Source organism: Pseudomonas sp. P135 (assembly GCF_020312125.1).
Taxonomy (GTDB): Bacteria; Pseudomonadota; Gammaproteobacteria; order Pseudomonadales; family Pseudomonadaceae; genus Aquipseudomonas; species Aquipseudomonas fragariae.
On the sequence record NZ_JAGPYR010000008.1, the window covers coordinates 226,630 to 284,300 of the forward strand.

At 58.8% G+C, this 57,671-nt stretch carries 50 protein-coding genes, 2 tRNA genes and 3 pseudogenes (2 of these 55 only partly in view); 34 read left to right on the forward strand and 21 right to left on the reverse strand.

All coding sequences use genetic code 11. The features are described from left to right. The 5 genes from KBY08_RS15075 to KBY08_RS15095 all read left to right on the forward strand — a co-directional run. Positions 1 to 283, forward strand: the 3' portion of a protein-coding gene (locus KBY08_RS15075; protein ID WP_103377755.1) for an efflux RND transporter periplasmic adaptor subunit. Its footprint begins 920 nt before the window's first position; only the last 283 of its 1,203 coding nucleotides appear in the window; the start codon falls outside the window, past its left edge; it ends in the stop codon at positions 281 to 283. 2 nt (positions 284 to 285) lie between these two features. Beyond that, entirely contained in the window at positions 286 to 3,432 is a 3,147-nt protein-coding gene (locus KBY08_RS15080; RefSeq protein ID WP_058398279.1) for an efflux RND transporter permease subunit, read from the forward strand. Next, positions 3,432 to 4,838, forward strand: a complete 1,407-nt coding sequence (locus tag KBY08_RS15085; RefSeq protein WP_104684272.1) for an efflux transporter outer membrane subunit — start codon at positions 3,432 to 3,434, stop codon at positions 4,836 to 4,838. The genes KBY08_RS15080 and KBY08_RS15085 overlap by 1 nt, the downstream gene beginning before the upstream one ends. Before the next feature lie 118 nt (positions 4,839 to 4,956). Beyond that, positions 4,957 to 6,696, forward strand: coding sequence for a tannase/feruloyl esterase family alpha/beta hydrolase (locus KBY08_RS15090; RefSeq protein ID WP_104684270.1), 1,740 nt, complete (start codon positions 4,957 to 4,959; stop codon positions 6,694 to 6,696). 200 nt (positions 6,697 to 6,896) lie between these two features. Further along, positions 6,897 to 6,970: transfer RNA gene (locus KBY08_RS15095), tRNA-Cys, on the forward strand. Positions 6,971 to 7,126: 156 nt separating this feature from the next. On the opposite strand, the gene KBY08_RS15100 is transcribed toward KBY08_RS15095, so the two are convergent. Further along, complete coding sequence (locus KBY08_RS15100; RefSeq protein ID WP_104684268.1) at positions 7,127 to 7,933, reverse strand: c-type cytochrome; 807 nt, start codon at positions 7,931 to 7,933, stop codon at positions 7,127 to 7,129. Between the two features lie 314 nt (positions 7,934 to 8,247). Between KBY08_RS15100 and KBY08_RS15105 the strand changes: the two genes are divergently transcribed. Further along, positions 8,248 to 8,538, forward strand: a complete 291-nt coding sequence (locus KBY08_RS15105) for a hypothetical protein (protein WP_003400922.1) — start codon at positions 8,248 to 8,250, stop codon at positions 8,536 to 8,538. Between the two features lie 100 nt (positions 8,539 to 8,638). Here KBY08_RS15105 and KBY08_RS15110 read toward each other — a convergent pair whose 3' ends face one another. After that, the gene (locus KBY08_RS15110; RefSeq protein WP_024659479.1) at positions 8,639 to 9,016 is read right to left on the reverse strand and encodes a YceK/YidQ family lipoprotein; all 378 of its coding nucleotides are present in this window, start codon (positions 9,014 to 9,016) and stop codon (positions 8,639 to 8,641) included. Between the two features lie 179 nt (positions 9,017 to 9,195). On the opposite strand from KBY08_RS15110, the gene KBY08_RS15115 reads away from it, so the two are divergent. From KBY08_RS15115 to KBY08_RS15130, 4 genes are all read left to right on the forward strand, one after another. After that, positions 9,196 to 9,834 carry an isochorismatase family cysteine hydrolase gene (locus KBY08_RS15115; protein WP_096136149.1) on the forward strand — a complete coding sequence of 213 codons (639 nt, stop codon included), beginning with the start codon at positions 9,196 to 9,198 and terminating at the stop codon, positions 9,832 to 9,834. 227 nt (positions 9,835 to 10,061) lie between these two features. Further along, entirely contained in the window at positions 10,062 to 11,075 is a 1,014-nt protein-coding gene (locus KBY08_RS15120; protein WP_096136150.1) for an isopenicillin N synthase family dioxygenase, read from the forward strand. A 1-nt stretch (position 11,076) separates the two neighbouring features. Next, positions 11,077 to 11,463 (forward strand): glyoxalase/bleomycin resistance/dioxygenase family protein, encoded by a 387-nt coding sequence (locus KBY08_RS15125; RefSeq protein WP_058398285.1) that lies wholly within the window; start codon positions 11,077 to 11,079, stop codon positions 11,461 to 11,463. 147 nt (positions 11,464 to 11,610) lie between these two features. Beyond that, complete coding sequence (locus KBY08_RS15130; RefSeq protein ID WP_003400932.1) at positions 11,611 to 12,384, forward strand: lytic polysaccharide monooxygenase auxiliary activity family 9 protein; 774 nt, start codon at positions 11,611 to 11,613, stop codon at positions 12,382 to 12,384. A gap of 158 nt (positions 12,385 to 12,542) precedes the next feature. On the opposite strand, the gene KBY08_RS15135 is transcribed toward KBY08_RS15130, so the two are convergent. Continuing rightward, complete coding sequence (locus KBY08_RS15135; RefSeq protein WP_225651166.1) at positions 12,543 to 13,574, reverse strand: methionine synthase; 1,032 nt, start codon at positions 13,572 to 13,574, stop codon at positions 12,543 to 12,545. Between the two features lie 27 nt (positions 13,575 to 13,601). Beyond that, positions 13,602 to 14,585 (reverse strand): DUF1852 domain-containing protein, encoded by a 984-nt coding sequence (locus KBY08_RS15140; protein ID WP_103753852.1) that lies wholly within the window; start codon positions 14,583 to 14,585, stop codon positions 13,602 to 13,604. 898 nt (positions 14,586 to 15,483) lie between these two features. Between KBY08_RS15140 and KBY08_RS15145 the strand changes: the two are divergent. Beyond that, positions 15,484 to 15,696: pseudogene (locus tag KBY08_RS15145) on the forward strand (hypothetical protein); the annotation flags it as partial. Between the two features lie 223 nt (positions 15,697 to 15,919). Here the strand turns inward: KBY08_RS15145 and KBY08_RS15150 are convergent. The 3 genes from KBY08_RS15150 to KBY08_RS26810 form a co-directional block, all read right to left on the reverse strand. Next, entirely contained in the window at positions 15,920 to 17,560 is a 1,641-nt protein-coding gene (locus KBY08_RS15150) for a methyl-accepting chemotaxis protein (RefSeq protein ID WP_111522278.1), read from the reverse strand. A 78-nt stretch (positions 17,561 to 17,638) separates the two neighbouring features. Next, on the reverse strand, positions 17,639 to 18,817 hold the full coding sequence (gene xerC, locus KBY08_RS15155; RefSeq protein ID WP_225651167.1) for a tyrosine recombinase XerC: 1,179 nt from the start codon (positions 18,815 to 18,817) through the stop codon (positions 17,639 to 17,641). Further along, positions 18,818 to 18,994 (reverse strand): DUF4224 domain-containing protein, encoded by a 177-nt coding sequence (locus KBY08_RS26810; RefSeq protein WP_225651170.1) that lies wholly within the window; start codon positions 18,992 to 18,994, stop codon positions 18,818 to 18,820. A gap of 12 nt (positions 18,995 to 19,006) precedes the next feature. Between KBY08_RS26810 and KBY08_RS15165 the strand changes: the two genes are divergently transcribed. Further along, the gene (locus KBY08_RS15165) at positions 19,007 to 19,195 is read left to right on the forward strand and encodes a hypothetical protein (RefSeq protein WP_111522276.1); all 189 of its coding nucleotides are present in this window, start codon (positions 19,007 to 19,009) and stop codon (positions 19,193 to 19,195) included. Between the two features lie 216 nt (positions 19,196 to 19,411). Further along, a complete protein-coding gene (locus tag KBY08_RS15170; RefSeq protein WP_111522275.1) occupies positions 19,412 to 19,777 on the forward strand; it encodes a hypothetical protein in 366 nt (121 codons plus the stop codon). Between the two features lie 368 nt (positions 19,778 to 20,145). Here KBY08_RS15170 and KBY08_RS15175 read toward each other — a convergent pair. Next, a pseudogene (locus tag KBY08_RS15175) lies at positions 20,146 to 22,259 on the reverse strand (DNA cytosine methyltransferase). A 115-nt stretch (positions 22,260 to 22,374) separates the two neighbouring features. Between KBY08_RS15175 and KBY08_RS15180 the strand changes: the two are divergent. After that, positions 22,375 to 22,923, forward strand: a complete 549-nt coding sequence (locus KBY08_RS15180) for a hypothetical protein (protein ID WP_111522274.1) — start codon at positions 22,375 to 22,377, stop codon at positions 22,921 to 22,923. Here the strand turns inward: KBY08_RS15180 and KBY08_RS15185 are convergent. Next, positions 22,913 to 24,025, reverse strand: coding sequence for a DNA-methyltransferase (locus KBY08_RS15185; RefSeq protein WP_111522273.1), 1,113 nt, complete (start codon positions 24,023 to 24,025; stop codon positions 22,913 to 22,915). The genes KBY08_RS15180 and KBY08_RS15185 overlap by 11 nt on opposite strands. A 79-nt stretch (positions 24,026 to 24,104) precedes the next feature. On the opposite strand from KBY08_RS15185, the gene KBY08_RS15190 reads away from it, so the two are divergent. Beyond that, complete coding sequence (locus tag KBY08_RS15190) at positions 24,105 to 24,677, forward strand: hypothetical protein (protein WP_146258842.1); 573 nt, start codon at positions 24,105 to 24,107, stop codon at positions 24,675 to 24,677. Between the two features lie 173 nt (positions 24,678 to 24,850). Next, complete coding sequence (locus KBY08_RS15195; RefSeq protein WP_111522271.1) at positions 24,851 to 25,561, forward strand: hypothetical protein; 711 nt, start codon at positions 24,851 to 24,853, stop codon at positions 25,559 to 25,561. Positions 25,562 to 25,841: 280 nt separating this feature from the next. On the opposite strand, the pseudogene yejK reads toward KBY08_RS15195, so the two are convergent. The 9 genes and pseudogenes from yejK to KBY08_RS15245 all read right to left on the reverse strand — a co-directional run bounded on the left by yejK (position 25,842) and on the right by KBY08_RS15245 (position 33,652). Next, a pseudogene (yejK, locus tag KBY08_RS15200) lies at positions 25,842 to 26,848 on the reverse strand (nucleoid-associated protein YejK). 297 nt (positions 26,849 to 27,145) lie between these two features. Beyond that, entirely contained in the window at positions 27,146 to 27,490 is a 345-nt protein-coding gene (locus KBY08_RS15205) for a hypothetical protein (RefSeq protein ID WP_111522270.1), read from the reverse strand. Positions 27,491 to 27,572: 82 nt separating this feature from the next. Next, complete coding sequence (locus tag KBY08_RS15210; protein WP_111522269.1) at positions 27,573 to 27,941, reverse strand: hypothetical protein; 369 nt, start codon at positions 27,939 to 27,941, stop codon at positions 27,573 to 27,575. Positions 27,942 to 28,517: 576 nt separating this feature from the next. Beyond that, a tRNA-Leu gene (locus tag KBY08_RS15220) sits at positions 28,518 to 28,603 on the reverse strand. Between the two features lie 167 nt (positions 28,604 to 28,770). Beyond that, a complete protein-coding gene (locus KBY08_RS15225; RefSeq protein ID WP_024660821.1) occupies positions 28,771 to 29,841 on the reverse strand; it encodes a DNA topoisomerase IB in 1,071 nt (356 codons plus the stop codon). A gap of 89 nt (positions 29,842 to 29,930) precedes the next feature. Then, the gene (modC, locus tag KBY08_RS15230; RefSeq protein WP_058822089.1) at positions 29,931 to 31,019 is read right to left on the reverse strand and encodes a molybdenum ABC transporter ATP-binding protein; all 1,089 of its coding nucleotides are present in this window, start codon (positions 31,017 to 31,019) and stop codon (positions 29,931 to 29,933) included. A gap of 3 nt (positions 31,020 to 31,022) precedes the next feature. Beyond that, a complete protein-coding gene (gene modB / locus KBY08_RS15235; RefSeq protein ID WP_058398297.1) occupies positions 31,023 to 31,703 on the reverse strand; it encodes a molybdate ABC transporter permease subunit in 681 nt (226 codons plus the stop codon). Then, on the reverse strand, positions 31,704 to 32,471 hold the full coding sequence (modA, locus tag KBY08_RS15240) for a molybdate ABC transporter substrate-binding protein (protein WP_032655693.1): 768 nt from the start codon (positions 32,469 to 32,471) through the stop codon (positions 31,704 to 31,706). It lies immediately after the preceding gene. Positions 32,472 to 32,572: 101 nt separating this feature from the next. After that, positions 32,573 to 33,652 carry an NAD(P)H-dependent flavin oxidoreductase gene (locus tag KBY08_RS15245; protein WP_032655696.1) on the reverse strand — a complete coding sequence of 360 codons (1,080 nt, stop codon included), beginning with the start codon at positions 33,650 to 33,652 and terminating at the stop codon, positions 32,573 to 32,575. Between the two features lie 135 nt (positions 33,653 to 33,787). Here KBY08_RS15245 and KBY08_RS15250 point away from each other — a divergent pair, with 135 nt between their 5' ends. Together KBY08_RS15250 and KBY08_RS15255 are read left to right on the forward strand one after the other, a co-directional pair. Then, positions 33,788 to 34,447, forward strand: a complete 660-nt coding sequence (locus KBY08_RS15250; RefSeq protein ID WP_032655699.1) for a TetR/AcrR family transcriptional regulator — start codon at positions 33,788 to 33,790, stop codon at positions 34,445 to 34,447. A 49-nt stretch (positions 34,448 to 34,496) separates the two neighbouring features. Beyond that, positions 34,497 to 35,480, forward strand: a complete 984-nt coding sequence (locus tag KBY08_RS15255) for an MDR family oxidoreductase (RefSeq protein WP_024642864.1) — start codon at positions 34,497 to 34,499, stop codon at positions 35,478 to 35,480. Positions 35,481 to 35,485: 5 nt separating this feature from the next. Here the strand turns inward: KBY08_RS15255 and KBY08_RS15260 are convergent, their stop codons facing one another. Beyond that, complete coding sequence (locus tag KBY08_RS15260) at positions 35,486 to 35,950, reverse strand: antitoxin Xre/MbcA/ParS toxin-binding domain-containing protein (protein WP_003400960.1); 465 nt, start codon at positions 35,948 to 35,950, stop codon at positions 35,486 to 35,488. A gap of 223 nt (positions 35,951 to 36,173) precedes the next feature. On the opposite strand from KBY08_RS15260, the gene xerC (KBY08_RS15265) reads away from it, so the two are divergent. From xerC (KBY08_RS15265) to KBY08_RS15315, 11 genes are all read left to right on the forward strand, one after another. Then, entirely contained in the window at positions 36,174 to 37,139 is a 966-nt protein-coding gene (xerC, locus tag KBY08_RS15265) for a tyrosine recombinase XerC (RefSeq protein WP_111522268.1), read from the forward strand. A 333-nt stretch (positions 37,140 to 37,472) separates the two neighbouring features. Then, positions 37,473 to 37,865, forward strand: a complete 393-nt coding sequence (locus KBY08_RS15270) for a cupin domain-containing protein (RefSeq protein ID WP_054091342.1) — start codon at positions 37,473 to 37,475, stop codon at positions 37,863 to 37,865. After that, positions 37,858 to 39,357 carry a methionine--tRNA ligase gene (locus KBY08_RS15275; protein ID WP_111522267.1) on the forward strand — a complete coding sequence of 500 codons (1,500 nt, stop codon included), beginning with the start codon at positions 37,858 to 37,860 and terminating at the stop codon, positions 39,355 to 39,357. Before KBY08_RS15270 ends, KBY08_RS15275 begins: the two co-directional genes overlap by 8 nt. 14 nt (positions 39,358 to 39,371) lie before the next feature. Beyond that, complete coding sequence (locus KBY08_RS15280) at positions 39,372 to 40,526, forward strand: NAD(P)/FAD-dependent oxidoreductase (RefSeq protein ID WP_011267937.1); 1,155 nt, start codon at positions 39,372 to 39,374, stop codon at positions 40,524 to 40,526. Further along, positions 40,523 to 41,503, forward strand: a complete 981-nt coding sequence (locus KBY08_RS15285; RefSeq protein ID WP_111522266.1) for an ABC transporter substrate-binding protein — start codon at positions 40,523 to 40,525, stop codon at positions 41,501 to 41,503. The genes KBY08_RS15280 and KBY08_RS15285 overlap by 4 nt, the downstream gene beginning before the upstream one ends. A 44-nt stretch (positions 41,504 to 41,547) precedes the next feature. Then, positions 41,548 to 42,867: a lysine N(6)-hydroxylase/L-ornithine N(5)-oxygenase family protein gene (locus KBY08_RS15290; protein WP_024642858.1), complete on the forward strand. Its 1,320-nt coding sequence runs from the start codon at positions 41,548 to 41,550 to the stop codon at positions 42,865 to 42,867. 5 nt (positions 42,868 to 42,872) lie between these two features. Continuing rightward, positions 42,873 to 44,930: a 2,3-diaminopropionate biosynthesis protein SbnB gene (sbnB, locus tag KBY08_RS15295; RefSeq protein WP_111522265.1), complete on the forward strand. Its 2,058-nt coding sequence runs from the start codon at positions 42,873 to 42,875 to the stop codon at positions 44,928 to 44,930. Further along, complete coding sequence (locus KBY08_RS15300; RefSeq protein ID WP_225651168.1) at positions 44,930 to 46,678, forward strand: FAD/NAD(P)-binding protein; 1,749 nt, start codon at positions 44,930 to 44,932, stop codon at positions 46,676 to 46,678. The genes sbnB and KBY08_RS15300 overlap by 1 nt, the downstream gene beginning before the upstream one ends. Before the next feature lie 15 nt (positions 46,679 to 46,693). After that, the gene (locus KBY08_RS15305) at positions 46,694 to 47,338 is read left to right on the forward strand and encodes a LysE family transporter (protein WP_096104679.1); all 645 of its coding nucleotides are present in this window, start codon (positions 46,694 to 46,696) and stop codon (positions 47,336 to 47,338) included. A gap of 24 nt (positions 47,339 to 47,362) precedes the next feature. Continuing rightward, positions 47,363 to 48,517: an iron-containing alcohol dehydrogenase gene (locus KBY08_RS15310; RefSeq protein ID WP_096104678.1), complete on the forward strand. Its 1,155-nt coding sequence runs from the start codon at positions 47,363 to 47,365 to the stop codon at positions 48,515 to 48,517. A gap of 3 nt (positions 48,518 to 48,520) precedes the next feature. Beyond that, entirely contained in the window at positions 48,521 to 49,711 is a 1,191-nt protein-coding gene (locus tag KBY08_RS15315; RefSeq protein WP_057457509.1) for a serine hydrolase domain-containing protein, read from the forward strand. Here the strand turns inward: KBY08_RS15315 and ftrA are convergent. Next, a complete protein-coding gene (gene ftrA, locus KBY08_RS15320; RefSeq protein ID WP_003314848.1) occupies positions 49,671 to 50,624 on the reverse strand; it encodes a transcriptional regulator FtrA in 954 nt (317 codons plus the stop codon). The genes KBY08_RS15315 and ftrA overlap by 41 nt on opposite strands. 142 nt (positions 50,625 to 50,766) lie before the next feature. Here ftrA and KBY08_RS15325 point away from each other — a divergent pair, with 142 nt between their 5' ends. From KBY08_RS15325 to treS, 4 genes are all read left to right on the forward strand, one after another. Next, entirely contained in the window at positions 50,767 to 51,372 is a 606-nt protein-coding gene (locus tag KBY08_RS15325) for a DJ-1/PfpI family protein (protein ID WP_010430079.1), read from the forward strand. 226 nt (positions 51,373 to 51,598) lie between these two features. Continuing rightward, entirely contained in the window at positions 51,599 to 51,898 is a 300-nt protein-coding gene (locus KBY08_RS15330) for a helix-turn-helix domain-containing protein (protein ID WP_003400996.1), read from the forward strand. Continuing rightward, positions 51,895 to 52,464 carry a substrate-binding domain-containing protein gene (locus KBY08_RS15335; RefSeq protein WP_229768885.1) on the forward strand — a complete coding sequence of 190 codons (570 nt, stop codon included), beginning with the start codon at positions 51,895 to 51,897 and terminating at the stop codon, positions 52,462 to 52,464. Before KBY08_RS15330 ends, KBY08_RS15335 begins: the two co-directional genes overlap by 4 nt. A 164-nt stretch (positions 52,465 to 52,628) precedes the next feature. Further along, a complete protein-coding gene (gene treS, locus KBY08_RS15340) occupies positions 52,629 to 54,692 on the forward strand; it encodes a maltose alpha-D-glucosyltransferase (protein ID WP_003401001.1) in 2,064 nt (687 codons plus the stop codon). Between the two features lie 49 nt (positions 54,693 to 54,741). Here the strand turns inward: treS and KBY08_RS15345 are convergent, their stop codons facing one another. Next, positions 54,742 to 56,505 (reverse strand): sigma-54-dependent Fis family transcriptional regulator, encoded by a 1,764-nt coding sequence (locus tag KBY08_RS15345; protein WP_103359497.1) that lies wholly within the window; start codon positions 56,503 to 56,505, stop codon positions 54,742 to 54,744. Positions 56,506 to 56,782: 277 nt separating this feature from the next. Here KBY08_RS15345 and KBY08_RS15350 point away from each other — a divergent pair, with 277 nt between their 5' ends. Next, on the forward strand, positions 56,783 to 57,671 hold the 5' portion of the coding sequence (locus KBY08_RS15350; RefSeq protein ID WP_011267927.1) for a benzaldehyde dehydrogenase. 593 nt of this gene lie beyond the right edge of the window; the window shows 889 of its 1,482 coding nt (coding positions 1–889); its start codon is at positions 56,783 to 56,785; its stop codon lies off the right edge, out of view.

The window sequence follows — 57,671 nt, forward strand, 5'->3', positions numbered from 1 at the left end:
TGCGATCCTGATACCGCAAAAGGCCGTCACCCGCAGTGCCAGTGGCCAGACCACGGTGTTGCTGGTGGTTGACGGCAAGATCGAGCAGCGGGTGATCAGCGTCGACCGCACGGTGGGCAACCAGTGGTGGGTGAGCAGCGGGCTCAAGGCCAATGATCAGGTGGTGGTCGAAGGCGGGCAGAAAACCCCGGTCGGCACCGAGGTGAGCGTGCAGAACGCTGATAACGCCGATTCGCCAGCATCTGGTGCTGCGGCCACTGCCGCTACCGTGAAGGAGGGCTGAACATGGCTCGTTTCTTCATCGATCGGCCCATCTTCGCCTGGGTCATTGCCATCTGCATCATGTTCGCCGGCGGGCTGTCCATTAGCCAGCTGCCCCTTGAGCAATACCCCGATATCGCGCCGCCGACGGTAAAAATCTCCGCCACCTACACTGGTGCATCGGCCAAGACTGTCGAAGACTCCGTCACGCAGGTCATCGAGCAGCAGATGAAGGGGCTGGACCGGCTGACTTACATGTCCGCCTCCAGCAGCTCTGCGGGCAGTGCGAGCATCAGCCTGACCTTCGCCGCAGGCACCGACCCTGATGTGGCGCAGATGCAGGTGCAGAACAAGCTGCAGCAGGCCGAATCGCGCCTGCCGCAAAGCGTGCAGAGTGAAGGCTTGACGGTGACCAAGGGCAGTTCCGACTTCCTGATGCTGGTCGCCCTTGCCTCCGACAACGAAAGCGTCACCGGCACGCAGATTGGTGATTACATTTCCAGCACGCTGCTCGATCAACTGAGCCGTGTGGATGGTGTCGGCGACGTGCAGACCCTGGGTTCGGGGTACGCGATGCGTATCTGGCTGGACCCGGCCAGGATGGAAAAGTATTCGCTGATGCCCTCCGACATCAGCTCGGCCCTGGAGGCGCAGAACACCGAGGTCTCGGCAGGTCAGTTGGGGGCCTTGCCCGCAGTTGAAGGTCAGCAACTGAATGCGACCATCAGCGCCCGCAGCAAGCTGCAGACGCCCGAGCAGTTCGAGAACGTGGTCGTCAAATCTTCCAGTGACGGCGCTGTTGTGCTCTTGCGCGATGTGGCGCGGGTGGAGTTGGGCAGCGAAAGCTATGACATCAACTCGGCGCTCAATGGCCGGCCGGCGGCCGCAATGGGTATTCAACTGGCGTCAGGTGCAAACGCGCTGAGTGTTGGCGAAGCGATCAAGGCCAAACTCAAGGAACTGGAACCGTTCTACCCCGCGCAAATGCAGCTGAAAACAGTCATTGCCTATGACACCACGCCATTCGTGAGCCTGTCGATCAAGGAGGTGGTGAAGTCGCTGGGTGAGGCGATCGCGCTGGTGGTGCTGATCATGTTTCTGTTCATGCAGAACCTGCGTGCCACGCTGATTCCGGCGATTACCGTGCCGGTGGTGCTCCTGGGCACGTTCGGCGTGCTGGCGCTGTTCGGCTATTCAATCAACACCCTGACCATGTTCGCGATGGTCCTGGCCATCGGCCTGCTGGTCGACGATGCCATTGTGGTGGTGGAAAACGTCGAGCGGGTCATGGGCGAAGAGCACCTGAGCCCGCTGGAGGCGACCCGCAAATCAATGGATGAAATCACCAGCGCGCTGATCGGTATCGCGCTGGTGCTGAGCGCCGTGTTCATTCCGATGGCCTTTTTCAGCGGTTCCACCGGGATTATCTACCGGCAGTTTTCGGTGACCATCGTTTCAGCCATGCTGCTTTCGGTGCTGGTTGCAATGACCCTGACGCCGGCGTTGTGCGCAACGATGCTCAAAGCCTCGGATGCGCAACTGCATGCAAAACGGGGTGGCTTTTTCGGCTGGTTCAACCGCACGTTCGACCGCAGTGCCGACCGCTATCAGCGAGGCGTGAGCGGAGTCATCGAACATCGCGTAAAGGGGCTGCTGGTATATGCGCTGGTGCTGGTGGTCATGGCGGTGGGTTACGTCAGCCTGCCCACGTCGTTTTTGCCGGATGAAGACCAGGGCGCGCTGATGGCGCAGATCCAGCTGCCGGTGGGCGCTACCGACAGCCGTACACAGGCGGTAATGAGGCAGTTCGAGGCTTACATGCTCAAACAGCCGGAAGTCGAGGCGTTGATCAGTATTTCCGGGCTGGGGATGGGCGGTAACAGTCAGAACACCGCCAGGGCGTTCATCAAGCTCAAGGACTGGAGCGAGCGGTCCGGCAAGGAGCAGGGTGCGGCGCAGGTAGCACAACGCGCGACGCTGGCCCTGGCGAGCATCGGCGACGCCAGCGTGTTTGTCATGCAGCCTCCTGCGGTGCGCGGCCTGGGGCAGAGTTCGGGGTTCGACGTGCAACTCAAGGACCTCGGCGGTGTGGGGCATGAGGCACTGGTGGCGGCACGCGAGCAGTTTATCGAGCTGGCGAGAAAGGACTCGAGCATGCTGGGCGTGCGCAGCAACGGCCTGGACGACACTCCGCAGTTGAAAGTGACCATCGACGACCGCAAGGCCGGTGCACTGAGCCTGTCCACCAGCGACATCAACTCGACCCTGTCCACAGCGCTGGGCGGCAGCTACATCAATGACTTCCTCAATCAGGGGCGAGTGAAGAAAGTCTACGTGCAGGGCGAGGCCGCTTCGCGCATGCAATCAGCCGATCTGGACCATTGGTTCGTGCGCAACAGCAATGACGAAATGGTCCCGTTCTCGTCGTTCGCCAGCAGCAGCTGGAGCTACGGTTCGCCCCTGCTGGAGCGTTACAACGGCAGCTCGTCACTTGAGGTGGTGGGCGATCCTGCGCCAGGTGTCAGCTCGGGTACCGCGATGGATGCCGTTGAAGCCATCATCAAGCAACTTCCCGAAGGCATCGGTTACGAGTGGACCGGGCAGTCCTATCAACTGCGCCTGTCCGGCTCCCAGGCGCCGATGCTCTACGCCATTTCCGTGTTGTTCGTGTTTCTCTGTCTGGCCGCCTTGTACGAGAGCTGGTCGGTGCCGTTCTCGGTCATGCTCGTGGTGCCGCTGGGTGTGGTCGGCGCGGTACTGGCGACGCGGATCAGTGGCTTGAGCAATGACGTGTACTTCCAGGTGGGCTTGCTGACCACGGTGGGCCTGGCGGCGAAAAACGCGATCCTGATCGTCGAGTTCGCCAAGCATCTTCAGGAACAGGGCAAAAGCCTGCATGAAGCGACCCTTCTTGCCGCCCGGCAACGGCTGCGTCCGATTCTGATGACTTCGCTGGCGTTCATGTTCGGTGTGCTGCCGCTGGCCCTCAGCAGCGGTGCAGGCTCGGCCGGACGTAATGCGATCGGCACGGGCGTACTGGGCGGCATGTTCAGCGCCACCGTGCTGGGGATTTTCCTGGTGCCGCTGTTCTTCGTCGAAGTACGTCGCCGCTTCAGTCGTTCGTCAGGCAATGATCCGGCGGCTCAACCCACATCTACAGGTGAAGCATGATGCGTCTTTTCTGGCCTTCGCTGGCCGTCACGGCGCTGCTTGCGGGCTGCGTCAATCTGGCCCCGGACTATCAGCGCCCTGAAGCGCCGGTCTCAAGCCAATGGCTGCCGGGGACGGCTGGCCAACCGGCCGCGTCGGGCAGCGTGCCCACGGACGTCGAATGGCAGAATTTTTTCATCGATAACCGCCTGGTGCGCCTGCAGACCCTGGCGCTGGTGAATAACCGCGACCTGCGCCTGGCCAGCCTCAACGTCGAGAAAGCGCAGGCGCAATATCGCATCGAGCGGGCGGCGAGCCTGCCGACCATTGATGCCAGTGGCAGCGGCACGCATACACGCACGCCGTCATCGACCTCGATGACCGGAAAGTCGTCGATCAGCCACGAGTACAGCGCGCAGTTGGGCTTGAGCAGCTATGAGCTGGATGTGTTCGGGCGTATCCAGAACCTTCAGGACGAAGCGCTCGAGGATTACCTGGCGTTGACCGAAACCCGGCGCAGCACGCAGATCAGCCTGATCGCCGAAGTGGCGACCGGCTGGCTGACCCTGGCCGCCGACAACCAGCTTCTGAAACTCGCCGAAGACACGCTGGCCAGTCAGCAGAAAAGCTACGAGCTGACCAGAAGCAGCCATGCGCTGGGCGGTTCTTCCGGACTGGAAGTGGCTCAGGCGCAGACAACGGTCGAATCGGCGAGGGGCGATGTCGCGCAATATAAAAGCCAGATTCTTCAGGACCGTAACGCCTTGCGCCTGCTGGTCGGCAGCGATCTGCCGGAGGAGCTGCTGCCCAACGCCGACATGCAGTCGGTGGCGCAATTGGTGCAGGTGCCGGATGGCCTGCCTTCCAGCCTCCTGCAACGTCGCCCGGACGTGCTGAGTGCCGAACACAAACTTAAAGCCGCGAACATTGATATCGGTGCAGCGCGTGCGGCGTTCTTCCCCAGTATCACCCTGACTGCCAGTGCAGGCTCTTCCAGCACCAGCCTGTCAGGCCTGTTCAAGTCCGGAACCGGCGCGTGGAGCTTTGCGCCAAGTATCAGCGTGCCGATTTTCGATGGCGGCGCCAATCGGGCCACGCTGGACTCGGCCAAGGTCGAGAACCAGATCCAGATTCAGACCTATCAGCAGACGATCCAGACCGCATTCAAGGAAGTGGCCGATGCCTTGGCGGTGCGCAGCACGCTGGATGAGCGGCTTGCCGCGCAGCAGGCCTACACCGATGCCAGCCGCAGAAGCTACGAACTGGCCGACGCCCTGTACCGCGGCGGATCGCAGAGTTATCTGGAGGCGCTCGAGTCGCAACGCTCGCTCTACAGTGCCGAGCAGGACCTGATTTCCCTGCGCCTCACAGAGCAGAGCAACCGCGTCACGCTCTACAAGGTCATGGGCGGCGGATGGAATCGGTGATGGTTTTTTTCTACTGGCTTTTGAATAATCGCCAGGCTTAAACGTTTTACCCTTACGCACAGTGCGGCCATTTATGGGTTCGCACTGTGGTTTTGATCCTTCATGAACAGGAGTTCTCATGAAACCCTCCCAGCCGAAGTACGCCCACGCCTTGTTGCTGCTGGTCACTTCACTCAGCATTCAGACACCGGCTCTGGCCCGTATGGCATCTTCTGCAACCACCGACAACACGTCCCGGCTTGCAGTGGTCAAACCGGTCAGCAGCTGTGCTGCACTAAGCAGCGTGGAACTCAGTGATATCGGCGGGCAGGGCAGTCGTGTGCTGGCGGCCAGTGAATCGACGCGTGACGGTGTTGCGGTATGTGCCGTGGAAGCCCGGCTGGCGCCCGAGATCAACTTCAGGCTCGAGCTGCCAACCGGTACCTGGGAGCAGCGCTATCTGCAAGTCGGCTGCGGCGGATTGTGTGGCAACGTCAACTCGACCGTGCGCGCCGCTGATGGCTGCACATCCCTGAGTGCTGGCGGATTCGCGGTGGCTTCAACCGACATGGGCCATCGGGCGGCAGACGAGCATTTTGGCGACGACCCGCAAAAGCGTGCCGATTTCGCCCATCGTGGTGTGCACCTCACTGCGCTGGCCTCGAAGAAACTGATCGCCGCGTTCTATGGCCGCAAAGCAGAATACGCCTACTTCAGTGGCTGCTCGGACGGCGGCCGCGAGGCGTTGATCGAAGCACAGCGTTACCCGGACGATTTCGACGGCATCATTGCCGGAGCCCCGGCGCTCAACTTTCAAGTGCAGAAAACCCTGTATCACGGCTGGATGGCGCGCTCCAACCGCGGCGCGGACGGCAAGCCGATTCTGCTCGCTTCACGATTGCCGTTGCTGCACAAGGCTGTACTCGACCAATGCGATCTGCTGGACGGGCAGATCGATGGCCTCATAGCGGATCCGCGTATCTGCCACTTCGACCCCGCGGCGTTGCAATGCAAGGCATCTGCTGACCCCGCCACGTGCCTGAGCGCAGCGGAGGTGGCCACGGTCAGACGCTTTTACGAAGGCCCGAAAGACGCCGCCAGTGGCGAGCGGCTGACCCTGGGCGGCCCGCAGCCGGGCTCGGAACTGGCCTGGGCTGGCGTGTTCGTGCCGGTCAGCGCCGATCAGACGGTGTACAGCGAAAAGGCGGCGCTGGAGGCCATTCGCAATGTCGTGTTCGAGAAGAACCCGCCTGCAAGTTTCGATTTGAACGCGCTGGACTTCGACAAAAAAACCTTTGACCAACTGCGCCCGCTGCATGCGCTGTACGACGCTACCAACCCCGATCTTTCGCCATTCGCCAGCCGCGGCGGCAAGCTGATCCTCTGGCACGGCTGGGCTGACCCGAACGTCTCACCGCTCAACACCCTGGCGTATCACGAGGCGCTTGAAGCCGAGATGGGCAAGACCCGCACCGAGGCGTTCTCGAGGCTGTACATGCTGCCCGGCGTCTATCACTGCGGCGGCGGGGAAGGGCCAAGCCTGGTCGATCTGCTGACACCGGTCATGGCCTGGGTCGAAAAAAGCCGGGCCCCGGATGCCATCGTTGTCAGGCAGGCAGGCCCCGACAAGGCCGGCAACAGGCAGAGACCGCTGGCACAGTCACTGCCGGCGTCCATGGTCAAGGAAAACGTGGGCAATCGCGGACGCACCCGCAAGGTCTTCCCGTACCCGTTCATGGCCGAGTACGACCACAAGGGCTACGCGAAAAACGCAAACAGCTACCAGCGCGCCCAGCCGCTGACTACGGAAAAAACACCGCAATGGATGGGCAGCGGGTTCTTCAAACCGTATACGTCCCTGGAACGTCAGGCGCAGTAACGATTGCACGGGTACAGCGTAGGCGAATTATTTTCTCCTCGTTCTTGACATGGCATGCGAACCAGTACAGAATTGCGTCCATTCCTGAGCGAGGAATTGAAAAAAACCCTTTAGATTCAATGGGTTGGAAGCCAAAGAAATACAGGTTTCCCGCGAAATCAAAATACGTTTGATGTTCAAGTGAAGCATCTTTCGTTTGAGGCCGAGTAGCAAAATGGTTATGCAGCGGATTGCAAATCCGCCTACGCCGGTTCGATTCCGACCTCGGCCTCCACTATTCAAAGCCCCGCAGATTAACGTCTGCGGGGTTTTTTATTGAGCGCTGGAAAGTGAGGAGTTCCGAAATCTCCTCATGTTGAAGGCTGCGCAACGGCCCTGACCCTGCGCTGCACGCACTTCGTTATCTCCTGGCTGAAGTGGCCCGCCGGTATCAAGGCTTTATCTTGCGTCCAGCCATATGTTGCAGATAGGCCATCAGCATCTGCAAGTCTGCATCCGGCAAAACCGCTTCCGAAAACGCCGGCATCTTCGCCTGCGGCCACTGACGCAAATCCTGAGGGTTGCGAATGTAGAGCTTGAGGAAGTCCATTCCCAGATACTCGGTCGGGTTGTAGGGAATATTCAGATCAGGCCCAAACTGTGCGTCCCCCGCGCCGTTCAAACGATGACAAGCCAGACAGTTTTTCTGAAATAGCGCGAACCCTTGATTGACCGGATCATCAATCTTGAGCGCAGGATCCGGCAACAGAGCAGGGAAGCGCTCGGCAACGGGAGCCATACGCTTGATGCTGGCCACTTCAAATGGCCATTGCTCCGGGCTGATATTTCCAGCCTGAGGGTCCGTCCATACCAGGTAGAAAGGCCCTGCACTGGGCTTGTCAGTGGCCAAAGGGGGCCACGGATGGGCAGGGTCTTCAATCGCCAGCCAGGCCCGTGCGCCTTTATCGTTGAGTAAGGGTGCAGCGGCCAGCTCTGCGGCAAACCCGTCCAAAGCGACTGCCTGCAGGTGGTCGCCGGGCTTGACTCCTGTCAGCAGCGCAGTCAGAGGTACGGCGCGATAGACCATGTCCTTCTTGTAAGCAACATCATTTTTAACGGTAATGACTTGCAGTTGAGGATGGGTAAGCAAATCTTCCGTTTGCCAGGTGCGACTGTTCTGCCCCAACTGCAGGTCCAGTTGAGCCGCGGACACCGGCCCGCTCAGCAACAGAGCTCCGACTAAAATAAGTGCTTTCAAAGGATCTCGCTCCTTATCGTGAACGGCGAGAAGTCTGGCACGACCACACGGACGTGAAAAGCGGGCTTGCTCATTTTGAAGGCTATGCGAAGCCTGAACAGGGCTACAGGCTCTTTGTTCGCATTCTGCCCGTGGTCATAGCAAGGGTAATTCGCTCGGGAATTACCCCTACCGTGCGATCGTTATCCGCTGAAACTGGCTTGATAGGCGATTGAAAGCTGGCGTGAGTTGCTGGAGTGGTCTATTAATTTTATGTGTGTCTTAACGAGGGCTCAGCCTTGGTCGGTAGAATTTCTGATTCAGAACTTCATGAAATGCGGATTCGCAAGTTGCAGAACGACATCGCTGATTCAGAGCGCCTCGGGATGCAGGTGAAATTCATGCACCTGTCCGCCCTGACGCCCACCAGTCGGGAGCAGCATATCGAACGACATGGCGAGTTGTTCACGGGGCAGCAGATGCTCGATTGGTGGGCAGAGGGGGATAACCGCGTGCGCTGTCGATGCGCATGCACCCCGGTACTTCTGGACAGGCAGGGCAAGCCAATGACGCCTGACCTGATCGCGAATGCCAAGCAGGCGCTGAAGGCCTTCAAGCTTTCCTGAGCTTTCGTTGATGCTTTACGCAATGGACGAGTGGGGTACCCGTGTACTTTGCTCTTGTCGGGGAGTGGAACGCGAGGGGTTCCAAAACCTGGCTCAGCCGCTATTTAAAGCGGCTTGCGTTGATGTAGCCGTATTGGTTTTGCTGGTAAATCGTGTAGGGCAGGAGCAACGTATCCGCGATGCCTGATAAGCCCATGTCCAGTAAAACCCACTCAGGCGCATTGGTCTTCTGATAAGCGCTACTCTGTTTGGGCTCGGCGTTCAATTCACAGAAATCGAGCATAACCCCGCTGTAAACGCGCGGAATAGAGGAGCAACTTGATTTCCAGTCAGTGAGCTTTTCACCTGCGACGGAATCGGGTCTAAACGTGGTGTTGATTGTTCCGCACCCCGTCAAGGCAAGTGCCAGCAGTAGCATGCCATGGGTTTTTCGATGAAACCTGCCTGACGGTTTTTGCTCTACGAAACTTGGCTTCATAACAACGTTCCTTGTATTTTCGATGCGTTTAGGACGGCGGTTCAGGCGCATGAGGCACATACGTTGTAATGCCGCGTGAATGGTGCACAGTTCTTCCTTGCAGATGCTCTGGAGACAGACAGCACGATTATTGCTTGGCATGGCTACCCAGCCTGTCAGGCTCAATCGAGGTAAGTCCCATGAGCAAACCCCTTGTCCGCTGGCCGATCAATCCGCTCAGAACGGCGGTCATCGTTGTAGACATGCAAAAGGTATTTTGTGAGCCCAGCGGGGCGTTGTACGTAAAAAGTACTGCGGACATCGTCCAGCCTATCCAGATGCTGCTGCAAACCGCACGGGCTGCTCGGGTGACGGTGGCTTATCTTCGCCATATCGTGCGCGGCGATGGTTCTGACACCGGGCGCATGCGCGATCTTTATCCGAATGTGGACCAGATACTGGCACGGCATGATCCGGACGTTGAGGTCATCGAAGCGCTCGCGCCTCGGCCCGGTGATGTGATTGTCGACAAGCTGTTTTACAGCGGCTTTCATAACACGGACCTGGACACTGTGCTGCGTGCGCGGGATGTCGACACCATCATCGTCTGCGGTACGGTCACCAATGTGTGTTGTGAAACCACGATCAGAGACGGCGTGCATCGTGAGTACAAAGTCATCGCGCTGAGCGACGCCAATGCTGCGATGGACTACCCGGACGTCGGGTTCGGCGCTGTTTCAGCTGAAGAAGTTCAGCGAATATCCCTGACGACGATTGCCTATGAGTTCGGTGAAGTAACGACGACCGCCGACGTCATCCAGCGTATTGCAAGCGCCTGAAAAAAGCGGGGCGAATGTGCGCAATCCTGGCCCGTTTTGTCATACCTGTGCATTCAAACCATGCGTTCTGTTTCAGACCGTTTGATCCGGCTTTAACCGTCGAAACAGCTAACTGCTTGTATGAACGATGAATTCTTCCAGTGGCATGCTTTCTGCTCCTGCCTCGCTGACCTTCACCCTTGTCGGTGAGCCTTTCCAGCAGCGTTTCAGCGAGAGGAAACAGCCGTATGACTCTGCACTATGTGCCCATTATCAACCTGGCTCCCTATTTTTCAGAAGACCCGGACGGCAAGGCTGCCGTAGCCAGGGCAGTCAATCAGGCGTGTCGGGATATCGGGTTTCTGGTCATCACCGAGCACCAGATTCCCGGAGAACTTATCGAAAGGGTCTCGTGTTTGACCCGGCAATTTTTTGATTTGCCGCTGGCGGAAAAGCGCAAGGTTGATCGGCCCAGCCCGGAAATGGTGCGTGGTTACAGCGCCGTGGCCGAGGAGAGCCTTTCCTATTCTCTGGAGGAAAGTGCGCCGGGGGATCTCAAGGAGTCTTTCTCCATCGGGCCGAGCGATGTGCCGGATGAAGATTATTATCACAATGCTCAGGCGGGGTCGCACTTCGCACCGAATGTCTGGCCTGCGCAAGACCTGCTGCCCGGATTCAAGGAAGCTTATCAGGCCTATTTCGATGCCATGAGCGAATTGGCTCAATCGTTGATGCGCTTGTTTGCCCTGGCATTGGAACTGGATGAGTGTTTTTTCGATGACAAGATCGACCGGCATATCAGCATGTTCCGCAGCCTGAGTTATCCGGATATCAAGACTGAAGTCGAGGCTGGCCAGTTACGCGCCAGTGCGCATACCGACTACGGCAGTCTGACTATAGTGCGCCCTGATAACGCGCTGGGCGGCTTGCAAGTACGTAATCGCCAGGGCGAGTGGGTCGATGTGCCGTATGTCGAGAATGGTTTTGTGGTCAACATTGGCGACCTGATGATGCAGTGGACCAACGATCAGTGGATTTCCACGCTGCACCGAGTGGTCAATCCACCGATGACCAGCGAGCAGGACAACCGCCGACAGTCTCTGGTGTTCTTCCACCAACCGAACTACGACACGTTGATTCAATGCCTGCCAGGTTGCCTGCAGCCTGGCGCCACGCCTCGGCATGCGCCGGTTACATCAGGCGATCATTTGCTGTCCAAGTTCGTCAAGCAGACCACTTTTGGCGGCAGCAAGGTGGCCTGACATGAGCACACTTTCATACGTCAACGTGTTCGCGCAGGACATCGTCCGCCTGAGCACCTTCTACTCGAACCTGTTCGGCTTTCGCGAAATCGAGGCCATCAGGTCACCGATCTTTCGCGGACTGGACACCGGCAAGTCCTGTATTGGTTTCAACGCACTGGATGCGTACGAGCTGCTTGGCCTGGAGGCGTTTGCAGGCAGCACGGGGTGCAGGTTCTTGCTCAACATCGACGTGTCCGACCAGGCCGAGGTGGACCGACTGGTGCCGCTGGCGGTAGCGCAGGGCGCAATACTGGTCAAGGAACCGTACTTGACCTATTACAACTGGTATCAGGCCGTGCTGCTGGACCCCGAGCAGAACGTCTTTCGCATTAACGTGATGCGCTGAAAAGTTGCTGTCGAGCATGGAGTGGAGAGGGGGCTGGCGCGGCCAGACAGGCTCCTCTGTTTCAGACATTTATCGAAAAATCTACTGGCTGAACTGCTAGCTATCCCGTCCGTGAAAGCAGGTCTTCAATTGTGCAACAGGCAAGGCATGCCTGATTCAATAATTGAGGATATGGACATGAATGAATCTGCTAGCGCACAACCCAGACACGGTATGGTAACCAGTCCCGAATCCCGTGGTTCTTATGCCATATCCAAAGGGCTGTTGCTGGAGTGGGAGGTGGTCGCTATGGAAGGAGGCAAAAACTTTCCAGACGAGACATTTGGTCTTGCGCACGACTTCCCTGGCGTCGATGAGCCTATTAATCTCGATCCGCCTGCGTCAGCGCCGCCGCTTGCCAACCCGCCACCAGACGGACTCATACTGAGCGGGGGGCAAGATGATCGGCGTAAATGCTTGAACCTGACGGATGTCGGGATCATTGAGGAAATAACGCAAAAAGGTCATGGTGCGGCTGAAAAGTGGCCTCGGTTGAGCGTTGCGGGTGGAGACGAGTTTGAAGTTAGATGGGCGTACCATGCCGTACATGTCACACGCGGCTACCGGTGGTTTATTACCAAAGACGGCTGGGATGAAAGCAAACCCATTACGCGGGAAGCCTTCCAGGGAAAGAACTACGTCAGTGATAACCACTTCAAAGCGGACGGTCAAGACGGATTGATGTGGAGCGATATCTCGCCGTTGAGTCCTTTTGATAAACACCGGGATGAGCTTCAGCCCGCAGAGATTACAAAAGCAACATTACCCAGCGATAAACACGGACATCATGTCATTCTTCTTGCCTGGATCGTCGCCGAAACCGATAAAGCGTTTTATCAGGCGTTTGATGTCGATTTTGATGTGCCCGTGTCTGGAAAATGAGGCGGTAGATGTGAAGGGCAGGGTGCAAGCGTCCAGCGAAGCGTTGGCCATGCTTGTTCTGCATAAGGAATAGATGATCAGAAAGCCCGGCTTCAGCGCCGGGCTTTTTTGTGCAAGCCAGGCCTGAGTATCGCCTACTGACTTGCGTACGTAGCCGATCACTGGCTCAAGGGTTCTTTGCGCACGATGTCTGCCCCTGCACTTAACGCGCGCAGCTTGCCGCTGGCGACATGACGAGGGAGGGGGGCCATTCCGCAGTTGGTGCACGGATAGAGTTTGTCGGCATCGACGAATTGAAGCGCTCTCCTCAGCGTGTTGGCGACTTCCTCAGGCGTTTCAATGGTATGGCTTGCCACATCAATGGCCCCTACCATCACTTTCTTGCCTCGGATGAGTTCCAGCAGATCCATAGGGACGCGCGAGTTGTGACATTCCAATGAGATGATGTCGATGCTGGAATTTTGCAGTCTGGGAAAGGCCTCTTCGTACTGCCGCCATTCCGAACCCAGCGTTTTTTTCCAGTCGGTATTCGCCTTGATGCCGTAGCCATAGCAAATATGCACGGCCGTTTCACATTTAAGCCCTTCAACTGCCCTTTCCAAGGTGGCGACGCCCCAGTCGTTCACCTCATCAAAAAACACGTTGAATGCAGGCTCATCAAACTGAATGATATCAACCCCGGCAGCCTCCAGTTCTTTGGCCTCCTGGTTGAGGATTTTGGCAAACTCCCAAGCCAGTTTTTCACGATTTCTGTAATGGGCATCGTAGAGGGTGTCAATCATCGTCATTGGCCCGGGCAAGGCCCACTTGATAGGCTGTCTGGTTTGCCGGCGTAGAAATTTTGCGTCTTCAACAAAAACCGGCGCTCGGCGAGCGACAGCGCCCACGACCGTTGGCACGCTCGCATCGTAGCGGTCACGAATTCTAACGGTCTCGCGCTGTTCAAAATCGACGCCGTCGAGATGCTCAATAAATGTAGTTACAAAATGCTGGCGCGTTTGTTCACCGTCGCTGACGATATCAATATTGGCCAGTTGTTGTTCTTGCAGCGACAAACGTAACGCATCTTGCTTGCCTTCAACCAGTTCTTTCCCTTGCAATTTCCACGGTGACCAGAGCGTCTCAGGTTGTGCAAGCCACGAAGGTTTAGGCAAACTGCCAGCAGTGGAGGTGGGCAAAAGTTTTTTCATGAAAAATCAACCTTGGTTTTTAAATGATCAAAGAATACAGCTTGCGGACCACTGATCCAGAAGGGGCTGATAGGGTTTGATAAAGTGCTCTTCAACAAATTTCCCTTGCTTTATAGCCAGCTGACTTCGCTCCTCGCGGTCGTACACAATGCGGGTCAATGAGTAATCGTTATTTTTCAAGCTAGGCTGATAGATTTTTCCTGCCGTTGAATTTGCGTTATAGATCTCAGGGCGATAAATTTTCTGGAAGGTGTCCATCGTGCTGATGGTGCTAATAAGCTCCAGATTGGTGTAGTCATCCAGCAAATCGTCCGAGAAATAAAACGCCAGAGGCGCAACGCTGTTCGGGGGCATGAAATAGCGAACCTTTAAGCCCATTTTCATGAAATATTCATCCGTCAACGAGTATTCATCCTGCTGGTATTCATACCCTAAAACAGGATGCTGATTCTCGGTCCGGTGGTAGGTCCTGGCGCTCGATACACTCAGGCAGATAACAGGAGGTTTGTCAAAATGCGCTTTGTAGCTGGTTGAATTGACAAAGCTTTTGTAGAGCTTTCCGTGCAGATCTCCGAAATCTTCTGGCGTGCTGAGCCCGGACTGGTTTTTCTTGTGCTCTGGTAATCTCACGCTGAAATCATAGTCTCGCACGTAGGAAGAGAAGTTATTTCCTACCATTCCGTTAATATGCGTATTGGTTTTTCGGTCAATGATCGTTGTCTTCAAAACCTCAATTAACGGAATAGCAGAGTGATCACCTTCAGCATCGATATTCATTTCCGCAGAGACAATGTTCAGCGCCAGCGTATAACGATCGCCTTTAGGGTTGTCCCAGTGCGCCAGGGCATTGAAGCGATTGTCGATCATCTTCAAGGTATTACGTAAATTCTCTCGGCGACTTTTTCCCCTGGCCAGGTTCGCAAAATTAGTCGTGACTCGGGTAGTGTCTGAGGGTGAGTAATTCTCATCAAAACAAGTACACTTGATAGAAAATGTGAATTCTTTTTTCATCTAGGCTTGGCATCCTTCCTTACGAGGCAACGCCCGGATAGGCGTCTTGCCCCTTTTAGCGTTGACTGATGTCTGTGTCTTCGATCAGCAGCCGTTATTCTGCTGAGGGTGAAGAGCTGTAGGGATTTTAGGTCGGTTGCCTACATGAACAAAAACGAATTGATTTCAATAAATCATTAGTCACGCTCATGATTGCCCTAAGGGTATGCAGGTCTCTGGGAGGGGGGATCGGTCAATATTCAGCGTGGTCGATGCTGATGGTGAGTGATTCTCGATGTCTGCATGGACAGACAGATTTTGGCGAGGTCATGGAAAGCACCACAAGTCAGGATGAGGTCTGCGGCCCGCGCAATTGATGTATCGATCGCCCAAGCCCAGTCTCACGGCTTGGCTTTTCCATGCCTGCGATTTACTCAGATCCCTCGGGACGTCTGGTTACCAAGTTCAGCGAGGGCCTTATTCGTACCTATTTTCCCTGTGCAACAGTCGGCTTAGTGTCTTTTACGCGTGATGGCGCTTTGATATTGCTCTGGTGTGTGTTAATAAATCCTTTCCGAGGTTTGGAGGGGAGATTCACATGAAACCCGATTCACTTAGGATTAAGCATTTATTGAACCTGCTCCCGAGTTACGCTGCTTCTAGCGGGATTCATCTTGATGATCTTCTTGAAAAGTGGAGATCATCCAGTGGAAATATGACGAGACCCCTAGAGGAAGCTGAGTTTTTCTATCTGGCAAACCGCTGTGTTGATTCAGGCCTTTTTTTAGTTTCTAGGGATTGGGTTATCCAGATAACTCGATCCGGTCAAGATTATCTCGATCCCAAGACGAAAAAATTTGGTCGGGTTAACTGAGCCATTTTCTTCTGACAGGGCTCGCCCTACTGGCGGGTCTTTTTTATGTCAGGGGTAAAGAGGGATCCGAGCGACCTTGGCCCAGACAAAGCTACTTGGCTGACCGGGCGGTACAGGCACAATCCTGCTGGGTGACTTCTTGTGGTTGAGAAAAGCCCTCTCCAAGGATGCGGCCGATCGCGACATGGACGTGCCGATATCGACACCGTCCGCAGGCTTAACGAACTGATCGACTCCGAACTGGTGATCCGCAAAAAAAGGATGGAGGGGCTTTGGTGTAGTCGCTGATCGGTATTCGCTCCTGGATGTATTCGCATGGGATGACAATGCTGTCTGGGGGCGATGTGATTTCAGACCAGACTCGCGGCGTGCAGTCCTCGCGCCTTAAGTGAGGCGGAAGATCTGTGCGCAAGCACATAGGCATCTGAATGCGCTATTGTCAGATGCCTACTATACACACACGCGTTCTGATCAACTTTATTCAGGTCTTGAACTTATTGACCAATACTCCAAATGAGGCGGCAAGTCGAGAAAGCTCTGCACTCGAGGCATTGGTTTGGTGTGCGCCAGTTGCAGTCTGAGTGGAGATATCTTGAATATTAACCAGGTTTCGGTCCACCTCTCGAGCTACGTGAGCTTGCTCTTCGGCGGCGCTTGCGATCACGAGATTTTTCTCATTAATCATTGAGACCCCTTCGGTGATTCTGTCTAGCGCGTGACCTGCCTGAACCGCTTGATCACGGGTTTCTCCTGCAAGGCTCCTACTGTTATTCATAGAGATCACTGCTTCATCCGCACCCGCACGAATTTGGGCCATCATAGCCTCAATGTCTGCGGTCGATGCCTGCGTTCGGTGCGCAAGGGCGCGCACTTCATCGGCGACTACCGCAAAGCCGCGACCCTGCTCGCCAGCCCTGGCTGCCTCAATTGCGGCATTCAATGCCAACAGGTTGGTTTGCTGGGCTATGGACTGAATAACTGCGAGAACGCCTGTGATCTCATTGACTCTCGTGGCGAGTACCGTGACCTTTTCAGTCGATTGAGAAATCTGCTCTGCCATAGTATTAACCGATCCAACGGCATTCTTTACTTGATCACGTCCTTCAATAGCACTGCGGCTAGTTTCTTCAGAGGACTCAGACGCGCCTGAGGCATTGCGCGCTACCTCCTCAACCGCTGCTGTCATCTCGTTAACCGCCGTAGCGGCTTGCTGGATCTCATCGTTCTGGCGTATCAGTGCTTTGGAGCTCTCCTCCGTAACTGCATTCAACTCTTCTGACGCAGAGGCCAGTTGATCAGCCGCATTGGCAATTTCTTTAACAGTATTTCTTAGGTTAACTTGCATCGTGCTTAGTGCTGATTGCAGTGTGCTGATCTCGTCATTCCCGGTGACATCAATTTGTTGAGAAAGGTCGCCGTCGGCCACTTGTTTTGCGGTCCGTAGAGCCCCCAAAAGCGGTCGAGTGATCGAGCGTGTGACCAATAAGCCCAGAATAATTGCAGCAACAAACGCGATCACTACGCCTATGCCCAATGAACCGTATGCGGCGCTCGAAGTCTTCGCGGCTTCTATTGCGACGTCATCACTCTGGCGCTTGTTAGACGCTACCATTATCTTTAACTCATCGTTTGTTTTCTTGTAGGCAGGATCCACCTCTTGTGCGAATATCTTGTTCGCGCTTTCAAGGTCACCTTTCGCCGCTAATTCGATCACGCGAGAGGATGCGTTAATGTACGCTGGCCAGTCTTTTTCAAACTGATCACCTGCCGCTCTTTCATCGTCTTCCAGAGGCGTTTGCCGATATGCATTGAAAAGTTGTTCTACTTCTTTTTGATTGTCTGCTAAGGACTTCAGCGTCTCGTCATATTTGGCTTGGTCTGCCTTTGCAAATTTATACAGCAGTGCGCGGTGCAAGTCGCGATAATGCGCTATCGCATTTGAGCGTGCATTACTCGTGTTGTACACAGATACGAGGTTGTTATTGACGATCCCATCTACGCTGTTTTTGAGGCCTGTGATACCCGTGTATCCGACAAGGCCGACACCTAGTGTGACAACTGCGCATACCACAAACGCAGAAATTAGGCGCGTTGATAACATAGTGCCGCGTAAGAGATTCATCGTAGTGTAGCCTTCCTTGATTTCCCTATCCGAACTAGAAGGGTAATGCAATCGTATCGGCCAGTTACTGCCGTTCCTTCAGTGGCTGGCGACAAGCGGTTCAACCCTGCACCCGTTGTTCAAGGCAACTGTCGTTAAAACGCTGTCAAGCCACGCGCCGATCAGTATCGCTGCCCGAGCAGTGTTTACCGGGAGCGCGAGTAGTTTGGCGAGCAGTCGCCAGAAGCAATTGATCATGCTGCCACTTGGTGTTGAGCTGATATGCGCCACGGATCGTTCGCTTGAGTGAGAGCTACCATGGGCGGCGGGGTAACGCTTTTGCCGCACATGTGGACCTGCTGCGGTGACCAGAGCCAAGGTTGGTACCGATTCGCCCGCGCCGCTGACGCTCTCGGTCCCGTAATAACTGATCAGGAACGCGGCAAAGAGTTTTTTGGAATTGCTCGTCATGGGCTGGCCGTTATCCATAACGATCAGCCTGGAGGTGCGGATCCTGTGTCCTTCCTTTCTGGTCATAATGCGGTCAATGACCACCTTCAGCTCACCTGTAATTTCAATCCTCCTTTTTGCATTCGTCTTGCCTTGCTGAACCCATAGCCGGCCGTCGCGTATATCGCGCTCATCCATTTTCAGCGTGTCCGCGATCCGTTGCCCGGTCAGATAGAATAGGTCCAGAGCATCGCGCAACGGCTGTTCTGCGTGGCTGTAAACCAGAGCAAACATTTCGTCCTCGATGTAATGGTCTCGCCCAACTTCCTTGTGACCCTTGACGCCCGCGCACGGGTTGGCCAGCGCCGTGTAGCCAGCGCTCCTCGCAAAATTCCATATAGCACTCAGTAGCGCCTTCTCCCGGTTTGCTCGGACAGGAGCCGCCTTGCCTCGCTGGCGCAGGTACTGCACGACGTGTTGAGGTTCGATCGCTTCCAGCGGTGCTGGCGGATCGTCGAAGAACTTCAGAAGTTGCTTCAGCTCCCTGGCATTGTCTTTCTGTGTTGCCGGGCTTTTGGTGGGCACGACCTCAGCCATGTACTTTTCCGCGACATACGCGAAGGTCAGAACCTGCTGTACGAGGGCCGATGATGTTCGGCTCTTCTCCAGCTTGGCGTACTCGACGATCGCGATGCCATAGTCAGAGCCAGGTGGGATTTCCTTTCGCGGTGAACCTCCGATGTCATAGTAGTAATAGACGACCCCGCTGCGCTGTTTACGCTTTCTGAGGCGTGTGACGCTGTCGGGATTAATCGGCTTTCTTCCCATTTATCCCACCAGCCCTGGCTGCCATTTAGGTTTACCTATAGTCGTGGTGGTCACGGCTTCACCAGTCAGCGCCGATGCGATCACACACGGCCAGCCACTTCTTTTGATCGTGTGCCGAATCCCGTTTCGCTTTAACACGGTTATGGTCCAGGCAGCCAGCAGGAGCTGGGGCAGCACCAAGGAGAGGTCATGGAATGCACTACAACGGCGGATGAGGTTTACGGCCTACGCAACGCCAGTCTCGGCAGGCGGGCGGTGGACGGCAATATCTGGTCAGGCACAACGATGATTTTCAGAATTATCGATGACCGGGTCTACTCAATGCACGAGCAGTATCTGGGCCGGCTCAAGGTCACAACCTGGATCTCCAATTCATAACTTGCAAACCAGTTGTATGCGGGAGAGCTTTCGTTCTACTCCTTTAGGCCAAGCCGGGTTCTTCCCGATTCCACATTCATTCCGAACGATTGAGAGGGCACTAATCTCAGGTAAGACTTAGTTTTTGCTGAGATCACGGCTGACATAAACTTTACCGTTAGAGATTTCTGGTTTCCGGGTTATACTCCCGCTCTCCAAGAATGGAAGGAGAATGGCATGGGTATTTGGCGGTTGGTTGCGGGCTTAATTATATTATTAACAGGTTTGGTGCTGGCGGGGATGGCTATTTATGATGCTCGTTATTGGGCGGCTGCAGATTATTTTATAGCTGGCATATCGTCGGCAATATCAGTTGTCGTTTGGGAGGCGGGGATTTCAACACTATCCTTAACGCCCACTGTTATAGCTATGGTTTTTACTATCATCTCTGTCATTGACGTGTTTAGTTCAAGTCACGTTTTAAAACAGGAGGAAGTAAAAGCTCAGATAGATTTTTTTGAAATTATCCTGCAGTTACACACTGATCCTTCGGGGCTTGATGAGGATGAGAGAAGTCTAGCTGGTAAGGCTTTTTTTGCATGAGGGATGCAAAGTAATCGAGATTTTCTTGATTTGACGATGAATGCGAACAAGGCGCTGAGGTTGGGGCCAAATGCCACTTTGGTTGATGGTGTTGATTCAGCTTTTAATCCTGCCAAGTCAGCGCGATGCCTGGACTACTTTGATGAGCTATACAAAACATAGCCAATGTTATTTTTAAACTTTGTCAAAAAATATCCATGGCTGTTGAATAAAGATAAAGTATAAATCTAAGCCGTCCTAACGCTCGTTCGTAATGGTGGTTTGTCTCGCCCTCTATGCTAATTATCTTGCGGCTTGTGCCCGAGAAGCAGAGTAGTTGATTTGTATGAGTAAGTGTCCTGTTATAATCCTCTCTTAGAAAGTTGGCATTATGCGGCGCATGCTTTGCCTTGTACTGCGCACCATGGATCATTAGCCCTTGCTAGTGCAGCCATCGCCGGCGGGCTGACGCTGTTGCCGCACATGTGAACCTGCTGAGTTTTAGTGAACGGTTTGCCGTCGGCGCCGTGGGTAATGACGTAGTCGGCTGGGAAGCCCTGAGCCTTGTACAGCTCGGACGGCTTGAGCATCCGCAGACAGATGTCTACGATCACGTAGGGCGTGCCCTTGACCATCACGGTGACCAGAGCCAAGCGATCCTTGGTCGTGATGGTTGGTGCTGGCTCACCTGCACCGCTCACGTTCTCGGTTCCTTAATAGCTGATCAGGAATGCGGCGACGCGTAGCGCGCCTTCCTCATGCTCAGGGGACAGCTTGAGGGATACGACAGAGCTTTTACCGCCGCCACCGGCCGTAACGGTAGGCGCAGGCTCATCCAGAGGCTGGCCGACGCTGGCACCGAACTGCCGCTCCATGAACGCTGTGACCAATCCGTGGTGTTGCCCGCCGGCGCTGACGGTGTACAGCGGATCGTTCACGTCCCGTGCATCACAGTTGCCGCGTAGATGCACCAGGTTTGCGGCCAGAAGGGCGTGGTGCAGACCTGTTGTCAGGGTTGGTACCGGGCTTTCAAGGTTCGTCGGTCCGTGGCCCGTTGTGTTGGTGATCAGCGTTGCTGTCACCAGTTGCTGCTGGCTGCCAGTATTGGTGATCGTCGTCATGGGCTCGTCAGCGCCTTTGGCGTGGGTGGTGTTGAAGCCACCGTTCATCTGAGCCATGAATGCCGTGGCCACCGCTCGGTGGTTCTGAGTCATCAACGTGCCCACCGGCTGATCTGCTGCTACTGGCTTGCCTGCATAAACTGGCCCGCCAGCACCCACCAGTATCGAGCTTGTGAGCGCTTGCTTAACGCCACCGGCAACGACCGTCCCTATGTTCAATCCCCGGCACGCGGGGCTGTTGGCCTTCCCGCTCGCCGTAACCAGACTGGATCAGGGTAGGGCTGATCAGCGTCAGTTCGCCGCGGTTTGCGCACGTCACCGTTGGCAGCGGCTCAAGTTGGATCGTTGATGCGATCGCTGCCTTGGTGTGTCGCTGGCGCGATGACTGGGAGCGCCGCCTTTGGGATATGAAGTCACCGTGCGCAGCGGCTCGTTGGCCGATTGCACCGTCTCACCGGACCAGTTCGCGATCGGGATGATGAACGGGGTCGGGTTGTCGATGACGAACTTCTTCATGCCCTTGGCCACCCGCCGTAAGGTGGCCGGTGCCAGGTCTTTCTTGCGGCCAAATATGCTTTTGCCCAGGTCGGTGAAATCGATGCACTCGGCGGCGGTCTTCCAAGGCTTCTTGCCTTTGGCGGGGCGCTTGGCGTGGGTCGGCTCTGGCCACACGATCGGCTGTCCGTCGCAGCGGGCAATCATGAACAGGCGTTCCCGGCTGGTCGGCGCGCCGAAGTCGCACGCTCGGATCACACGCCACTCGACGGCATAGCCCAGGCGCTCCATCTAGGCCACGAACACCGCCCACGTCTGGCCGCGCCGGGCAAAGTCTGGCACCAGAAACTGCTGATCGACCGGTACAACCTCACCAGGTGCGGCAATGCCGCCGCCCAGCTTCACGACCCGCCCGGTCGACTTGCAACGCTTGGCTCCCAACGCCCCCCATTGCAGGATCTGCTTTGCGTTCTCCAGGCTGATGACGCGGGGCTTCTTCTTGCCTGTCCACTTCAAGCCGATCCAAGACAGGTTGCGGATCTCGCGCTTGGCGGCTGCCCGCCAGCGGCCTGGCTGTGGTGGGTGCAATCCGGGCTCATGTCGAACCAGCCCACGGCCTTGCCGCCGCATTTCGCATCCGGATCGCCGTCGAATACATCAGTCGTGAAGTGCTTCGCACCCGGGTGATTCACGGTGTGCATGCTGATCGCTGCCGGGCTGTGATTCTTGACCACGCTGACGGTGCGCCCAAGGCCCATTTACAGCCCGGTACTGGCGCCGCCTCCACCGCAGAAGAAGTCCACAACGATCTCATCGTCTTGCGGATTGAAGCCAAGGCCGTACTGGGTTTTGAAATCGAATGGGTGTTTCTTCTGGTGAGCGGACATAGTTCATCCTCGCCGGGGTGGCGTGAGTCGTTAAAGAGGTGCGAAACTGTAGGAAGTGTCGGGTTTTTGTATCCGTCTGAAACGTGATGTTCAGCAAGTATTAGGGAGTTCTAGCATGGACGGTTTTGAGAGTTTGTGGCCTTTTCCTGGACCCGTAGTGGCAGCTTTAATCGCGGGCTTTATTTCTTTCGTAGTGACCGTGCTAGCTAAGGATCAGAAGACCTCTGAGTTTCGACAAGCATGGATTGATGGGCTGAGAACCGATGTTTCGGAGTTGGCTGGAACTGCTTTCGCCATGTCGTCGGTGTTGCGGGTAAAGCATAGTCTTGGTGAGAATACGACTAAATATATTCTAGAGCGCCACGACGACTTTTTAAAAATGGAGGCTCTTGCCACAAAGATTCAACTTCGCCTAAACCCTAAAGAACATATAGAGCTAATAGCGCTACTAAAAACGTTCTCGGACCCTGACGGAACACAAGATGATAACGATAAAAATGTTGCGAATATTGTTAGCGCGATTCACGTTGAGTTAGGCTTGGAATGGAAGCGAGTTAAGAGAGGGGAACCCTCATTCAGGATTTTGAAGTGGCTGTCTTTCAGCACTATACTTGCCGGTGCCGTAGCTGGTTTAATAGTGGCGTATCGCTATTTCATACTGTAGGCGTTGTGCATACGCTTGCAAGCATGGCGTCTTCGAACACGTCCATCTGCGAAGCGCCATCCAGCCAAGCGGCGTCGATCCGGGCGCGTGCCAGTGCCGCGTATTCCGGGTTCAGCTCGCAGATGATCGACCGGCGACCTTCCTGCATCGAAACCAGCGACGTGGTACCGGCACCGCCGAATGGGTCCAGTACCACGCCACCGCGCGGCGCGCCGGCCAAGATGCAGGGCCTGATCAGGTCGGGCGGGAAGGTTGCGAAGTGGGCACCCTTATAGCCCACCGTTGGCACTGACCAGACGGAGCGCTTGTTCCGCACATCCAATGGGTAATCGCTGTCATCCAGATCAGGTCGATGAGTTCCGACTGTCTGGCCTGGAATCACCTGCTCCCGCTTCGAGTCTTCCCGCTTGAAGCTGTCCCGCCTGCTGCGCACTGCTTTCATCGGCCCATTTGTTTTGCCCGGCACTCGATCACTTCCCGCTTGATCGTCAACGTTCTGAGCTAGGCGGGCGATAGAGCTTATTGCCACCGGTTCCTTTATGGCGTCCTGGTCGTAGAAGTACCGCCGCGACTTGCTGAGCAGGAACAGGTATTCGTGAGCTTTCGTGCAGCGGTCGCGCGTGGACTCCGGCATAGGGTTTGGCTTGTGCCAGATGATGTCTTGCCGCAGATACCAGCCATCGTCCTGCAGCGCGAAGGCCATACGCCAAGGCATGCCCATCAAGTCTTTAGGCTTGTACTCGGCGTGGGTTGTCGCTTTCGATTTCCGCTGGCTCGCCATCACCTGGCGCTGGCTGATCGTCGAAACACCAACGCCCATGTCGTCCCGGCCATGCGCGCCCCAGCTACCGGCATAACTATCGCCCATGTTCACCCAAATCGTGCCGTCAGCACGCAGCACCCGGCGCACCTCGCGGAACACGTCGACCAGGCGGGCGATGAACTCTGCAGGGGTTTCCTCCAGGCCGATTTGGCCTTCTACGCCATAGTCACGCAGACCGTAGTAGGGCGGACTGGTCACGCACGTATGTACGCTTTCATCTGGCAGCGTGCGCATCATGTCGATGCAGTCGCCTACCAGTATCTGGTGGAGCTGGCTCATAATTCATTCCGAAGGGTGGCGTAAGTGGTCGAATCAGGCTATTAATCCCATGCCAAATAACTGCTCAAACGGGATATGCGTGAAAATACGTTCAGTAATTCGCTGCATTTTGGAATCGGTGGTTTTTCTAGCTTGCGCAGCTTTTCTAATTGTGGCTTTGATTTTGACTATGGCCTTCGGATTCGGTCTATCAAAATCAGAGGCTGCTTCCTGGGTGCAGGCGATAGGGGCAATAGTCTCGATTTGGGTTGCGTGGTGGATATCTGCCATTCAAGGACGGAGAGCAGCGCGCTTAGAGCGCCAGAAGATCTTAGCGAAGTGCGAAGCAATCATAGGTCTGTTGAGAAGTTTGAAAGCGGTCGTCAAGCCGGATGAAGTGGAGAACGATGGAACAAAAGCAAAAGTGCTAAAGCTCGGGCTAGAGCGAGCATCAAAAATAATGGATGCGATCGATATCTCGTCGTTGCCAGATCCCGTCTTCGTCGATTCGGTCTTCTCTGCACGTAAGGAGGTAGAGACATTGATGGCAAAGCTCAGTGGTGCGCCTTACTTAATGTCTGTGAATGGCTTGGGAGTACCTGACAGACAGAATATATTGAAAAGGCTTGACGCTCAGATTGATAATTGCATGGACGCGGTGAAAAGGCTGTGACTAGCTACATGGGATCGATAATTGGGACGTGGGAAATTATCAATCGTTTTCATCAGGAACTTTCACGACTACCTATTTTGCATTTCGTCGATAGTCGTGGAGTTAAGTCATGGATAATTTGCTGAGTGTGGGCTATAGATGATGATCGGCATAAGCCAAAAAACGGAGTTTGTATGAGGCGGAAATTGGAGTTTTGGGGTGCGTTGGGAACAGCCTTTTATTTGACGGTTATGATCACTGTCGTTGCTTTAAAGCTTGATGACTTCATCAATCTGAAGCTTAACGAACTGGGGGATTTTCTTGCTGGCGCTTTTGGTCCTATTGCATTCCTATGGCTCATCCTGGGGTTTCTGCAGCAAGGCAGAGAGTTAAAACTCAGCACAGATGCCCTGCAACTTCAGGCTGAAGAATTAAGATACTCTGTAGAGCAGCAATCAATAATGGCTGCGGCGGCCATGCAGCAGATTGAAGCACGAAAGACTGCTTTAGAGATGCAGAAACGTGAGATTGAGGAATCTATCTCTCCCATATTTAGGTTTGTAGCAGGGGCACGCTCTGGCGCTGACGGAGGTTTTACTCGAACCTCTACTCAGGTCGTAAACGAAGGTCGCGAAGTGCGCGATGTTTTGGTGACGTTTGAACCGCCAATCTCTGACGTGGGAGAAGTTGTGATTGGCAAGATACCAAAAAATTCTCCATCGCAGAATATCGTATTTTTGTTTAGCACTGACGAAGCTGGTGTTGAGGGGAGTTGTAAGGTGCTCTACCGGAGAGAGGACGGAAAGCGTGTCCGCGAAATATTTCGCTATTGGATTCCCGTTGATAATCCATTCGTTTTCATCGAGCGATGCATTCCGTTTGTCAGAGAATTTGTGGAGCCCTAATCTAATTTTATTTTAACTTATACTCGCTTTAATACCTCTCGTTAACAAGCCAGCGCTGCTTTCCGCGCCACAACCTTAAACTTGGTTTCGTGGCGCGGAATATCTGCCATTAGGGCGCAAAGCGGCCTGGCGCCAGCAGAGCTGCGTCGCCCACCTTCGCCTAAAGCACCGACTTGAACTCATGCGCGAGCTTCTCGCGCTGCACGCCCCGCTTACCCAGCGCAGTTGCATGTCTTTAAGCGAAGCAATAGGGCGTTTAGAGCAATAGGTGAGGGGCGATTCAGGCAGCGGAGTGCTTGAGCTGGTTAGTGAGCTGGGTGGGGAGGTTGCGCAGCGTCAGCGTGCCACCGGCCTCGTCGAACTTGATCTTGTCGCCCAGCAGATGAGCTTCAAAGCTGATCGACAGGCCTTCGGCCCGACCGGTGAACCGCCGGAATTTGTTGAGGGTCTTCTTGTCCGGCGGCAGGGATTCGGAAAGCCCGTAGTTCTTTGCCTTGATGAAATCGTAGAAGTTCTTCGGGCGGTCTTCGTCGATCAGGCCTGACAATTCGTCGAGGGTAATGGGCTCGCCCAGTTTTGCTTGCGCCATGGAGTAGCTGACCAAGGTGCTGGTCTTCTCGCGAGCGGCCTCGTCGGCCATGTCCTCGCTCTCGACAAAATCGCTGAACGCCTTCAGCAACGTGCGCGTTTCGCCCGGGCCGTCGATGCCTTCTTGGCAGCCAATGAAGTCGTGGAGGTAATCATTGATCCGGCGACCCTGCTTGCCCTTGAGGTACGAGATGTACTGCTTCGACTGAGGGTTGTTCTGCCACTCGCTCACGTTGATGCGCGCGGCCAGGCGGATGTGGTCGACGTCGAGGCAGTTCACCGTCATCAGCGCCAGTTCTTCGGTCATGGTCACCGCTTCGGTTTCCTGCACCAGAGCGATAACCAGGTAGTCGGTCATGCCTTGCTGGTAGTGGCAGAAAAGGGCGTGCCCGCCGGTGGTTAGGTTCGACTCTTCCATCAGCTTGGTCAGGTGCTCGACGCCGCTGGCGCTGAATTCCAGGAAGTCGATATCGCCGGCCAGGTAATTGCCAGCCAGCCGCTAAACGGGAAAGCGCCCGACTGTGGGTGGAAAAAACCCCATCCCTTGCCGGCGGTTGCGTTGTAGCTTTCGTTGAGCTGACTCATCAGATCGTCGCGAACCTGGCTCTCAACCTGCTCGGCAGCGCCCAGGAACAGAACGGCCGGGCTGCAGTCAGGCTTCTTGTCGATTTTGTGGATGACGCTATGACGTACAGGCATTTCGTTTACCTCGGGTAGGCTCCGCCCTCCGGTAGCCGGTGGTGGCAGATTTGTTGGAGGTGAGCTATAGATGATGACCGGCATGGAGCCGGATCAAAGGAGCAAATGATGCGAGTTAGCAGTCAGTTCACAGAGGGTGATATCGACGCTGTATTGGGGGCTGGTCCTGCTGGAGGCTGGGATATCGTTGCCTTGAAAGTCAAAGGCAGAGAGGTTCCAGCAACACGCAAAGGCGAGTTTGAAACCGAACAAGAGGCAAAGGATACTGCTATTGCCAGAGCTAAGGCTTATGCCGAATCAGAAGGCCTCAGCCTGAGGAGGTAATATCTCATCACCCGGATCTTGCTGAATCATCAGCATGCTCTTGCGATGAAACTTCAGCGCCACGATATTCGACACTGTGATTTCGTGGCGCGGGACCTGAAGAAAATGCAGCGCTTTAACCGGGCCGAGCGCATGAAGGTGGTGAATCATCAAGGTCATGGCCTCGGCCTCGGCCTGCTCCTTAATCTCCGCCCACTCCATCAGCTCAGCCAGCGCCTGCTTCGTGCCGGGCCGCACTCTGAGTCGCAATTCCTCTTCCCCGGCCTTCTGCCGCTTGAGCGCCGTCCTCTCGTCTCGCTGTTTCTGGGTGAGGGCCATTTATCAGCTCCGTGTAGCCGCTGGGCGCCAAGTGAATGTGATGCTGGCGCCTGCCGTGGCGGACCTCGTATTTGCAGGCGCTTCATTTCGCCCGGCTGCTGCTGGGGTAGTCCAGGCTGTACTGCTGAACGATTCGCTTGATGACGGTGCGGTTGATCCCGGTCAGCTTTTCGGCTTTGAAGTGGCTGACGCCCAGGTCGCGCATTGCCTCCATACGCTTTAGCAGCGCCAGGTCCTCTTCCTCCTCAACATACTTCCGCTGATCCGCGCTGTTGTAGCGGGGCTTGCGGGGTGGCGGCTCTTTACGTGGAGGGCGGGGCGCTACCTGAAACGACCCAAGGTCGCGCACCGTTCCACCGCTGCGCTGAAACTCGTTTAAGGCCTCGGACAGCTCGGATGACTTTGACTTTGCGCGGTTGGCTTGGATGGTACTCAGTTCGGTAGCGATCATGCTGCCAACTGCGTGATGGTTACTCCGTCCATTTGGGAGTCAGCGCCTTGGATGTGCACCAGATCGTCCAGCGCGCCCCAGTTTACGGTGAGGACCGAGCTTGGAGTCTGGCCTTTACCAGCGCATGAAGATCGGCGGCGGTGACATTCGCTTCAAGCTTCGTCGGCTTGGGGGAAGATGCTACGGTAGACATCTTTGGTGATGCCTGTTCGACCGGTATGAGCGCCGCAGCGGCTTGTGGTGCGGTCGCGCTGGCTTTCACTTTTTGAGCACCGGTATCTCTCTCGACTTTTGCGGCAGCGGCAAGCTTTCCAGATTGGCACGGTGCAGCTCCAAATCGGAGGCATCACGCAGGCTTTAGTCATACGTAATAAAGGCGATCGACGACAGAGGCGCAGGTCTTGATCACTGCGTCGACAAGCTGCGTCTGGTGATCCAGCACACAATTCACCAGATGGATTTTTGTGCGGCGACACCGCCGTCGTTGTAGGCAGGCAGTCCAATAAACGACTGTTTTTCCGAACCAAAACAAAAAGGGCCTACCCGGCAAAATGCCCGGTAAGCCCTTTATATATGTGGTGCCCCGAGCCGGGGTCGAACCGGCACGTCCAAAGGACGAGGGATTTTAAGTCCCTTGCGTCTACCAATTTCGCCATCGGGGCGGTAGCGCCAAGAGCAGGGAATATATACACCCGGCCCCTATGAAGCAAGCTTGAAAGCGTCCCGAACGGTACAAGACGCTGCTTTTTTGCCTGTCAGAAATGCTTGGCAAATCATGAGGCTACGAAATTTTATTGGTGCAAAGGCTGACGTGCCGTGATCCGGCGACTCAGGCTTTGCTGTCTTTCACCACCGTATCCTTCACCACGGCCTCGACCTTGTCAGCCAGTATTCGCAGGTAGCTTGCCAGGGCGACTTCTTCCAGGCGCAGGCCTTTGCGTTGTCGGGAGCGGGGGAGTTTGGCCAGGTTGCCGAGCAGGAAGCCTTCCAGAACCGCCGGGTGGATGTAGCATTTTCGGCAGATGGCAGGGGTGTTGCCCAGTTGTTTCGAGACTGCCTTGACCATGTCGACGATGTGCCGTTTGGCGTCGGCCTCTGGCTCCCAGTGCAGTTTTTGCAGCGTTGCCAGTGCCAGCGCACTGGCAGCCCAGGTTCGGTAGTCCTTGGCGGTGAAGTCCGAGCCGGTGAGGCTTTGCAGGTAGGCATTGATGTCGGAAGAGGTCACCGCGTGGCGCACGCCGTCTTCGTCCAGGTACTGGAAGAGGTTTTGTCCGGGCAGTTCCATGCAGCGTTTGATCACGTTGGCCAGACGTCGATCCTTGACGCTGACTTTATGCTCGACGCCGCTCTTGCCGCGGAACTCGAAGAGGATTTGGCCGCCTTTGACTTCAACGTGCTTGTTGCGCAGGGTGGTCAGGCCGTACGAGCGGTTTTCCTTGGCGTACTGGCTGTTGCCGATGCGGATCAGTGTTGCGTCCAGCAATGAAATGACCGTCGCCATGACTTTTTCCCGGCCCATGCCCGGCTGAGCGAGCTGTGCTTCGATCTGCTTGCGCACTTTGGGCAGCGCATGGCCGAACTCGATCAGCCGCGAGTATTTGTCCTGATCACGTATTTCGCGCCAGCGCGGATGGTAGCGATACTGCTTGCGCCCGCGGGCATCGCGGCCGGTGGCCTGCAGGTGGCCCAGCGGATCGGCACAGATCCACACTTCGGTGTAGGCGGGCGGGACTGCCAGTGCGTTGATGCGCTTGATCTCCGACTCGTCCTTGATGCGCTGACCCTTGGTGTCAAAGTACGCGAATTTGCCGCGCAGTACCTTGCGCGTAAGGCCCGGTTGAGTGTCGTCTACGTAATGCAGTTCACTGGCGGGCTGGCTGATGGCAGTCGAGTCAGGCATGGCTAAGTTCCAAAGGCAGTTAAAAACACTGACCTCGGGCTTTTACGGTGGTGCCGTTTATTTGCTGCGTGGCTGTTTTTTTCGAAAGGTCAGGCCAGCACCGCGACCGCCTTGATCTGCGCCCAGAGCGACTGGCCTCTGTGCAGGTTCAGTTGGTCGCTGGAATAGCGAGTGATGCGTGCGAGCAGCGGCGTGCCGCCAGCGTCCAGCTTCACCAGAACGTGTGCCGAATTGTCGGCCAGCGCTTCCTCGATCACCGTGACCGGCAAGCGGTTGAGGATGCTGCTCTGGTAATCGGGTTGCAGGTTGAGGCTGACATCCCGGGCCTGGACCTTGATGCGCAGCAGGGTGCCGACCTGCATCTGCGCGTGGGCGACGCGCATGCTCAGTTTGCTGTCGGGCAGGGTTACGGTGAGCAACTGGTAATGCTGATCATAGGCGCTGACCGTGCCTTCGATGACCACGCCTGCATCACTGCCCATCGCCAGAGGAAGGTCCAGCCGCGCCAGGGTTTCGTGGATCGGACCGCTGGCCAGCACGGTGCCTGCCTCGAGCAGCACCAGGTGGTCCGCCAGGCGTGCGACTTCATCCTGAGCATGGCTGACGTACAGCATGGGGATGTCCAGCTCGCGGTGCAGGCGCTCCAGGTACGGCAGGATTTCACTTTTACGCCGGGTGTCCAGCGCCGCCAGCGGCTCATCGAGCAGCATCAGCCGCGGGCTGGTCAGCAGGGCGCGGGCGATGCCCACGCGCTGGCGCTCGCCACCGGACAGCTTGTCAGGGTTGCGCTGCAGCAGGTGATCGATGCCGAGCAGTTCGCTGGCCTGCGGCAGTTGAATGCGGCGCTGCTGGCGCGGGATACGTTTCATGCCGAACTCCAGATTGTCCCGCACCGACAGATGCGCGAACAGGCTGGCTTCCTGAAACACATAGCCGATCGCCCGCTTGTGCGGAGCCAGGAAAATACCTTTTTCGGTGTCCTGCCAGACTTCATCGTGAACGCGGATGAAGCCCTGATCGGCTTTTTCCAGGCCAGCGATGCAGCGCAGGCAGGTCGTCTTGCCCGAGCCGGAAGGCCCGAACAGCGCGGTAATGCCCGACCCAGGGAGGCTCAGGTCGGTACGGACGGTGAAATCCGGGTAGGCCATCTGCAGGCGAACTTCTATAGGCGACGCCATAACTCAGCTCCATCCCGTTCTGGATTTGCCACTGGAATAAAGCGCCAGCAGCACCAGAAAGGAAAAGACCAGCATCGCGCCGGCCAGCCAGTGCGCTTGCAGGTACTCCATGGATTCGACGTGATCGAAGATCTGCACTGACACCACACGGGTTTTCTCGGGAATATTGCCGCCGATCATCAGGACCACACCGAACTCGCCGACCGTGTGCGCGAACCCGAGGATGGCCGCGGTGATAAAGCCCGGCTTGGCCAGGGGCAGAATCACGTGAAAAAAGGTGTCCCAAGGCCCCGCCCGCAAGCTGGCTGCGACCTCCAGAGGGCGCGTGCCGATCGCTGCAAACGCGTTCTGCAGCGGCTGCACGACAAAAGGCATCGAGTACAGAACCGAGCCGATCACCAGGCCGGCAAAGCTGAAGGTCAGTGTGCCCAGTCCCAGGCCTTGCGTAAGCTGACCCACCGCACCGTTGGGGCCGAGCAGCAACAACAGGTAAAAACCGATAACGGTTGGCGGCAAGACCAGGGGCAGGGCGACGACTGCGCCAATCGGCCCCTTTAGCCATGAATCAGTGCGCGCCAGCCACAGCGCAACGGGCGTGCCGATGATCAGCAGGATGACAGTGGTCAGCGACGCCAGTTTCAGCGTCAGCCAGATCGCCGCGATGTCGGCACTCCCCAGCGGCATTTACAGCTGGTATCCGAAGGACTTGATGATCGCGGCGGCTTTCGGGCCCTTGAGGTACTCGACCAGCGCCTTGGCAGCGGCGCTGTCCTTGCCTTTGTTGAGGATGACTGCGTCCTGCTTGATCGGGTCATGCAGGTCATCCGGTACGATCCAGGCCGAGCCGCTGGTCAGCTTGCCATCCTTGTAGATCTGCGACAGGGCCACGAAACCCAGCTCGGCATTGCCGGTGGACACGAACTGGTAGGCCTGGGTAATGCTCTGACCTTCGACGATCTTGGCTTTGGTGGCCGCGGTCAGGTCCAGTTTGCTCAGTACCTGAGTCGCCGCGAGACCGTAGGGGGCGGTTTTGGGGTTGGCGATGGACAGATGTTGATACTGATTGGCCTTGAGTACCTGGCCCTTGCTGTCGACATAACCATCCTTGGCCGACCACAACGCCAGTGTTCCGACCGCGTAGGTAAAGCGCGAACCCTTGACGGTGTCGCCTTCCTGCTCGAGTTTTGCCGGCGTTGTGTCGTCGGCCGAGAGGAATACCTCGAACGGCGCGCCATTTTTGATCTGCGTATAGATCTGACCGGTAGCGCCAAACGCGGCGACGAGTTTGTGGCCGGTGTCCTTCTCGAAGTCAGTGGCGATCGCCTGGATCGGCGCGGTGAAATTGGCCGCCACGGCGACTTGCACTTCGTCGGCAGACGCATGGGCTGCGGCAGAGGCGGCAAAGGCCAGCACGGAGAATTTGAGAATGGCGCGCAGCGTGGTCGTTCGCATGAAGCAGCTCCTTGATGATGAAAACGCACGCCATCGGGGTAAGGGCGTTTCGCTATATAAATAAATATATAGCGTCAGCCTGTTGTTCTGAAAGCACTGTTTTATCGCGGAGACAGAATTTTCAGCGCATTTTCAGCCAGTTGCCGCGTCAGCTCGGTGGCTCCCAGCCGATGTTTGATACCGACTGCCTGGCCTGCCCAGAGGTTCACGAAGTCACTGCTGCCCAGTTTCTCCGCCTGCGCGCGGAGCGGCATCAAGGCACCGCCCGCCAGCGGAAACGCCGGGGCGAGCGGGCTGATGGGGCCGGCTTCGCGCATGATCCGATTGACGATGCCTCGCGCCGGACGCCCGGTGAAGAGGTTGGTCAGAGCGGTCTGGCTGCCCGTGGCATCGTGCAGCGCCTGACGGTGCAGGGCGCTGACGCTGGCTTCCGGGCAGAACAGATACGCGGTCCCGACCTGTACCGCCGAAGCGCCCAGAACAAATGCCGCCGCGACACCGCGACCGTCTGCGATACCACCTGCGGCGATGACCGGGATGCTTGTGGCGTCAGCCATTTGCGGGACCAATGCAAAGGTACCGACCTGGGTGTGCAGTTGATCGCTGAGGAACAGCCCCCGATGGCCGCCTGCTTCGTAGCCCATGGCAATCACCGCGTCGCAGCCGTGTTGCTCCAGCCAGATCGCTTCCTCGACCGTGGTGGCTGACGAGATGATCTTTGCACCCGTGGCCCGGACCCGATCGAGTAACGATGGCTGCGGAAGGCCGAAATGGAAACTCACCACTTCCGGCCTCAATCGTTCGATCAGCGTGCAGCTGTCGCTGTCGAAAGGTGCGCGGTTGGAGACCGGTGTCGGCGCATCGAAATCGGCACCCAATTCCTCGTAATAGGGCTTGAGCGACTGCTTCCAGCGTTCGGCGCGCTCGGCATCGTGGGCCGGAGGCTGATGGCAGAAGAAATTCAGGTTCAGCGGAGCGTTACCGGTCTGCTGCCTGAAAGTCGCTACTTCCTGTTCGATTTTCTCAGGGGTGAGCATGGCGCAGGGCAATGCCCCCAAGCCGCCAGCCTGAGCCACAGCAATGGCCATCTGCGATCCGCTGGCGCCCGCCATGGGGGCTTGCAACAGCGGCAGTTCGACGGCAAACAGTTCAGTGATGCGGCTATCTGGCCATTGACTCATGTGTTTCTCCGGCAGGCATTCAGGCAATGCTCATTGAGCGCGCGAATGGCGTGAATGGCAAACGCCACGTCGAGCGTCGACAAGCCGGCAGGGCCATTCGGTTGACATAAAAAACGATCGGTCTACTATTCGGGCATGACTCAGCCAACCACCTCGCTACCCACTCCCTTACTCGCCAGGCCCCGGCGTCCCGGCCGGCCGCCAAAGGTTGATCGCGATAACCTCGAGACCCGCGAGGCGCTGCTGCGTCGCGGTCTGGAAGTGCTCACCGAGCAGAGTTTTTCGGCCACGGGGCTGGATTACATCCTCAAGGAAGTCGGTATTCCCAAAGGCTCGTTCTATCACTACTTCCCCAGCAAGGAAGCCTTTGGCCGGGCGGTGCTGGATGAGTACGCGCGCTATTTCGCGCAGCGGCTGGACCGTTGGTTGCTGGATGAAGCGCTTTCGCCACTGGAACGACTGGTCGGCTTTGTACAGAGCGCCAAGGGCGGTATGGCGCGACACGACTATCGACGCGGTTGCATGGTCGGCAATCTGGGCCAGGAAATCAGTCTGTTACCGGACGGATTTCGCGAGGTACTGGAACAGACGCTGCTGGACTGGCAGTCGAAACTGGCGGGTTGCCTGAGGGCTGCACAGTCAATGGGCGAGCTGGCTGCAGACGCTGATTGCGATGAGCTGGCCGCGTTTTTCTGGATCGGCTGGGAGGGCGCAGTGCTGCGTGCCCGGCTGGTCAAAAGCGCTACACCATTGAACACGTTCATTGCCGGCTACCTTCGTGGTTTACCGCAATGATTTCTCTTCAGGGTTATTTAAAGACGATCAGTCTAAATTGGAGGCGCATATGTTCAAGGGCATCTTGATCGACAAGGATGAGACGGGCTACCACGTCAATCTGACCGACATCGACGAAGCGCGGCTGCCCTCGGGCGACGTGACGATCGACGTGTCGCACAGCACGCTCAACTACAAGGACGCGCTGGCGATCAACGGTCAGAGCCCGATCGTGCGCAGCTTCCCGATGGTGCCGGGTATTGACCTGGCCGGTACGGTTGAAGCCAGCGATACCCCTGAGTTCAAGGTCGGGGACAAGGTTCTGCTCAATGGCTGGGGCGTAGGCGAAGGGCATTGGGGCGGGCTGGCGCAAAAGGCCCGGCTCAAGAGCGAATGGCTCATTCCTTTGCCAGAGGCCTTCACGCCGGCGCAGGCGATGGCCATCGGCACGGCGGGCTACACCGCGATGCTCAGTGTCCTGGCATTGGAAAAGCACGGCTTGACCCCGGACCACGGTGATGTGCTGGTCACCGGCGCCAATGGTGGGGTCGGCAGCTTTGCCATCGCCATCCTGGCCAGGCTCGGCTATCGGGTCATTGCTTCCACCGGGCGGGCCTCGGAAAGCGACTACCTGCAGCAACTCGGCGCGGCACAGATCGTTGACCGGCAAACCCTCTCGCAGCCTGGGCGACCGCTGGCCAAGGAGCAATGGGCGGCGGCAGTCGACTCTGTCGGCAGCCATACATTGGCCAACGTGTGCGCCGGTATTCGTTATCGGGGTGTGGTGGCGGCCTGTGGCCTGGCGCAGGGCATGGAGTTTCCGGGGTCGGTTGCGCCGTTCATTCTGCGCGGTGTCACGCTGGCGGGTATCGACAGCGTGACTCGCCCGCGCGCGGATCGGCTGGAAGCCTGGTCGAGGCTGGCGAGCGACCTGGACATGTCGTTGCTGCCACTGATCAGCCGTGAAGTCGGCTTGAGCGAGGTGATCGACCTCGCGCCGCAATTGATTGCAGGGCAGGTTCGTGGGCGGATCGTGGTGGATACTGCACGCTGAGTGAATCACGGCGCGTCGGCACTGGCACACTCTAGCGCGACTAGTGCGCGATGAACTTGCGTCGTGCCGAGCCCGGTTTCGCATAATTGCAACGGCGTGCGACCGCCGAATGACGTGTTGCGGGCAACCAGCCATTGGCTGGCACGCTCGGGCGTTGCAAACACCTGCAGGGCGTGGCTGGCAATCATCGCCACACGGTCCAGGCGTTCGGAGGCTACCAGGTCCAGTGACTGTTGCTGGCGCTGGCGCCGTTCGAGGGTTGAAACCGATGCGTTGAACAGCGCTTCCATTTGCCTGGGGGCAAGGGCCAGCGCGTCCCGCACTGCACGGATCCAGCGCGGTGCAAAGCCTGCCTGAATGTTCGTCAGGCGTTCGGCTTCGCTGCGCTGACTGAGCTGATGGGTCAGCAGCCAGAAACTGGCCGCCGCTTCACCGCGGCCAGGTGTTTTGCGGGCAGAGGACGGAATCAAGGTGCGTGCCGGCCTTCGATGGCGGAAAGGACGGCCAAGGCTATCCCAGGTGACGCGTCGTTCAAGCAGCAGGATGTTACCGGGCGTTGCCTGAGGATAATGGTGGTGCGCTGCAGCGCAGGTGTCGCACCAGAGCCCTCGTGCTAAAGTCGCTCGCCTGAATACGAATGAAAAGCGCCGTGGCTGTTGGCACGCGCTTGCACCAGAAAAGGCGTCGCTTTCTATGCCGCACGACCCTCACACCGATAAGGACGCACGCATCGTCAGCCAGCCTTCGCTGCCCGACGTCAACAAGCCACTGCGCCTCTACCTCGATCGCCTGGCACCTTCAAGCCGCCTGACCATGACCTACGTTCTGCAGGATGCAGCAGACCGGTTGGGCATGGCTGACGTCGATATTCATGATATTCCCTGGCACACCCTGCAACCTGGCCACGTTACCGCGCTGGTCGCAACGCTGCGTCAGGATGACTACGCGCCCAATACCACCTCGCTGTATGTGAACGCCATTCGCGGCGTGATGAACGAAGCCTGGCGACACGACCTGATCAGCCACGATCAACTGCTGAAAATCCGCTCGATCAAACCGGTCAGCGGCACGCGGCTGATCAAGGGCCGCAACATCCGTCGCACGCTGATTCGTGAGCTGATGGAAGCCTGTGCTGCCGACCCCAGGCCGCAAGGGCGTCGCGATGCCGCGATCATTGCCATTCTGTATGGCTCGGGGATGCGCAAGTCCGAGTCGGTCAACCTCGACCTTTCCCAGATCGACTTCGCCGAGCGCAGCCTGCGGGTGCTGGGCAAAGGCAACAAGCAATTGATCAAATACGCCCCCGAATGGGCCTTCAGGGCGCTGAACGACTGGCTGGAGTTGCGCCGGTCGTGTCTCCAGCCGGGGCAGGGCGACGACCCGTTCCTGTTCAACCGGATTCGCCGTGGCAGCCATATCACCCGCGACAGAATCACCAAGCACGCCATTTACTTCATCGCCAAGCAGCGCGGGCGCCAGGTGGGCGTGAACATCATGCCCCATGATTTTCGACGTTCGTTCATCACCCGGGTGATCGAAGAGTTCGATCTGTCGATTGCCCAGAAACTCGCGCATCACACTCACATCTCGACTACCGCCAGCTACGACATGCGCAGTGACAACGAGCGGCGCAATGTTGTGGACGGGTTTGATCTTTGAGCAAAAAAAAGCCACCTCGCGTAAACGGGGTGGCTTAAAAGATCTAACCAAAGGAGTGATGAAGCAGAGCAGAGATTCACCGGCATCGCGACGCGGATTCGCGGGGCCGGGAGAAATGTTCGTTCATCGCCGGCAACGTTAACACCGGCGTTCCCGATTCAGTTATCAGCGTTATCGATAGCCGTCATTGGCAAAAGAAATAGGACGGCGGACGGGGCTGCGGATCGCCATCCAGAAAATGGATAGTTCGACCCTGAGCTATCCGGCAATCGGATAGCCAACAATTGGCAACAATTTCATGCTTTGCCGCACTTGAAACGTACGGGACTGAGCATGGAAAAGTTCGATATACACCGTAAAACCCGATTCGACTCGCTGGTACACGAGTACGGACTGGATGGCAGCCGCCTGCTGCCGTGGGAAGGCTACCCGATGCCGTTCGCCGGCGGCTGGTGCGTGGTCCGTCCGGGCACCTGCAGCGAAGCACACACCCAGATCGATCAGGAAATCTTCATTGCCATCAAGGGCAGTGCGCGTCTGGTTATCGGTGACCGGCAAATGGATTTCACCGTTGGCGATATCGCCGCCATTCCGAAACACACCAACCATTACGTCATCAACGATTCCGCCGAGGACTTCCACTTCTATGTGGTCTGGTGGGACATGAACTACGTGAACGCATTTGTGGCGCAGCACAGCGAGACCACGGGGTGCCTCGATGAGTAAGTTCATCGTCACCATCACGCCCCCGACCCCCAACGGCGATTTGCACATAGGCCATATCGCCGGGCCGTTTCTGGCCGCTGATGTGTTTACTCGCGTGCAGCGTCAGCGTGGCCACGAGTGTGTGCTGGTGTCCTACTCCGACGACTACCAGTCCTACATGCTGCGCAAAGGGCTGGAGCAGGGCGTCGACCCGGTCGAGCTGGCCAGGCGCAATTCCGACCGCATCGAGGCCTCGCTGGCGGCCATCAACATACAGCCCGATAACTGGATGCGCCCGCACGACAACCCGTGGTTCGCCGAAGCAGTGGGTGAAGTGTTCGGTGCGTTGCGTGATGCCGGCGCGATCGAGTGTCGGGATTCCAGCGAGCCGTATTGCCCTGATTGCGACGTCTGGGGCTACGAGGCCTTTGCCCGGGGCAACTGCAATTACTGCGGTGCCGAGTCCGATGCCAGTCAGTGCGAGAACTGCGCCCAGGCCCCTGACGCCGAGTTGATGACAGACTTGCGCTGCAAGCTTTGCAGTCAGCCCTCGCAATGGAAAAACGTCCATCGCGCGTTTCTGAAACTGGCCGGGTTCAAGCCGCAGTTGCGTGACCGCCTGCTGGGCCAGTCATGGCGCAAGCCGCTCGACAGCTGGTTGCGCGACAGCCTGGAGCACCTGCATGACTGGGGCGTCACGCGTCCGGGCGACGGCGGGCTTGATCTGCAGGCCGACGGCTCGTGCCGGGTGCACACCTGGTTCATGGGTCTGGCCGGCTACATGGCGGCATTTCGGGAGTATGCCGACCGCGTCGGGCGTCCGGAGCTGTTTCGTCAGTACTGGCAGTCAGGGCAGGGCACGCTGGTGCATTTTCTCGGCTTTGACTGTGTGTTCAGCCACGCCATCGTCTATCCGGCGCAACTGACGGCGCTGCACGACATCAGGGTCCGCCAGCGCTTCATGCCCAATCAGTTTCTCAAGCTGGACGGCCTGAACCTGTCGACCAGTCGCAACCATGCGATCTGGGTCGGCGACCTGGCCCGTGAAGCCTGCGCGGACAGTGCGCGCCTGTATCTGGCGAGTATCGCGCCGGAGGAAAGCGAAGGTGATTTCCGCCTGGCGCAGTTCCTTGCATGGCGGGCAGAGGTGTTCAGCGAGTTTTTCCCGGCCTTGCTGGACGCCGGAAGCAATCGCGACGACCACTGGTGGAGCGGCCTCTGCGGGGCGGACGCCGGACTGCTGGAAGCGTTGCGCGTGCAGTGGAGCAAAGCCTCGGAGCCTGCGCAGTTTTCGATGAAACGCATGGCTCAGGTGCTGCTGGACGCGATCGCCATTACCCGCGGGCGTCTGGCCGAAGGACGCCCGGTCAGCCATCTGGCGGCATTCATCGCGGTGGCCGGCAAGGCGCTGATTCCGGACATGTCAGCGCAGATCATCAGCGCGTTCGCACTGCCCGAGGCCCGCGTCCACGCCACGCTGATGAACGGCCCGGCCGCTGAATACTCCATCTGAACGGATTCACGACAATGTTTATCGATTATGAGATAGCGGTCATTGGCGCCGGGATCACCGGCGCCAGTATCGCGGCGAAGCTGTGCAGCGCCGGTGTGTCGGTCGCGCTGATCGACAAGGGCGCAGCCGGCAGCCTGGGCGCAAGCGGCTATTCCGGCGGCCTGGTTCGCCTGTATGACAGCGATCCGCTGCTGATGGAACTGGCGGCCTATTCCATCAGCCTGATGGACGACGGCGTTTTTGCGAGCACTTACGCCAGTGCCTTGCGGCGTACCGGGGTGATTTACCGGGCCGCTACGGACCAGATGGATAACCTGCACCGCGCCATCGACCAGTACGGCAGCGAACGCTACCCGATGCGCCTGCTGTCAGGTCACGAGCTCGATGGCCGGCGCTACCCGCATTGCCCGGCGCTGGAACGGGTCAATCTGTTCGAGCCGCGCGCCTGCGTCGGCAATGTGCGTCAGGCCGTCGCCGCGCTGTGTCAGTCGGTACGCCAGCAGGGCTTGCTGCTGGAGCATCGCGAGATCAAGTCCATCGACTGCCGGGCGCCCGACCTTGTGCACATCGACCTGGGCAGCGCCACGCTGCGTTGCCGGACCGTGGTGGTCGCTGCCGGTGCCTGGAGCCAGCACCTGGTGCCGCACTCGGGGCTGGAAGCACGCTCGATTCCCCTGGCCCGGGTGCTGACCGAAGGCGACTGGTCAATGCCGGTGATTGATGCGGTTACCCAGAGCTATGGCATACCGCTGACTCGGCATATCGTGCAGACCGGCTGTGGCGCGCGTGACAGCGGCCTGTGGCCCGAGCACCTTGCGCAGCCCGATGCACGGCATAGCGAAGACGCCTGCAAGCGCGTCGCCCAAGTGTGCGCCTCGGCCGGCAAGCCGCATGTGCTTGATGTGTTGCCCGGTTTCGACAGCTACAGCGCCGACGGTCGGCCGATGCTGGGGTTCTGCGCCGAGCGCAGCCCGGTGTATCTGGCCGCAGGCATGTCCGGGCTGGGCTTCAAGTTCGCGCCCGGCGTGGCGCACATTGCTGTCGAGCAACTGCGCAGGCATCTGGCTGGAAAGGATCGCGCTTGCTCTGGCTGGTCGGCATTGTCGCCAGGCAGGTCGATGCCGGGCTTTCCAGCACAAGACCTCGCGCTGGCGAGCGTGCGGTCATGACGTCCTCGAACGACTCGCGTCTGCAGGGCTTGCGGGTCGGGGTCAGCGCTCTGTTCGATCCCGACGACACGCCGCATGCACGGACCTTCATGAGGGCGCTGGCGGCGGCGCGCAATTGCATGCCGGGGCTTGAGCGGGTGCAGTGGCACTTTCTCGACGACGCTGCCGATGCCGTTCGCGGGGCCGATGTGGCTCGGCAAATGATCGACTGGAAGGCCGATCTGGTCATCGGTCATTTCTCTTCGGATGCAGCCGTTGCTGCCGCGCCGCTGTATCGGCACGCCGGTATTGCCCTGCTGACCCCAGCAGCAACGATCGATTGCCTGACCCTGGAGCACCCCAACGTCTTTCGTTTCTGCCCCGCGGACCGGCAACTGGCGGCGGATCTGGTCAGCTGGCTGGCGACTCGTCAGTGGCCGCGCGTGCATGTTCAGGCCGACGACAGTGCTCACGGTCGGGCCTTGTGCGTCGCCATCAGCGCGGCGCTGGCAGGTGCCGGTTTGCAACGTGTCGACGAGCTCGACCAGGCCGATGTCGAGGTGTTTGCCGGACGCCTCAAACCCAGTCGCGAGCGCTGGCAAGCGCGGCGGCAAGCCGGCAGCACTCGACCGCTGGTGCTGACCGACGACGCTGCCTCGCCGTACCTGGGGCGCGCCGCAGCGCACGACAGCAACACCTTCGTCATCGGCTTCGCAGCCCCCGACAGCGCTGGACATCGCTGTCAGGCCCAGGCACTGCACCGGTCGCTGTTCGCTGCCGAACCGCAGACCTACTTTCGCGAAAGCCTGCTGATGCTTTACGTGCTGGCCGAGGTGGCCCGCGGCGGTCTTCGCGCCGCGCAACTGCCGGATGCGTTTCGGCACAGCACCTTCAACACACCGCTGGGCGCGGTCAGCTTCGATCAGGGCGAGCTACGCAGCGCGACGACCTGCCTCTGGACGCCAGGCCCCACCGGGCTGAGCCGCATCACCCCATAGCACCCAAAACACCGCTTTACACCAACTCTAAGGACAGGAACTTCATGGGTAACTCGACACCACACACCTTGCATTCGGACGCCATCTGTATCGGCTTCGGTCCGGCCGGTATCGCACTGGCCTGCGCTTTTGCCGATGCGCGAGAGGCCAATGACCCGTTGGGCGCGCTGTCCGTTCGCTATCTGGAAGCTGCGCAGGACAGCCAATGGCATCGCGAACTGCTGCTGGCCGGAACGGATATCAATCATCACGTATTTCGCGATCTGGTGACCCCGCGTAACCCGCGCAGCCGCTTCTCGTTCGCCATGTACCTCAAGGAACACGGGCGAATGTTCGATTTCGGCCTGCTGGGTCGCCCGGCCAGTCGCCATGAATGGTCGGATTATCTGGCCTGGGTCGCCGCGCAGGTAGACAGTCAGACCTGCTTCAACACGCCGGTCACGGGGATTGACCCGGTGCTGCGTCATGGGCGCCTGCATGAACTACGCGTATGCACACCGGATACCTGCTTCACGACGCGCAATGTCGTGCTGTCCAGCGGCAGTGCGCCGCGTATTCCGCCCGCGTTCGAGGCGCTGATCGGCCCGACGCTGTTTCACACGTCGCAGTTTCTGAGCCGCCTGCAAGCCTTCGGCGAGCACCTGCCCAAGCGCTGGCTGGTGCTCGGTTCTGGGCAGAGCGCCAGTGAGTCGGTGCTGGAACTGGTCAGCCGCGACGCCGGCATCGAGGTGCATTCAGTGCATCGCTCGGCCGGTTTCAAACTCACCCAGCTGGGCCAGTTTCCCAACCGGGTATTCGCTCCGGATCACGTCGACTATTTCCATAGCCTGGACCCCGCCGCGCGGCAGCGTTTTCTCGACTGGAGCCGCTCGACCAATTACGCAGGGATCGACCCGGACGAAAGCCAGAAGCTGTTTTCGCTGATCTACGAAGACGCCATTGCCGGTCGCAAACGCCTGCAGACCTACGCCTACAGCGTGATCAGCGCCATAGAGCCCGTCGCCGAAGGCTACCGGGTCGAGCTGACCGACACCTTCAGCCAGCGCACCCAGGTGCTTGAGGTCGATGCCGTGGTGCTTGGCACCGGGTATCAGCAGTACCTGATACCGCCGTTGCTGAGTGGTTTGCAGCCATGGCTGCAGGCCGATGTCGACGGTGGTTTGCTCATCGATCGGGATTATCGGGTCGCCACCCAAGGCGAGTGCGACGTGAATATCTGGGTCAACGGCCTTTCCGAACGCAGCCACGGAATCAGTGACAGTCAGTCGTTTTCACTGATGGCATTGCGCGCCGAGCGTATCGCCACCGCTCTTCAGCAGGCCGTAGCACCGGCAGCCGAACCTTTGCTGGCACAGTGGAAGTGAAGCCCATGTACAACTCTCTCTGCGAAATCGTTCACGATCAGGCCTTCCTCAAGGTGACTGGCCTGGGCGCCGATTTTTTCCTGAAAATGGAATCACTCAACCCGGCAGGCTCGATCAAGCTCAAGACTGCCGTGGGGTTGATCAATGACCTTCAGGCGCGGGGCCTGCTGGGCCCGGACACGATTCTGATCGAGTCCTCGTCGGGCAATCTCGGGGTGGCGCTGGCGATGATCTGCGCTGAACGGGGCATCCCGTTTACCTGCGTGGTCGACCCCAACAGCTCCAGCCACAACATCCGCATGATGCGCAGCTACGGCGCCGAGGTCATCCAGGTCGAAATCCCGGACACCAACGGCGGGTTCCTCGGGACGCGCATCGAGCTGATTCGCCAAAAAGTGGCCAGCGACCCGCGCTATGTCTGGCTCAATCAATACGAGAATGCGGCCAACCCGCGTGCCCATGCGCGAACCACGGCGCGTTCGATCAGCCAGCATTTCGGCCATGTGGATTATGTGTTCGTCGGTGCCGGGACCACTGGCACGTTGATGGGCTGCATTCAGCATTTTCAGCGCCATCATCCGACCACCCGAATCATTGCCGTGGACAGCGTCGGCTCGGTGACCTTCGACACCCCGGCCAGCCGGCGCTTCATTCCTGGACTGGGCACCAGCCAGCGCCCGCCGATCTTCAATGCCGATGGTATTCATGCGCTGGAAATGGTCCCGGAATCACACACCGTCGCCATGTGCCGCATTCTGGCGCGCAGCAAGGGTCTGCTGGTCGGCGGGTCCACCGCGACGGTGATCGCTGCGGTGCATGCCTGGCGCGAGCGCATCGAGCCCGGTTCGGTGGTGGTGGCGTTGTCGCCGGACTGGGGCGAGCGCTACCTCGACACGCTGTACGATGATCACTGGGTCGAGCAGCGTTTTGGCCGCGAAGTGCTGAGCATGACCCTGGCAGACCTGTCCTCACCAGTGGCCGAGACATCTCCGGAGAGCATGGCAGCGCCTGCGCTTTCCCGGCATTCAAGCTGGACGGTCTGGCTGGCCGCCGAGCGGCTGAAGCGCGCGGCGTTCCATGTGCTCGACGGTGAGGTGGTTGCGCGCCTGCTGGCGGCGGACCCGCTGGCCTGCATCGATGACGTGCAGGCGGCGTATCTGGCTCATGAGGCTGGCCAAACGATCAATCCCGACAGTTACTTTCTGCGCTTTGCGCAGGCACCGGCCAATCGCATCATCGCCTTGCCCGCCAGCCTGTCGGGCGAGCAGCCGGTCAGTGGCATCAAATGGATTTCCAGCTTTCCGGGCAATATCGACACGGGCCTGCAGCGCGCCTCGGCGGTGCTGATTCTCAACGATCCACTCACCGGTTATGCCTTTGCCTGCCTGGAGGCCTCGCGTATCAGTGCCATGCGCACGGCAGCCTCGGCGGTGCTCGCTGCGCGCTGGATGAGCCGCCAGCAGCGCCATGTCGGGCGAATGTCGTTCATTGGTGCCGGTTTCATTGCCCGCACTATCCTCGACATGTTTGTCAGCGATGGCTGGACGATGGACGCAGTCAGCGTCTTCGATCAGCACCAGGATTCGGCGCTGGCGCTGGTCGGACATGCCAGTCGCCATGGACTGCACAGCGAGCCGAGCGACCTGGCGACGTGCCTGCAAGCCGATGTGGTGGTGTTCGCCACTACTGCGCCGAGCCCTTATGTACTGGAGCCGGTGTTTCAGCCGGGGCAACGGGTGCTGAACATCTCGTTGCGCGATCTGGGGCCGGAGGTCATTGCCCAGGCCAACAACATCCTCGATGACGTCGAACACTGCCTCAAGGCTCAGACCTCGCCTGACCTCGCCGTGCAGCAGTATCAGCACCGCTCGTTCATTACCGGGACGCTGGCACAGTTGATGACCGGGCAAGTGGAGTTGAGTCCGGACAAGGCTTCGATCTTTTCGCCGTTCGGGCTTGGCGTGCTCGATCTTGCTGTGGGGCAGCGGGTGTATCGCCAGGCGGTGGCCGAGGGCAGCGCTTTGCCGGTGCCGCAGTTCTTCTTTGAATCGGCGCGCTGGTGATGGCCATGCAGACGCATACCGTCGCCATTATCGGCATGGGCTCGCGCGGATTGAGCATTCTGGAGCAGTTGATCGGCATGAGTCGCCAAGACGTGCGGCAACCGCTGCGTATCGACGTGTTCGATCCGCAGCCGCCGGGCAGCGGGCTGCACCTTGCGCAGCAGCCGGATTACCTGATGCTCAACACCATGGCCGGTCAGTTGTCGGCGTTTTCCTCGGCTTTCCCGGCGTGTGAACCGCCAGGCCCGACCTTTTTGCAATGGTGCAGCCGTGAGGATGTACGCCTGGACGCGCGCGGCCATATCAGCCTGGATGGGCAGGGCAGAGCGGTGGCATTTGGCGACTTCGTGCCGCGTGCTCTGCTCGGGCGCTATTTACAGGACAGTTACCGTTTTCTGCTGCAACGCTGCCCGGCGCATGTGCAGGTGCACCACCACGCCGAGCAGGTGCTGAGCTGCCAGCCAAGGTCGCAAACGCCGGGTTTCCGGCTGCGTACTGGCAGTCTGGCAATGGACGTCGACGGCGTGTTCCTCACCAGCGGACATGCGCCCGCAAACCCCGCGCAGCAGGACGTCGGTGATTGCGTGGTCATCGAAGGACTGGGACTGACCGCCATGGACACGCTGGCGCATCTGACTGAGGGGCGTGGCGGGCGCTACGTGCGCGATGGCGGCTTCGCCGGCTGGCGTTACCTGCCGTCCGGACGCGAGCCCAGGGTGTTGATGTATTCCCGTAGCGGATTGCCGTTTCGTGCCAGGCCGCAGTGGCATGCCTGCCGTCACGCACCGTTGCCGAGGCTGTTTTTCACGGCCGACGCCATAGCCCGTTTGCGCGAGCAAAAGCAAGGCGGGAGGCTCGACTTTCGCGCCGATGTGCTGCCTCTGATCAAGGATGAAATGCGTGCCGTGTTTTATCAGGCCAGGGTCCGCATGGAGGCACCTGGGCGGTTGGCCTCTGTTCAGCGCCTGCTGCGCGAGTCAATCAGCAGACCGGCAGTGTTTGCCCGTCTGGCAGAGCAGTGGGGTGCATTCGAGCCTGAGCACTGGCTGATCACCCAGCCTTGGTCCGGCGCGCAAGAAACATACGGGCAGTGGTTCGTCGACTGGATCAAACGTGACCTGGCCCTGAGTCGGCTGGGCACCGCGCACAGCCCGATCTGTCAGGCACTGGAGGTCTGGCGCGATTATCGCGACCTGTTGCGTCTGGTCGTCGATCGCAACGGCCTGACCGAATCCTCGACGCTGGATTTCTATGGCACCTGGGCGGGACTGAGTAACCGTCTGGTCGGCGGGCCGCAGAAGGAACGCCATGAAGACCTGCTGGCGTTGATCGAAGCCGGGGTCGTGACGGTCTTGCCGCCGATGAGTGACGTGCAGGAGCCGCACAACTGCGTGTCTGCCCGTGTCGCCCACAGCGGTGTGTCGGGCAGTCGTCATGGGTTAATCAACGATCTGCGCAAGCGCGGGCTGATTCGTGCCGCGCATGCCTGGCCTGCCGATGGCATCGACACCGACGCAGCGGGTCGCGCAATCGGTCGCGACGGTGAGGTGCAGCAGCGGCTCTGGGTTCTCGGGCCCGCCGTGGAAGGCTGCACGTTCTACAACCACTACGTACCGACCCCTGATCCGACCTGTCGCGCGCTGATCGAGGCGCGTCGGGCGGTCGAGTCCTGCCTGGATGCGCTGACAAACACAACTTCAAGTGGCATCACATTTCAGTTGAATAAAGCCATCCAAGCCATTAATTAAAAAGGAATTATTACTATGTACGAAATCACTTTGCTGACCGCCCTCGCTGGCGCGTTCATCGTGTTGATCATCAGCCCTGGTCCGAACTTTCTGGTCATCACCCAACTCTCGTTCAGCCAGTCGCGGCAGCAGGGCATCTGTGCCGGGCTGGGCGTTGCCTCGGGCAGCATCCTCTGGGCCTTGCTGGCCGCCACCGGGTTGGGGCTGGTGTTTCAGCAGTTGCCATGGCTGCAACCGACCCTGCAATTGCTCGGCGGTGCCTACCTGACCTGGCTCGGCAGCAAAAGCCTGCGCAGTGCCGGCAGCCAGCCCAAACCCAGGGACATCGCTGCGCTGGGCATTGGTAGTCTGAGCCGTGCCTATCGGTTCGGCCTGCTGACCAACCTGACCAATCCCAAGGCGCTGGCGTTCTACACCAGCGTGTTCACCACCGTGACCACGCCGGGCATGCCGACGTGGGTACGTACTGCGGGGGTATCGATCATCGCGGTGCTGGCGATTGCCTGGTTCGTGCTGCTCGCCACGCTGTTTTCGATACCCGCGGTACAGACGCGCTATCAGCGGATGAAAAAGGCCATCGACATCGTCACCGGCCTGTTCATGATCGCTTTCGGTCTGCGCCTGCTGATCGGGTTGCTGCCTGCTGGCCTCACTCACTGAAATCACCTGTAAAGGAATACCTGAATGCACCGCAACGACTGGCACTACCCGACTTCCATCCGCGCAGGCGCAGGACGCGTCAACGAACTGGCCGACGCCTGCAGGGTGACCGGCATACAACGTCCGCTGCTGATCACCGACAGCTTTCTCGGCAGCACCGACATGATCACCAGCGCCGTGGAGGACTGCCGCAGTCAGTTGGGGCACTGCGGCCTGTTTGACCGGGTCAAGGGCAACCCGACCGGCACCAACGTCGCCGAGGGGCTGCACGCTTACAGAACTGGTGGCTACGACGGTGTGATTGCGTTTGGCGGCGGCTCGGCGCTGGACGCTGCCAAGGCAGTCGCGCTGATGTCGGGCCAGACCCGCCCGTTATGGGATTTCGAAGACATCAACGACAACCACCTGCGCGCCGATCCGGATGGCATTGCGCCGGTGATTGCGCTGCCGACAACGGCCGGGACCGGCTCTGAAGTAGGGCGTGCGTCGGTGATTACCGATGAGCAGGCGCAGGTCAAACGCACCATTCTGCACCTTCGCATGATGCCGCGCATCGCGATTCTGGATGCCACGCTGACACTCGACCTGCCCAGGCACCTGACCGCCGCCACCGGCGCCGATGCCTTGACCCACTGCATGGAGTCCTGGTGTTCGCCGGCCTGGCACCCGATGGCCGAAGCGGTTTCGGTCAAGGGCATGCAGATGATCAAGGCGTTTTTACCGCGTGTCGTCGCCGACGGGCAGGACCTGGAGGCGCGGCAGCAGATGCTGGTGGCCTCCAGCCTCGGCGCGGCCGCGTTTCAGCGCGGTCTGGGCGGCGTACACGCAATCGCGCAAAGCCTTGGGGCGCTCTACGACCAGCATCATGGCTTGCTGAACGCAATCCTGCTGCCCTACGTGCTGGAGGCCAATCGCTCGGTGCTGCAGACGCAAATGGACGATCTGGCGGTTTACCTGCGGTTGCCGTCGCCCGGTTTCTCCGGGGTGATGGACTGGCTGCTGACACTGCGCGAGCAGATCGGCATTCCACATACGCTGGGCGAGATCGGTATCGACGATCGCGACGCCGAGCGGGTCGGGCGGATGGCTTTCGCCGATGGCTGCTCGCACACCAACCCGATTCGCCATTCGGCGCAGGCCTACGCGCAGATCTTCAGCCGTGCAGTGAGGGGCGAGTGAACCATGGCTGTCCTGAACGAGGCGGGGATACAGCGTCTTGACCATGTCTGGCGCAGTTTCGTCGAGCAGGGTCGGATCGTCGGTGGCGTGCTGTTGCTGGCTCGGCATGGGCGTCTGGAATACGCCAGTGCGCGCGGCTGGGCCGATCGTGAACAGCAGATTCCGGTCACCCGCCGCACGCGTTTTCGTCTGGCCTCACTGACCAAGCTGTTGACCTCGGTCGCGGTGTTGCGGCTCTGCGAACGGGGTGTGCTGGATCTGCACGCTTCGGTGACGCACTGGCTGCCAGCCTTTCGACCGCATCTGGCCAATGGCCGCGAGCCGCTCATCACGCTGCAGCACCTGCTGTCACACGCGTCGGGCTTGAGCTACGGCTTTGAGCAAGCGCCCGATAACGCTTATCAGCGCGCTGGGGTGTCGGACGGGCTGGATCGCGTACCGTTCGACCTGCAGGAAAACCTGAGGCGTTTGGCGCGTGTGCCCTTGCTGTTTGAGCCCGGCAGCGCCTGGGGGTACTCGCTGGCCACGGATGTATTGGGTGCAGTGATCGAACAGGCCACGGGGCTGGCGTTGTCAGAAGCCATCGATAAATGGGTCACCGTGCCTCTGCGCATGCATGCGACCTCATTCAGGCACCTGCCGGAATGTCCGCTGGCCAGCGCCTACAAGGATGGGGTCAGTGGCCCGCAGCGTATCGGCGATGACGATGGGGTGTTGCTCGACAGCGGCCGGGCGCGGCTGTCCGCAGCCCGCGCCTTTGACTCATGCGCGTATGAGTCGGGCGGGGCGGGAATGCTCGGCACGGCTGATGACTATCTGCGGCTGCTCGAATGCCTGCGTCTCGGCGGCGCGCCGGTATTGAGTGAAGCCGGTACCGCGCGCTTGCTGGGCAATGCGATTGGCCAGACAATCATCGCCAGCCGCGGGCCCGGCTGGAGGTTCGGGCTGGGGCCGATGATCCTTATCGATCCAGTGCTTGCCGGGCAGCGGCAGGGGGCGGGAACCTGGTCGTGGTGCGGCCTGTATGGCAGTCATTATTGGGTCGATCCGCGTGCTGCGCTGAGCATGGTGGTCCTGACCAACACGGCGGTTGCCGGCGCGTGGGGCGAGTTTGCCGACGCAATCGTCGATGCGCTTTACCCCAAGCTGGGGGTCAGGCCCGGGCAAATTGCTTGCGGTAGCTGCTCGGGCTGATGCCCACCAGATTGCGGAAGTGCCGGCGAAACGACTCTTCGGAGCCGAAGCCGGCGCGGTCCACCACTTCATTCAGGCGCAATTTCGACGATTCCAGCAGTTCCTTGGCGTAGGCAATGCGCTCACCGAGCAGCCAGTCGTAAGGCGTCAGCCCGGTACTTTCCATGAAGCTGCGGTGCAAGGTGCGGGTACTGAGCGCTGCGCGTGAGGCCATTTCCTTGATGGTATGGGGGCGCTGCAGGTCGCTGCGAATCCAGTCCATCAGGTTGGAAATCGGCCCGTCGCTGGCCGATACCAGTTGCCGGGATGCATATTGCGATTGTCCGCCTTCGCGATGCGGCGGAATGACCATGCGCTGCGCAACCATGTTGGCAACGCGCGAGCCGTGATCGTTGCGCACCAGGTGCAGCATCATGTCCAGCCCGGCAGCCGAGCCTGCTGCGGTCACGATGCTGCCCTGATCCACATACAGTTCGTTGGGCTGAATGGTCAGGCCCGGGTACATGGTGGCCAGCAGGTCGGTGTAGCGCCAGTGGGTCGTCACCTTATGCCCGTCGAGCAGACCGGCCGCCGCCAGGACGAAGGCCCCGGTACAGATCGAGCAGATTCGCGCGCCGCGTGCATGAGCCGCCTGGAGCTGTTCGATGAGCCGTTGCGGAACCTCTGATTCAACCCCGCGCCAGCCCGGCACGATGATCGTGTCGGCGTTTTCCAGCAGCACCTCGCCGGGTGTGGGCACGATGGTGATGCCCCCGGCAGCGGTGATCGGGCCGTCGTCGACCGGGAAGGTCGCGAACTCGTACCAACTGACGCCCAGCTCGGGTCTTTTCAGCGCAAAGACTTCAACCGTGCAGCCAAATTCGAAGGTGCACAGCTGGTTGTAGATGAGTGCGACGACGAGATGATTTTTCATGGCGCGATGTTACCGGATATTGGCATTTCAGCCAGTAGTTTGACGTGATGCTACTGAGTAATCTGCTCTGTGTCACCGCTGAAACCCGCTTAACCCTCACTATGATGCAAGTGGCCTGCCATGCAGGCCCTGGAGCCAACTCGTGCCACTCAATATCGGTATCTACGTTTATGACGACGTCGAGGTTCTCGACTTCGCTGGCCCCTATGAAGTATTCACCACCGCAACCCGCATGCACGCCCGCAACAGCCGTGATGACCGGCAGTTGTTCAACGTGTTCACCATTGGCCGCAGCACCGCGTCAGTGCGTGCCCGCGCCGGGCTCAAGGTCGATCCGGATTTCTCGATCAACGACCATCCGCCCGTCGACTGCCTGATCGTTCCGGGTGGCGTCGTGACCGCTGAACTGGAAAAGCCCGACGTGATTCACTGGATCAGCGATCAGTCGGAGCCTGGCCGCGTGGTCGCTGCCGTATGCACCGGCGCCTTCCTGCTGGCCAGGACCGGCAAACTGGCCGGCAAGCAGGTGACCACCCACTGGGAAGACATCGACGACCTCAAGGAAATGTTCCCGTCGGTGGACGTGCTCAGCACGCTGCGCTGGGTCGATGAAGGCTCGTTCGTGACCTCGGCAGGTATTTCCGCCGGTATCGACATGAGCCTGCACCTGGTCGAGCGTCTGCACAGCCGTGAGCTGGCCGAACGTACCGCGCTGCAAATGGATTTCGACTGGACCGAGAACGACTGAGTCCAGTCGCGCTGCGGATACCCCTGAAGAGGCTATGTGCGCGAAATGTGCATAGCCAGCGCTTCAACGCGATAGCCAGCGTCCGCCTTACCCCCGCTTGAGACATTCATTCGAACAGCCGATAAACCGGCCAGCTCGGTGTTTCGGCGGGGGTTTCCTGTATTCCCGAGCCTTTGGCTCAGCGGCAGGGCCGCACCCACCTTTGCAAAACCAGAGTGCAGGACACATGAAAACCCACTTCTTCAAAGTCGTTCAAACCGTCGCACAGCACGGTTCGTTCTCCGAGGCCGCCGCCATTTTGGGCTGCAGCCAGTCGAACATTAGCTATGCGATCAAGGAAGTCGAAGATTTTTTCGAAAAACGCCTGTTCATTCGCAGCCGCACAGGCTGCACGCTTACCCCTGAAGGCAAGGTCATCAGCCAGACCCTGGGAAATATCATGGCCACGCTCGAACAACTAAAAAAAATGGGGTCAGTGGCAGCGTCACCATTCATTACCACTCGCACATCTGCGAGACCGGCCTGAGTACCTCGCTGGACTTTCTCGCCCATCATTACCCCGATATCCACCTGAACGTGCTGCACCGCAGCGAACAGCATCCGTCGCTGGACGCATTGATAAAGGGCGTGGCCGATATTCTCATCCTGCCGGGTGCTGTGCTGGACGAGCATTACCTCGAGCACCATTGCTGGTCGGACCACTACGTACTGGTGGCGGCGCGCAGCAAGCAGGGGGCAGCTCAGTGTTTCGCCGAGCTTGCGCAGGTGTCGCGCTATGTGGCCTGGCGGCATCCGGGCGTGGAGCGCCTGCACCAGCAACTGGCATCGGCACAGGTACGGCTCAGTCAACGCGGCGAACTCAGTTGCCTGGACACGCTGCTGGACCTGGTTGCCAAGCGACATTGCATCTCGATTGTGCCTGGCGCGCTGTTGAACGGACGGCTTCGCGAGCTGGAGTCGATCCCGCTGCCGCTGACCGTGATGCGCCAGATCAGCGTTGTGGCGCGGCCTGCCTCATTGCTGTCCAACGCCGCCAATGCCGTGATTCAGGCGCTGAAAAAACCACCGGCCTCGAACCCTCAGTCTCATTGACGGAGGTGTCACAAAACACTGTCACAGTGCCCTCAACGAACCTTTGAACGCGATACGAATGCAACGAATCGGGCCGGCAAGGCTCATATCCGTAAGCAATACATTCAGGACGCTCCGCACGCGGGGCGTCTCAGGTCGCCGATTCGAGAGGAAGACTGAACGCTATGACGATACCGGACAAGCAGTACGTGGAATGGCTGGTCGAGCAATCGATGCTGAACGCGGCAAGACAGCGCGCCAAGACCTATTCGGGGCAGGGCAGGCTCTGGCAGCGTCCTTTCGCCCTTGCACGTCCCAGAGATGCCTCCGCTATCGCCTCGGTCTGGTTCACCGCCTACCCGGCCTCCATCGTCACCCGCGAAGGCGGCTCGGTGCTCGAAGCGCTGGGTGATGAAACGCTGTGGCATGCACTGTCGGAGATCGGCATTCAGGGCATTCACAACGGGCCGCTGAAGCTGTCCGGCGGACTGCAGGGGCGCGAACGCACGCCGAGTATCGATGGCAACTTCGACCGCATCAGTTTCGGCATCGACCCGGACCTGGGTACCGAAGCGCAACTGTTGAGCCTGACGCGCATTGCCGCAGCGCACAACGCGGTGATCATCGACGACATCATCCCGTCGCACACCGGCAAGGGCGCAGACTTCCGCCTGGCCGAGATGGCGTACGAGGATTACCCCGGCCTGTTCCACATGGTCGAGATCCGTGAGGAAGACTGGCAGCTGTTGCCTGAAGTGCCAGCGGGCCGCGATGCGGTCAACCTGATGCCCGATGTGGTGGATCAGTTGCGCGACAAGCACTACATCGTCGGTCAGTTGCAACGGGTGATTTTCTTCGAGCCCGGGGTCAAGGAAACCGACTGGAGCGCCACCGACGTGGTACAGGGCGTTGATGGCAAGGCCCGCCGTTGGGTTTACCTGCATTACTTCAAGGACGGCCAGCCCTCCCTGAACTGGCTGGACCCCAGCTTCGCCGCGCAGCAGATGATCATCGGTGACGCGCTGCATGCCATCGATGTCATGGGCGCCCGGGTGTTGCGCCTGGACGCCAACGGTTTCCTTGGCGTCGAACGTCGCGCCGAAGGCACCGCCTGGTCGGAAAGCCATCCGCTGTCGATCACCGGCAACCAGCTTCTGGCCGGCGCGATACGCAAGGCCGGCGGCTTCAGCTTCCAGGAGCTGAACCTGACCATCGATGACATTGCCTCCATGGGGCAGGGTGGCGCGGATCTGTCCTACGACTTCATTACCCGGCCGGCCTATCAACACGCGCTGCTGACCGGCACCACTGAATTCCTGCGCCTGATGCTGCGCCAGGTGCATGCCTATGGCATCGATCCGGCGTCATTGATCCATGCCTTGCAGAACCACGATGAGCTGACCCTGGAACTGGTGCATTTCTGGACGCTGCACGCCCACGACACCTTCCATTACCAGGGCCAGACGTTCCCGGGCAACATCCTGCGTGAGCACATTCGTGAGGAGATGTACGAGAAGCTGTCCGGCGAACACGCGCCGTACAACCTCAAGTTCGTCACCAACGGCGTCTCCTGCACCACGGCGAGCATCATCACTGCAGCGCTGGGCATTCGTGACCTGAGCACCATTACCGATGCCGACATTCAGCAGATCCAGCACATTCACCTGCTGCTGGTGATGTACAACGCCATGCAGCCGGGCGTGTTTGCCCTGTCTGGCTGGGACCTTGTCGGTGCCCTGACGCTGCCGGCCGAGCAGGTCGACCACCTGATGCAGGATGGCGACACGCGCTGGGTTCACCGCGGCGCCTACGATCTGGTCGATCTCGACCCGGAAGCCGAGTTTTCTGCCGGTGACATGCCGCGTCCCAAGACGTTGTACGGCAGCCTGGTCACTCAGCTCCAGCGTCCAGATTCGTTTGCCTCGCAGCTCAAGAAGATTCTCGCTGTGCGCCGCGCCTATGACATCGCGGCAAGCCGTCAGATTCTGATTCCTGATGTCGAGCATCCAGGGCTGCTGGTCATGGTCCATGAGCTGCCGGCCGGCAAGGGCACGCAGATCACTGCGCTTAATTTCAGCGCGGAGACGATCGTCGAAACGCTGCAGTTGCCTGGCATTGCGCCGGGTCCGGTGGTTGACATCATCAACGAGCGTGTTGAAGGCGATCTGACCGAGCAGGGCGAGTTCACCATCACCCTCGATGCCTACGAAGGGCTGGCTCTGCGTGTGGTCAGCGCCTTGCCACTCTGAGGTGTCACGCGCAGCCGGACTGGCTGCGCGTGAAACCGAATCAGGCTGTTCAGGGCTGACGCTTTTTCAGGCGGTAGGCAAACTGGGCGCGGCTCAGGCCCAGCAAGCGCGAGGCGGCCGCCAGGTTGCCTTCGCTCTTGTCCAGCGCCTCCTGGATCAGGCGCTGTTCAAGCTCGTCGATGGAGAACGCCTTATCCGGCTGATTAAGGGTACCCAGCAGCGAGGCAGCAGGTGCCTGCTGTGCGCCCGCAGTCGATGCCTGACGCAGTGCTCCATGGTGATTCAGCGAGTAGGTGTCCCGTGGTAACGATTCGTTGCGGAAAATATGCACCAGATCGATGGCCTGGCCTTCATCACTGGCAATCAGGCCGCGCTCGATCAGGTTCTGCAATTCGCGCACATTCCCGGCAAAGTCATAACCCAGCAGGGTCTTCAGCGCGCGCATGGTCAATCCGGCCGGCGTCCTGCCGTACTCCTGACAGAAGCGCCCGAGAAAGAAATTGATCAGCAGCGGAATGTCATCGCGGCGCTCGCGCAATGGCGGCAGGGCGATCGGGTAGACGTTCAGGCGATAGAACAGGTCTTCGCGGAAATCGCCCTCGGCCACCGCCTTGCGCAGGTCGACATTGGTCGCCGCCACCACTCGAACGTTGACCTTGATGCCGTGCACCCCGCCGACGCGCTCGATCTCGCGTTCCTGCAAGGCGCGCAGCAGCTTGCTTTGCCCGGCAAGGCTCAGAGAGGTGATTTCATCCAGAAACAGCGTGCCACCGTTGGCGCGCTCGAAACGCCCGGCTCTGGAATGCGTTGCCCCGGTATAAGCCCCTCGCTCCACACCGAACAGCTCGGCCTCGATAAGGTTGTCGGGGATGGCTGCGCAGTTGAGTGCAACGAACGGGCCTTCGCGGTTGCGGCTGAGCTGATGCAACTGGCGGGCGAACATTTCCTTGCCGACTCCGGACTCGCCGCTGATCAATACGGTTGCCGGGGTCATCGCCACCCGTTGCAACGCCTGGGTGGCCGCATTGAAGGCAGCGCTTGCGCCGACCAGCGGCTGGTCGGTGCCGGTCGGCGGGCTTGCCTCATAGCTCGCTGCTGGCGTCGGGACGCTGTGTACTGGCGCAGGTGAGTTGACCGCTCTCAGGTAGCTCAGGTCGCGTTCGACATCGCCCCATTGTTCCGAGGTCTTGCCGACCACACGGCAGTTCGCATGCCCCATGCCCCGGCATTCAACCTCGCGGAAAACCACCATCTGCCCGAACAGGCCGCTGACAAAGCCCGTGGCGTAACCGATTTCGGTCCAGCACACCGGGTCCTGGCCGATGCCATACGCTGCAACATGTTCGTCGGCTTCGCACGAGTGATGCCAGAGAAACTCCCCCTCGTAGAACCCCGACTCGGCGTCGAATTTGAAGTGCAGCGGCTCGACCTTGGTCATGCCTTCCAGGGTATGCAAGTGCGTACCGGCACGAAACGCCGACGAGGCGTCAGCCTGTGGCCAGCGTTCGCGAATCAATCGGGCGTCCCGCGCGCCAGACAGATACCCGGCACGGGTGAACATCCCGCGTGCCTGTTCCAGGCCCAGCCGTTCGATGATTTCGCGGCGCAGGGTGCCGAACGATGAAGTATGCAGCAGCATCATGCGTTGGTCGTTAAGCCAGATGCGCCCATCATCGGGCGAGAAGAACAGGCAACTGGTCAATTCCTCAGCGGTTGGCGAGTCGCCTGCGTGCGTCTGACTGCTGTCGCCGCGAGGCGAGAAATGCTCGGTGGGGACGCTGTGATCGGGCAGCTCGCAGTGAGGGTTGTTCATGGGTGTACCTCGGCCGGGCAATGGTCGAAATGATCAAATCGAGGCTTGATCAATAAACATAACTTCATCAAATGAACAAGCGTGTCCGCGTAGAGTTTGAGCCTGAGGGGCTCGACGCTTCAACAAGGTCGTCGCAAACCCTTGTCCCAAAGCGGTCGAGTGATGACATGATGGTCGGATTACAATCCCGGCACAGCCTTTGCTCTGACGTACGTACGGCGCATGTTTCCCATGGCAAATGGGGCAGGCGATTACAACCATAAAAGCCGGAGTTAATATGTCAGCGTCTGATGGCACCCCTCTGTTGCAACGCGCGATTGAAGCCGAATGCGTTTTCAATGGCGACTGGATTCCTTCTTCATCTCCTTCCTTGCCCGTCATCGAGCCTGCGACCGGCGAGCTGTTGATGAACACAGCCATGGCCGATGCCGCAGATATTGCCGTCGCCTGTCGAGAAGCCGCGCTGGCCCAACCTGCCTGGGCGGCGCTGGGGCCGCGTGAAAAGGCCGACATATTTCTTCTGGCCGCCGATCATGCGGTCTGTGCGTTCGATGAACTGGCCCTGTATGTCGCCCGCGAGACCGGCGGCAGCCTGCACAAGGGCCAGCACGAAGTGAACGAGACCATCGTGTTGTTGCGTCAGGCTGCGGGGATGCTGTCGCAGGCACATGGCCATGGCCTGATACTGCCGAGTCAGGCCGGTCGTCTGTCCTATGCGCGGCGTGTCGCGCATGGTGTGGTGGGGGTGATATCGCCGTTCAATTTTCCTCTGGTTCTTTCCCTGCGCTCGGTCGCTCCGGCCCTTGCTGCCGGTAATGCCGTGGTGCTCAAACCCGATCCGCAGACGCCGATCAGCGGCGGTTTCCTGATCGCCCGGCTGTTCGAGGAAGCCGGCCTGCCCAAGGGGCTGCTGCACGTGCTGCCGGGTTCGGCTGATGCTGGCGAAGCGCTGTGCCGCGACACCAACGTGCAGATGATCACCTTTACCGGTTCGACCGGGGCCGGACGCAAGGTTGCCGAGGCTGCGGGCCGAAACCTGAAGAAAGTGTCGCTGGAGCTGGGCGGCAAGAATCCGCTGGTCATTCTCGAAGACGCCGACCTTGATCTGGCCGCCAGCAATGCGGCGTTTGGTGCCTGGCTGCACCAGGGGCAGATCTGCATGGCCA

Coding starts and splice junctions, on each gene's coding strand:
- KBY08_RS15165 (WP_111522276.1), top strand. CDS start 19,007: ATGGAATGCACTACAACGGCGGATGAGGTTTACGGCCTACGCAACGCC.
- KBY08_RS15195 (WP_111522271.1), top strand. CDS start 24,851: ATGAGGCGGAAATTGGAGTTTTGGGGTGCGTTGGGAACAGCCTTTTAT.
- KBY08_RS15090 (WP_104684270.1), top strand. CDS start 4,957: ATGAAACCCTCCCAGCCGAAGTACGCCCACGCCTTGTTGCTGCTGGTC.
- KBY08_RS15330 (WP_003400996.1), top strand. CDS start 51,599: ATGAAAACCCACTTCTTCAAAGTCGTTCAAACCGTCGCACAGCACGGT.
- KBY08_RS15120 (WP_096136150.1), top strand. CDS start 10,062: ATGACTCTGCACTATGTGCCCATTATCAACCTGGCTCCCTATTTTTCA.
- KBY08_RS15105 (WP_003400922.1), top strand. CDS start 8,248: ATGCGGATTCGCAAGTTGCAGAACGACATCGCTGATTCAGAGCGCCTC.
- KBY08_RS15310 (WP_096104678.1), top strand. CDS start 47,363: ATGCACCGCAACGACTGGCACTACCCGACTTCCATCCGCGCAGGCGCA.
- KBY08_RS15300 (WP_225651168.1), top strand. CDS start 44,930: ATGGCCATGCAGACGCATACCGTCGCCATTATCGGCATGGGCTCGCGC.
- KBY08_RS15210 (WP_111522269.1), bottom strand. CDS start 27,941: ATGATCGCTACCGAACTGAGTACCATCCAAGCCAACCGCGCAAAGTCA.
- modA (WP_032655693.1), bottom strand. CDS start 32,471: ATGCGAACGACCACGCTGCGCGCCATTCTCAAATTCTCCGTGCTGGCC.
- KBY08_RS15180 (WP_111522274.1), top strand. CDS start 22,375: ATGGACGGTTTTGAGAGTTTGTGGCCTTTTCCTGGACCCGTAGTGGCA.
- KBY08_RS15115 (WP_096136149.1), top strand. CDS start 9,196: ATGAGCAAACCCCTTGTCCGCTGGCCGATCAATCCGCTCAGAACGGCG.
- KBY08_RS15280 (WP_011267937.1), top strand. CDS start 39,372: ATGTTTATCGATTATGAGATAGCGGTCATTGGCGCCGGGATCACCGGC.
- treS (WP_003401001.1), top strand. CDS start 52,629: ATGACGATACCGGACAAGCAGTACGTGGAATGGCTGGTCGAGCAATCG.
- KBY08_RS15225 (WP_024660821.1), bottom strand. CDS start 29,841: ATGCCTGACTCGACTGCCATCAGCCAGCCCGCCAGTGAACTGCATTAC.
- KBY08_RS15085 (WP_104684272.1), top strand. CDS start 3,432: ATGCGTCTTTTCTGGCCTTCGCTGGCCGTCACGGCGCTGCTTGCGGGC.
- modB (WP_058398297.1), bottom strand. CDS start 31,703: ATGCCGCTGGGGAGTGCCGACATCGCGGCGATCTGGCTGACGCTGAAA.
- KBY08_RS15170 (WP_111522275.1), top strand. CDS start 19,412: ATGGGTATTTGGCGGTTGGTTGCGGGCTTAATTATATTATTAACAGGT.
- modC (WP_058822089.1), bottom strand. CDS start 31,019: ATGGCGTCGCCTATAGAAGTTCGCCTGCAGATGGCCTACCCGGATTTC.
- KBY08_RS15290 (WP_024642858.1), top strand. CDS start 41,548: ATGGGTAACTCGACACCACACACCTTGCATTCGGACGCCATCTGTATC.
- KBY08_RS15275 (WP_111522267.1), top strand. CDS start 37,858: ATGAGTAAGTTCATCGTCACCATCACGCCCCCGACCCCCAACGGCGAT.
- KBY08_RS15285 (WP_111522266.1), top strand. CDS start 40,523: ATGACGTCCTCGAACGACTCGCGTCTGCAGGGCTTGCGGGTCGGGGTC.
- KBY08_RS15130 (WP_003400932.1), top strand. CDS start 11,611: ATGCCTGATTCAATAATTGAGGATATGGACATGAATGAATCTGCTAGC.
- KBY08_RS15305 (WP_096104679.1), top strand. CDS start 46,694: ATGTACGAAATCACTTTGCTGACCGCCCTCGCTGGCGCGTTCATCGTG.
- xerC (WP_111522268.1), top strand. CDS start 36,174: ATGCCGCACGACCCTCACACCGATAAGGACGCACGCATCGTCAGCCAG.
- KBY08_RS15080 (WP_058398279.1), top strand. CDS start 286: ATGGCTCGTTTCTTCATCGATCGGCCCATCTTCGCCTGGGTCATTGCC.
- KBY08_RS15315 (WP_057457509.1), top strand. CDS start 48,521: ATGGCTGTCCTGAACGAGGCGGGGATACAGCGTCTTGACCATGTCTGG.
- sbnB (WP_111522265.1), top strand. CDS start 42,873: ATGTACAACTCTCTCTGCGAAATCGTTCACGATCAGGCCTTCCTCAAG.
- xerC (WP_225651167.1), bottom strand. CDS start 18,817: ATGGGAAGAAAGCCGATTAATCCCGACAGCGTCACACGCCTCAGAAAG.
- KBY08_RS15110 (WP_024659479.1), bottom strand. CDS start 9,016: ATGAAGCCAAGTTTCGTAGAGCAAAAACCGTCAGGCAGGTTTCATCGA.
- KBY08_RS15185 (WP_111522273.1), bottom strand. CDS start 24,025: ATGAGCCAGCTCCACCAGATACTGGTAGGCGACTGCATCGACATGATG.
- KBY08_RS15205 (WP_111522270.1), bottom strand. CDS start 27,490: ATGGCCCTCACCCAGAAACAGCGAGACGAGAGGACGGCGCTCAAGCGG.
- ftrA (WP_003314848.1), bottom strand. CDS start 50,624: ATGAAAAATCATCTCGTCGTCGCACTCATCTACAACCAGCTGTGCACC.
- KBY08_RS15345 (WP_103359497.1), bottom strand. CDS start 56,505: ATGAACAACCCTCACTGCGAGCTGCCCGATCACAGCGTCCCCACCGAG.
- KBY08_RS15250 (WP_032655699.1), top strand. CDS start 33,788: ATGACTCAGCCAACCACCTCGCTACCCACTCCCTTACTCGCCAGGCCC.
- KBY08_RS15125 (WP_058398285.1), top strand. CDS start 11,077: ATGAGCACACTTTCATACGTCAACGTGTTCGCGCAGGACATCGTCCGC.
- KBY08_RS15255 (WP_024642864.1), top strand. CDS start 34,497: ATGTTCAAGGGCATCTTGATCGACAAGGATGAGACGGGCTACCACGTC.
- KBY08_RS15135 (WP_225651166.1), bottom strand. CDS start 13,574: ATGAAAAAACTTTTGCCCACCTCCACTGCTGGCAGTTTGCCTAAACCT.
- KBY08_RS15140 (WP_103753852.1), bottom strand. CDS start 14,585: ATGAAAAAAGAATTCACATTTTCTATCAAGTGTACTTGTTTTGATGAG.
- KBY08_RS15245 (WP_032655696.1), bottom strand. CDS start 33,652: ATGAGTCAATGGCCAGATAGCCGCATCACTGAACTGTTTGCCGTCGAA.
- KBY08_RS15270 (WP_054091342.1), top strand. CDS start 37,473: ATGGAAAAGTTCGATATACACCGTAAAACCCGATTCGACTCGCTGGTA.
- KBY08_RS15150 (WP_111522278.1), bottom strand. CDS start 17,560: ATGAATCTCTTACGCGGCACTATGTTATCAACGCGCCTAATTTCTGCG.